This is a genomic window from Pantoea anthophila, from assembly GCF_006494375.1.
Taxonomy (GTDB): Bacteria; Pseudomonadota; Gammaproteobacteria; order Enterobacterales; family Enterobacteriaceae; genus Pantoea; species Pantoea anthophila.
In genome coordinates this window covers 57,672-105,493 of sequence record NZ_VHIZ01000051.1, presented here as the reverse complement: position 1 = coordinate 105,493, position 47,822 = coordinate 57,672, and the positions used below count along the sequence as shown (strand labels likewise).

The 47,822-nt window shown below is 49.9% G+C and carries 50 protein-coding genes and 6 pseudogenes (1 of these 56 only partly in view); 9 read left to right on the top strand and 47 right to left on the bottom strand.

Annotated elements, in window-relative coordinates; all coding sequences use genetic code 11:
* From FJW00_RS15295 to dnaB-PI, 31 genes and pseudogenes are all read right to left on the bottom strand, one after another.
* Positions 1-880 (bottom strand): annotated as a pseudogene (locus tag FJW00_RS15295) (hypothetical protein); the annotation flags it as partial.
* Positions 881-945: 65 nt separating this feature from the next.
* Positions 946-1,344 carry a hypothetical protein gene (locus FJW00_RS15290; protein WP_140924821.1) on the bottom strand — a complete coding sequence of 133 codons (399 nt, stop codon included), beginning with the start codon at positions 1,342-1,344 and terminating at the stop codon, positions 946-948.
* A complete protein-coding gene (locus tag FJW00_RS15285; protein ID WP_140924819.1) occupies positions 1,341-4,202 on the bottom strand; it encodes a conjugative transfer ATPase in 2,862 nt (953 codons plus the stop codon). Before FJW00_RS15285 ends, FJW00_RS15290 begins: the two co-directional genes overlap by 4 nt.
* Positions 4,202-4,618, bottom strand: coding sequence for a TIGR03751 family conjugal transfer lipoprotein (locus FJW00_RS15280; RefSeq protein WP_140924817.1), 417 nt, complete (start codon positions 4,616-4,618; stop codon positions 4,202-4,204). Before FJW00_RS15280 ends, FJW00_RS15285 begins: the two co-directional genes overlap by 1 nt.
* Before the next feature lie 11 nt (positions 4,619-4,629).
* Positions 4,630-6,162 carry a TIGR03752 family integrating conjugative element protein gene (locus FJW00_RS15275; protein WP_140924815.1) on the bottom strand — a complete coding sequence of 511 codons (1,533 nt, stop codon included), beginning with the start codon at positions 6,160-6,162 and terminating at the stop codon, positions 4,630-4,632.
* A complete protein-coding gene (locus tag FJW00_RS15270) occupies positions 6,152-7,069 on the bottom strand; it encodes a TIGR03749 family integrating conjugative element protein (RefSeq protein ID WP_140924813.1) in 918 nt (305 codons plus the stop codon). Before FJW00_RS15270 ends, FJW00_RS15275 begins: the two co-directional genes overlap by 11 nt.
* A complete protein-coding gene (locus FJW00_RS15265) occupies positions 7,069-7,725 on the bottom strand; it encodes a PFL_4703 family integrating conjugative element protein (protein WP_140924810.1) in 657 nt (218 codons plus the stop codon). The genes FJW00_RS15270 and FJW00_RS15265 overlap by 1 nt, the downstream gene beginning before the upstream one ends.
* Positions 7,722-8,086: pseudogene (locus tag FJW00_RS15260) on the bottom strand (TIGR03750 family conjugal transfer protein). The gene FJW00_RS15265 and the pseudogene FJW00_RS15260 overlap by 4 nt, the downstream one beginning before the upstream one ends.
* Positions 8,087-8,101: 15 nt before the next feature.
* On the bottom strand, positions 8,102-8,476 hold the full coding sequence (locus tag FJW00_RS15255; protein WP_140924808.1) for a TIGR03745 family integrating conjugative element membrane protein: 375 nt from the start codon (positions 8,474-8,476) through the stop codon (positions 8,102-8,104).
* A 29-nt stretch (positions 8,477-8,505) separates the two neighbouring features.
* Positions 8,506-8,748, bottom strand: a complete 243-nt coding sequence (locus tag FJW00_RS15250) for a TIGR03758 family integrating conjugative element protein (protein ID WP_140924806.1) — start codon at positions 8,746-8,748, stop codon at positions 8,506-8,508.
* Positions 8,748-9,083, bottom strand: a complete 336-nt coding sequence (locus FJW00_RS15245; protein ID WP_140924837.1) for an integrative conjugative element protein, RAQPRD family — start codon at positions 9,081-9,083, stop codon at positions 8,748-8,750. Before FJW00_RS15245 ends, FJW00_RS15250 begins: the two co-directional genes overlap by 1 nt.
* Positions 9,084-9,442: 359 nt before the next feature.
* Positions 9,443-10,213 carry a TIGR03747 family integrating conjugative element membrane protein gene (locus FJW00_RS15240; RefSeq protein ID WP_140924804.1) on the bottom strand — a complete coding sequence of 257 codons (771 nt, stop codon included), beginning with the start codon at positions 10,211-10,213 and terminating at the stop codon, positions 9,443-9,445.
* Entirely contained in the window at positions 10,206-12,305 is a 2,100-nt protein-coding gene (gene traD, locus FJW00_RS15235) for a type IV conjugative transfer system coupling protein TraD (protein ID WP_140924802.1), read from the bottom strand. The genes FJW00_RS15240 and traD overlap by 8 nt, the downstream gene beginning before the upstream one ends.
* A pseudogene (locus FJW00_RS15230) lies at positions 12,302-12,834 on the bottom strand (restriction endonuclease). Before FJW00_RS15230 ends, traD begins: the two are co-directional and overlap by 4 nt.
* Before the next feature lie 29 nt (positions 12,835-12,863).
* Positions 12,864-13,370, bottom strand: coding sequence for an integrating conjugative element protein (locus FJW00_RS15225; protein ID WP_140924799.1), 507 nt, complete (start codon positions 13,368-13,370; stop codon positions 12,864-12,866).
* Between the two features lie 2 nt (positions 13,371-13,372).
* Entirely contained in the window at positions 13,373-14,002 is a 630-nt protein-coding gene (locus FJW00_RS15220; RefSeq protein WP_140924797.1) for a lysozyme family protein, read from the bottom strand.
* Positions 13,981-14,706: a TIGR03759 family integrating conjugative element protein gene (locus FJW00_RS15215; protein WP_140924794.1), complete on the bottom strand. Its 726-nt coding sequence runs from the start codon at positions 14,704-14,706 to the stop codon at positions 13,981-13,983. The genes FJW00_RS15220 and FJW00_RS15215 overlap by 22 nt, the downstream gene beginning before the upstream one ends.
* A 10-nt stretch (positions 14,707-14,716) precedes the next feature.
* Positions 14,717-15,484, bottom strand: coding sequence for a DUF2275 domain-containing protein (locus FJW00_RS15210; protein WP_140924792.1), 768 nt, complete (start codon positions 15,482-15,484; stop codon positions 14,717-14,719).
* Entirely contained in the window at positions 15,481-16,113 is a 633-nt protein-coding gene (gene pilL2 / locus FJW00_RS15205) for a PFGI-1 class ICE element type IV pilus protein PilL2 (RefSeq protein ID WP_140924790.1), read from the bottom strand. Before pilL2 ends, FJW00_RS15210 begins: the two co-directional genes overlap by 4 nt.
* Before the next feature lie 128 nt (positions 16,114-16,241).
* Positions 16,242-16,490 (bottom strand): DUF2442 domain-containing protein, encoded by a 249-nt coding sequence (locus FJW00_RS15200; protein ID WP_140924788.1) that lies wholly within the window; start codon positions 16,488-16,490, stop codon positions 16,242-16,244.
* Positions 16,474-16,716 (bottom strand): DUF4160 domain-containing protein, encoded by a 243-nt coding sequence (locus tag FJW00_RS15195; RefSeq protein ID WP_103797178.1) that lies wholly within the window; start codon positions 16,714-16,716, stop codon positions 16,474-16,476. The genes FJW00_RS15200 and FJW00_RS15195 overlap by 17 nt, the downstream gene beginning before the upstream one ends.
* A gap of 63 nt (positions 16,717-16,779) precedes the next feature.
* Positions 16,780-17,388: a single-stranded DNA-binding protein gene (locus FJW00_RS15190; protein WP_140924785.1), complete on the bottom strand. Its 609-nt coding sequence runs from the start codon at positions 17,386-17,388 to the stop codon at positions 16,780-16,782.
* Between the two features lie 55 nt (positions 17,389-17,443).
* Positions 17,444-17,926: an STY4534 family ICE replication protein gene (locus FJW00_RS15185; protein ID WP_140924783.1), complete on the bottom strand. Its 483-nt coding sequence runs from the start codon at positions 17,924-17,926 to the stop codon at positions 17,444-17,446.
* Between the two features lie 329 nt (positions 17,927-18,255).
* Entirely contained in the window at positions 18,256-20,322 is a 2,067-nt protein-coding gene (locus tag FJW00_RS15180) for a DNA topoisomerase III (RefSeq protein WP_140924780.1), read from the bottom strand.
* A 15-nt stretch (positions 20,323-20,337) separates the two neighbouring features.
* On the bottom strand, positions 20,338-20,907 hold the full coding sequence (locus tag FJW00_RS15175; RefSeq protein ID WP_140924778.1) for a hypothetical protein: 570 nt from the start codon (positions 20,905-20,907) through the stop codon (positions 20,338-20,340).
* A gap of 1 nt (position 20,908) precedes the next feature.
* Positions 20,909-21,622: a PFL_4669 family integrating conjugative element protein gene (locus FJW00_RS15170; RefSeq protein ID WP_140924776.1), complete on the bottom strand. Its 714-nt coding sequence runs from the start codon at positions 21,620-21,622 to the stop codon at positions 20,909-20,911.
* A gap of 259 nt (positions 21,623-21,881) precedes the next feature.
* The gene (locus FJW00_RS15165) at positions 21,882-23,069 is read right to left on the bottom strand and encodes an STY4528 family pathogenicity island replication protein (RefSeq protein ID WP_140924774.1); all 1,188 of its coding nucleotides are present in this window, start codon (positions 23,067-23,069) and stop codon (positions 21,882-21,884) included.
* Between the two features lie 74 nt (positions 23,070-23,143).
* On the bottom strand, positions 23,144-23,392 hold the full coding sequence (locus FJW00_RS15160; RefSeq protein ID WP_103797171.1) for a ParE family toxin-like protein: 249 nt from the start codon (positions 23,390-23,392) through the stop codon (positions 23,144-23,146).
* Positions 23,393-23,459: 67 nt separating this feature from the next.
* Entirely contained in the window at positions 23,460-24,044 is a 585-nt protein-coding gene (locus FJW00_RS15155) for a DUF2857 domain-containing protein (protein ID WP_140924771.1), read from the bottom strand.
* A gap of 3 nt (positions 24,045-24,047) precedes the next feature.
* Positions 24,048-25,589 carry a ParB family protein gene (locus tag FJW00_RS15150; RefSeq protein WP_140924769.1) on the bottom strand — a complete coding sequence of 514 codons (1,542 nt, stop codon included), beginning with the start codon at positions 25,587-25,589 and terminating at the stop codon, positions 24,048-24,050.
* Entirely contained in the window at positions 25,586-26,974 is a 1,389-nt protein-coding gene (dnaB-PI, locus tag FJW00_RS15145) for an SPI-7-type island replicative DNA helicase (protein WP_140924767.1), read from the bottom strand. Before dnaB-PI ends, FJW00_RS15150 begins: the two co-directional genes overlap by 4 nt.
* Before the next feature lie 587 nt (positions 26,975-27,561).
* Between dnaB-PI and FJW00_RS15140 the strand changes: the two genes are divergently transcribed.
* The 3 genes from FJW00_RS15140 to FJW00_RS15130 are packed head-to-tail and all read left to right on the top strand — an operon-like array spanning position 27,562 to position 28,975.
* On the top strand, positions 27,562-28,137 hold the full coding sequence (locus FJW00_RS15140) for a hypothetical protein (protein WP_140924765.1): 576 nt from the start codon (positions 27,562-27,564) through the stop codon (positions 28,135-28,137).
* Positions 28,119-28,589: a hypothetical protein gene (locus FJW00_RS15135; RefSeq protein WP_140924763.1), complete on the top strand. Its 471-nt coding sequence runs from the start codon at positions 28,119-28,121 to the stop codon at positions 28,587-28,589. Before FJW00_RS15140 ends, FJW00_RS15135 begins: the two co-directional genes overlap by 19 nt.
* Positions 28,589-28,975, top strand: coding sequence for an acyl-CoA thioesterase (locus FJW00_RS15130; RefSeq protein WP_140924761.1), 387 nt, complete (start codon positions 28,589-28,591; stop codon positions 28,973-28,975). Before FJW00_RS15135 ends, FJW00_RS15130 begins: the two co-directional genes overlap by 1 nt.
* A 30-nt stretch (positions 28,976-29,005) precedes the next feature.
* On the opposite strand, the gene FJW00_RS15125 is transcribed toward FJW00_RS15130, so the two are convergent.
* From FJW00_RS15125 to FJW00_RS15070, 12 genes are all read right to left on the bottom strand, one after another.
* Positions 29,006-30,658, bottom strand: coding sequence for a TraI domain-containing protein (locus FJW00_RS15125; RefSeq protein ID WP_140924759.1), 1,653 nt, complete (start codon positions 30,656-30,658; stop codon positions 29,006-29,008).
* 59 nt (positions 30,659-30,717) lie between these two features.
* On the bottom strand, positions 30,718-32,163 hold the full coding sequence (locus tag FJW00_RS15120) for a UvrD-helicase domain-containing protein (protein WP_140924757.1): 1,446 nt from the start codon (positions 32,161-32,163) through the stop codon (positions 30,718-30,720).
* Between the two features lie 115 nt (positions 32,164-32,278).
* On the bottom strand, positions 32,279-32,959 hold the full coding sequence (locus FJW00_RS15115; protein WP_140924755.1) for an N-6 DNA methylase: 681 nt from the start codon (positions 32,957-32,959) through the stop codon (positions 32,279-32,281).
* Positions 32,960-33,046: 87 nt separating this feature from the next.
* Positions 33,047-33,358 carry a DUF5983 family protein gene (locus FJW00_RS15110; RefSeq protein WP_140924753.1) on the bottom strand — a complete coding sequence of 104 codons (312 nt, stop codon included), beginning with the start codon at positions 33,356-33,358 and terminating at the stop codon, positions 33,047-33,049.
* Positions 33,355-34,293 (bottom strand): DUF1281 domain-containing protein, encoded by a 939-nt coding sequence (locus tag FJW00_RS15105; RefSeq protein ID WP_140924751.1) that lies wholly within the window; start codon positions 34,291-34,293, stop codon positions 33,355-33,357. Before FJW00_RS15105 ends, FJW00_RS15110 begins: the two co-directional genes overlap by 4 nt.
* A 102-nt stretch (positions 34,294-34,395) precedes the next feature.
* Positions 34,396-35,382 carry an ArdC family protein gene (locus FJW00_RS15100; RefSeq protein WP_140924749.1) on the bottom strand — a complete coding sequence of 329 codons (987 nt, stop codon included), beginning with the start codon at positions 35,380-35,382 and terminating at the stop codon, positions 34,396-34,398.
* 210 nt (positions 35,383-35,592) lie between these two features.
* Positions 35,593-36,204 (bottom strand): hypothetical protein, encoded by a 612-nt coding sequence (locus FJW00_RS15095; protein ID WP_140924747.1) that lies wholly within the window; start codon positions 36,202-36,204, stop codon positions 35,593-35,595.
* A 79-nt stretch (positions 36,205-36,283) separates the two neighbouring features.
* Entirely contained in the window at positions 36,284-36,892 is a 609-nt protein-coding gene (locus FJW00_RS15090; protein WP_140924745.1) for a hypothetical protein, read from the bottom strand.
* A 67-nt stretch (positions 36,893-36,959) separates the two neighbouring features.
* Complete coding sequence (locus tag FJW00_RS15085) at positions 36,960-37,304, bottom strand: hypothetical protein (protein ID WP_140924743.1); 345 nt, start codon at positions 37,302-37,304, stop codon at positions 36,960-36,962.
* A 13-nt stretch (positions 37,305-37,317) separates the two neighbouring features.
* Complete coding sequence (locus tag FJW00_RS15080; protein ID WP_140924741.1) at positions 37,318-37,659, bottom strand: hypothetical protein; 342 nt, start codon at positions 37,657-37,659, stop codon at positions 37,318-37,320.
* Positions 37,660-37,757: 98 nt separating this feature from the next.
* Entirely contained in the window at positions 37,758-38,105 is a 348-nt protein-coding gene (locus FJW00_RS15075; protein ID WP_140924739.1) for a hypothetical protein, read from the bottom strand.
* Between the two features lie 312 nt (positions 38,106-38,417).
* Positions 38,418-39,305 carry an integrase domain-containing protein gene (locus tag FJW00_RS15070; protein ID WP_140924737.1) on the bottom strand — a complete coding sequence of 296 codons (888 nt, stop codon included), beginning with the start codon at positions 39,303-39,305 and terminating at the stop codon, positions 38,418-38,420.
* A gap of 2,122 nt (positions 39,306-41,427) precedes the next feature.
* Here FJW00_RS15070 and umuD point away from each other — a divergent pair.
* The 4 genes and pseudogenes from umuD to FJW00_RS22815 all read left to right on the top strand — a co-directional run.
* The gene (umuD, locus tag FJW00_RS15065; RefSeq protein ID WP_140924735.1) at positions 41,428-41,868 is read left to right on the top strand and encodes a translesion error-prone DNA polymerase V autoproteolytic subunit; all 441 of its coding nucleotides are present in this window, start codon (positions 41,428-41,430) and stop codon (positions 41,866-41,868) included.
* Position 41,869: 1 nt separating this feature from the next.
* A pseudogene (locus tag FJW00_RS22825) lies at positions 41,870-42,096 on the top strand (Y-family DNA polymerase); the annotation flags it as partial.
* A gap of 72 nt (positions 42,097-42,168) precedes the next feature.
* Positions 42,169-42,615: a site-specific integrase gene (locus FJW00_RS22820; RefSeq protein ID WP_140924730.1), complete on the top strand. Its 447-nt coding sequence runs from the start codon at positions 42,169-42,171 to the stop codon at positions 42,613-42,615.
* Positions 42,509-43,198, top strand: a pseudogene (locus FJW00_RS22815) (DinB/UmuC family translesion DNA polymerase); the annotation flags it as partial. The gene FJW00_RS22820 and the pseudogene FJW00_RS22815, both read left to right, overlap by 107 nt.
* A gap of 196 nt (positions 43,199-43,394) precedes the next feature.
* Here the strand turns inward: FJW00_RS22815 and FJW00_RS15045 are convergent.
* A complete protein-coding gene (locus FJW00_RS15045) occupies positions 43,395-43,646 on the bottom strand; it encodes a hypothetical protein (protein ID WP_123803196.1) in 252 nt (83 codons plus the stop codon).
* The gene (locus FJW00_RS15040; protein WP_140924728.1) at positions 43,633-44,427 is read right to left on the bottom strand and encodes a ParA family protein; all 795 of its coding nucleotides are present in this window, start codon (positions 44,425-44,427) and stop codon (positions 43,633-43,635) included. The genes FJW00_RS15045 and FJW00_RS15040 overlap by 14 nt, the downstream gene beginning before the upstream one ends.
* Before the next feature lie 296 nt (positions 44,428-44,723).
* On the opposite strand from FJW00_RS15040, the gene FJW00_RS15035 reads away from it, so the two are divergent.
* Positions 44,724-45,407: a hypothetical protein gene (locus FJW00_RS15035; protein WP_140924726.1), complete on the top strand. Its 684-nt coding sequence runs from the start codon at positions 44,724-44,726 to the stop codon at positions 45,405-45,407.
* Positions 45,408-46,684: 1,277 nt separating this feature from the next.
* Here the strand turns inward: FJW00_RS15035 and FJW00_RS15030 are convergent.
* Positions 46,685-47,291: pseudogene (locus FJW00_RS15030) on the bottom strand (tyrosine-type recombinase/integrase); the annotation flags it as partial.
* 69 nt (positions 47,292-47,360) lie between these two features.
* On the opposite strand from FJW00_RS15030, the gene FJW00_RS22380 reads away from it, so the two are divergent.
* Positions 47,361-47,537: a hypothetical protein gene (locus FJW00_RS22380; protein ID WP_181405387.1), complete on the top strand. Its 177-nt coding sequence runs from the start codon at positions 47,361-47,363 to the stop codon at positions 47,535-47,537.
* Between the two features lie 155 nt (positions 47,538-47,692).
* Here the strand turns inward: FJW00_RS22380 and ppl are convergent, their stop codons facing one another.
* On the bottom strand, positions 47,693-47,822 hold the final stretch of the coding sequence (gene ppl / locus FJW00_RS15025; RefSeq protein ID WP_140924724.1) for an anti-phage protein Ppl. The gene runs 2,552 nt beyond the window's last position; only the last 130 of its 2,682 coding nucleotides appear in the window; its start codon lies off the right edge, out of view — the gene reads right to left on this strand; the stop codon is at positions 47,693-47,695.

Below are 47,822 nucleotides of genomic sequence, written 5' to 3'. Positions count from 1 at the left end.
GGTTTGAGAAGTTTGTTATGAATTCATCCCAAAAAACACTCCCTTTCTTCATCGCCTGATTATACTGATAAAATTCTGATTTTAGGTATGCTATCCATTCCCCTTCAGGGATCATCGCCATACGGTTTGTCTTAATTATATCATCTGTAACGATTTTTTTATCAGACATGAGGTATGCTGCTAGGATTTCTTCCTCGCCCATGCTCGCCCCTAATAGTTTTCGTCTTACGCATCTCTCCTTAGTTTTTAGATATTTAATAAGGTCACTAGCTGTGTTAAGTTCTGTCAAAAGTAATCCTAAAGAAGTTTCATCCAAGACATGTATGAAGGTTTTATTAGGATATAAATCCCCTATGCAAAAAGGATTGTCCAAACATAATTTTGCATCGAGAGGAAAAGCGTTGCATAAAGTTGATGAGCTACCCTTGGCAAACGAATCATAGTAAGCTCTGGCAGCGGAAGATGTATTGTTAGTGACGGCTATCAAATGGAATTTAAAGTCTCCAGCTATATCAATTGGGAACTTAGTTTTGCATTCTTTGTCAACATATAATCTATCTGGGTGGTCCTTTATGAACTTTTCCGCTCCAAATAGTTGTGTGGCCGATTCGATAACTGATTTTTTAAACCATCTTTTCCACGATACATCAATCTTAGCGCTTTCATTGAATTTAATGCTTTTATCTGAAAAAATTACAACGTCTTTATCAAAAACAACTAGCAAATCGCAAACTTCTTTCCCGATTTTGTTTTTTGATATACCTTCATCACTATAAACATTGGCGTATGACCACAACCCTAAAAATGCATTATCAGCCAAATTTATCAGCTTTTCCTCTGAAGGATTGACGCCAATGTTTTTTACGATTTTTCTTAACATGGTAACTCATCAAATATTCGGTTGAAGATTAAAAAACCGGCCTGTAAAGCCGGTAAATGTTAATTTTAATCAGTTAGAAAAAGGTTGTTAAACCAGAGAGTTAAAAAAATCATATCAGCCGCGTCAGGAACGTTCACGTACCAGCGCGGAGAATCAAATTCATGTTCAAGTGGGAGACCGGCACGGCCCTCCTGCGTTAGCAGAATGTCCGCGCGTTTACCCCTGCAGTCCTCAAGATGTACTGACACACAGCTGCTCTTACCAATACGATGCGGGTTACAGGTGATATTGACCGGAGGCTGCAGCCGTGATCTCAGCGCGTTCTCCATTGCTGCCAGCCGCTCAGCCGTTGTCGCTGTCATCCCTGGTTCCCCTTGCGGATGCAGGCTGAACATGACAGGGGTTGGTGTTTCATCCGGCGCAGGGCGCTGGGTCAGAGGTTGCGCATACTTGAGCTTAATCATGCGGTCAGCATCTCTCTCTTATCGTTGTGTTCGGGCATCCCGGCCGCATCTTCCGTCAACAATCCCCGCAGACGATCCAATTTTTTCGCTACGAGAATAGCAGCATCTAGCTCAGAACAGTTATGTTTACGCATCAGTGCCTTGCGCTCAGCTTTCTCTTCTTTCTCCGTCATCCCCAGTGCAAGGAACAGACTGGGCGGCACAGCTCTGAATAATGCCTCAATCTCTTTAGCCAGCACGACGCCTTCTGTATAGCATCCGGACAGTTTTCTGGCTGACAGAAGTACATTTTTCTGCTCTTCAGAGAGAGTGCGAAAGCGGGCAATGTCCTCAACCTCTTTTTTCGGCATCGTCAGGCAGATCCACCATTCAGCCATGTTCAGCATTTTGCCGGCCGCGTTCGGGTAATCCTCAAGGTTTTGCGTGGCAAGCCAAAGCCATGCGCCCAGCTTACGCCACATTTTTACGACTTTTGTCATATACGGGGCGAGAAGTGGGTTGACCGTCACAACGTGAGCTTCATCGACGGTAAAAACGATATCGCGCTCTGAGTATTGATCACGCTCGGCGATATTATTAATTGTGTTTGTAAGCGAGACCATAGTCAGTGCCATCTGAGCTTCATAGCCCTCGCGTGCAAGGTGCGCCAGGTCAATCAGAGTGACGTCAACTTCAGGCCACAGCGAGCCTTCCTGATTAAACAGCTCAGCCTCAAAGCTGCCGTGCTGCGTAAACATACCCAGCGACTCGGCCATTTCCGCCGCTTTGGCCCGGCGCGACTCGTTACGTATTTGACCGCTGACGTTCTCCGTTTCCTGCGAAATTTTGTATAGCGCCTCCTGTAGATCGCTTGGCAGCATCTGACGGTTTTCATCCAGAGTTTTGCGAGCTGCCATAACCAGCGCTTCACGGATCATGGCCCGGTCAGCACGTTTAAGCGCCGCATCCTCTTTCTGGTCGCCGCCGGTGATCATCATGCGGGCAGAAATCTCCATTTCCCCTAAAATGTCACGCTTTTCATCAACTTCATCATCCGGGTCATCGTCGATGTCCGGCAGGTCATTTTCATTAATCGCGTGCGCCGGCGCATCAACATCAAAGAGTTTATGCGCGTCAGCGAACAGAGGCAGCGTTACACCGCTGCCAGGCTTTACGCTCACTTTATTGACCGTCAGCCCCTGACTTTCAAAGTAATCTGCCGTCAGGCCGAAGCTGTTACCGGCTTCCGCAATAAACAGCCGTGGACGATGAACAGCCATTAACTGACAAAGCATGGAGCAAAGCGTGGCGGACTTACCTGCGCCGGTCGGCCCAAACAGCAGCATATGGGCATTCTGAGAACGATCATTTTTATTGAGCGGATCAAAATTCAGGACGTCACCGCCACGATTAAAAAAGCTGAACCCCGGATTGCCGGTGCCGGTTTCACGGCCTGTCACGGGAAGCAGGCCAGCGATGTGCTGTACCCAGGTCAGGCGGGTATACCAGTTATTTTTGTCCTGCTTCGGATTGAAGCACATAGGCAGCGCACGCAGCCAGGTATTGAGCGGACCTGTTTCATGTTCGGCGCGAACAGGCTGAAGCCCTTCATTAAGCAGTACGGTGGTCAGCTCGATGCGCTTACGGTTCATCTCATTCATATCTGCAGCGCGCATGAAAAATGTGATGGCCGCGCGATAAAGCTTATGCCGGGTGCCCAGCAGCTCTTTAACCGCTTTAACGTCCTGTCGTACCCTGCCTGACTCGGAATTTTCACCAATGGCGTTCTTTGCCAGACGGTTAAATTTCTCTTCCAGTGTATCCTGCGGCTCTGCAATGACAGTCATGCAGAGCATGGTGCCTTCAGGGAACATGTCCATCAGGGCGTTAATCTGTTTCTCGCCCCGGCTTTTTTCACCGGTGATCGTCCCTGGCTGTGGCGGCTTACGTAGACGCTCTACAGACATGGCGGAATGAGCGATATTGTCCAGCCACCATACGCCGTTTTCCACGTCTGAATGCGGCGGCGTGAACAGGAGAGTTTCTGCAAAATCATTCTCAACCGGCATCATGCCTTCTGGCGTGTTACGGCTGTCTTCATAGGCGGCTGCACGATAAAACTGCTCTTTATCCAGACCAGCGGGCGCAGGATTAAACAGTCGCAGAAGCCATGAATGGACCTGCAGGCCATTCTGCCGTACGCAGTGGATGTTGACGCTTGATAGCGAACTGCAGATACGGTCACAGACCTGGTTGAGCATGCCAATCGGAGACATTAACTCGCCGCTGTTTTTTTCAGTCCAGCGATAAACCACCATGCGAGTGCGGCGCTGCTGACCTCTCCATGGCTGACCAGTGATAACCTTGTCAGTAAACAGCCCCTGTGGGCGTGCAATACCACGAAGATGAAGCTCTGTCTGTTTAAGCCATTCCTCAGTAAAAAGACTGCCCTGCGCGTGAGGTTTAACGTAGCCGCGCAGGCCGTCAAGATAGGAATCAAGGTTGTTTTCATCCTGACAGAAGAACTGCACGATCCAGGGATTCGCTTCAAGGTCATCAAAACTGTCCTGCAGGGCACTCTCTACGACGTCGCGTATTTGCTCCAGGCGCTGATCAGAACGACCTTCTGTCGCAACCGGCGTAACGTCATATACTGCGCCGACAGAAACTCCGTCATCGAGCAGCAGGCATTGCTCCTCATCGAGAAATTCAGCCCATGGCAGATAGTCAACGATGGATGGATTATGGGCGTAGACGCGTTTCTCATCAGCATCTGTCATTCTGGCAGGGCGGGACAGGGGCTCAGGTTCATTCTTTGCAGCCACAGCCGAAAGTTGCGACGCTTTAGCTGTAGGTTTACGTTTAAACAGGTCAAACATTACAGTGCCTCCGTGCGTTCACCAGGCATGGCATACTGCGTCTGGCCGTAAAAAGGAAACACAGTGCTGTAACCTGGTACAGGAGTATTGCCCTGAACCATGTGCGGGAACACATACATCACCATGTCAGGATTGGGCAATCGTGGAAACTGCTGGCTGATTTCAGATTCCTGGGTGCGGCTGTAACTATGATCGTCATCGATCGCAGCTTGCTGCTCGTTATCCGTCAATGCGCGGCGCAGAGCACTTCGGGCTTCGCTACCACGCGTCGCGCCAGTTTCACCGTCAGTGCCTTTCCACAGTTCCAGCATGTTGCTGTTGCCTGGCGGTAACATTTCATCTTTATTTGTGGAGCAGCCAGCAAGCGTGGAGGCTGCAACTAACATGAAAATTCCAAATTTTGTGCTGGTATTCATGGATATTCTCCTCAGTCCAGTCCGCCGGTGCTGCCGTCTTCTCCAGGCATGGTGAAGTCATACCGGACGCGGCGCCCTTTATCTTCGTAATCGATCGCCAGTTCACGGGTAATATGCACGGCGAGTTTTGCGCCCGGCTGCACGTAAATTGCGTCAAAAGTCTGCCCGTAGCGTTGTTTGATCCAGTCAGTGGTTTCAGACATTCCGCCGGAAAGCGCTTTGCCAAGCGCTGCCTGACCGGCGTCGCCGGTCATAGTGGCGGAAATGCCATTCACATTGTTTTGCGTTGTGTACTGCCCCTGACTCAATGCATCACCCGCCGCGCCGGCCGCTGACAGGCCAAAAATAGTTGGCAAATAAGTGGAGGCATTGGACTTACGCGTACCAGCAATACACGGGATCCCGTTATCATCAGAAATCCAGCCGATACCGCCACTGGTGCCGGTTTCTTTCCCGCTGTTCTGGTTGCTGTTATTGCTCTCTTTGCCGCTTCGGTCCGGTTTCGGAAGCGTACGAACAGTGCCATCTGTAAATACAAAGGTGATGCTGTTAACCTGACCGCGCACGCAGGAAAGAGTCCAGTCGCCGGAGGCGGTCCCGGACACAATTGCGCCCTCAACATCAGGCAGTTCAATGCCGTTGGCCGTCAGGTTATCTTTGCCAATAAGCACCTTGAAGGGATATGGGTCGGTTACGGTGCCGTTGATCGGCACGCGCCCAAGCAGAGCAGTCATCGAACGACTGCCTATTAGCGTTGAGTTTTCGGGTAAGGTATAGACCGGCTCGGCCTCTTCTTCGGCCTCTTTTTCGCTGGTTGAGCCTTTGACCTGCTGTTCATAGCTGGCTTTCTGTTTTGTCAGCGCATTTTCACCGAGAAATGATGTCGGAAATGCGGGATTACCGTTATCAGTGCCCGTGCTGCCGCCACCATTCTTGGATGATGTGCTGCTCTGGCCGTCCTGCGGTGAGACCCACATGAGACCATCACTGCCGGCTGCGGGCGCGCTTCCGGCGCCGGCGCCCATGCCATCAAGGCCCAGCCCCAGCGGTATATCACCGTTTTCGCCAGTTGCTTTGTCGGCCAGATCTTTGCCAGTATTCTTTAGCTGGCCTGTCAGCTCGTTAAGTTTTGCGGTCAGCGTGTTCTGCTGCTCGCGCAACTGCTTCTCACGCTGGCTGTAACCTTTTTGCACGTTCTGGACTGCTTCATTAACCTGACCGGAAACGTTCTGGTTACGCTCACGCAATTTTGCATTTTCTTTCAGCAGGAGATCGTTCTGCTTATTGAGTGCGTCCTGCTGCTGACGGATGGCATTCAGAGAACCGACGATCGTTTTAAGCGTATCCTGCGGTGTATCGCCTTCAATGCCGAGCGCCTTAAGTTCCTGAGGTGTCAGATTTTTCTGAGCCTCATTTGTTTGAGCTGTTGTTTGGGCGGCAGGCTCAGCCGGTTTACTGTTATGGCTTTTTACAGCGATGAAGCCGCCACCTACCAGGATGGCAGGCACAAGCACTTTTACCAGCCCGTTCGACTTAATTTTCATAGCGGATCACCTTCTGCGCAGGGCGGGAAACGGCTTTTCGGGCTAATGATGGTTCACGGACAAAGGCATCATCTGGACGGGCGGCAGTGACCAGGTAAAGCGTGGTGGTATCCTCTGGCGTGCCGGCGGCTCCCAGCCAGCGATGCTGAAAGGTCGCCGTAATAAACTGTCCCTGCAGTTCTCTCGGATCCAGAATGACTTTCTGCGCAGAATCGTTGCGTATTTTCAGGGCGATCACAGTGCGTCCAGCCACACCCCAGCCGGCTACGGGTGATACAGTCACCGGAGCGGAAGGGTAAAGCGTCGTAATTCGCGAAGGTAAATGCGGGTTTACCGGATGAATGCCTGGAACGGCCTCTACCGTACGCACAGGTGCATAAAGACTCTGGGCCGCATAGCGCGTCAGCAGCACCGGGATAGGCGCTTTGTAGCTTATTTTCTTTCTTTTCGTCTGCGAACTGTCATTGCCAGAACCAGTTTTAGTACGATCGTCAGCAGCGCTGCTGACGGTACTGACGTCACCGCTGTAGACAATTCTGACTGGCTCAGCCGTGGCTGTGTCTGTCGTGCGAACGTCCAGCAAAATGACTTCGCCAGATTCCATGTCCTGCAGCTGTAGGCGCGTCAGCGGAAACTCACTGGATGCTTTGAGGTAAACGGCGCCGCCGGTACTCTGGACCCGCAGCTTACCATTCAGGGCAGGGGGAAAGCCGACACGCACGTTTTTATCGACAAAGATGACGCGCTCACTGCCGGTCTTTAATGGGATCTGCAGCGGTACGCGTTCCCACTTCATGATTTCATCAGCACGTACAGTAGCTGAGTGCATGGCGAGCCCTGGAAGCAGGGCCAGCGTCGCCGCCACTATGAACGCACGGGAATTAACCGTTAACTTTAAGTAAGCCATCAGAACATCCCCTTTTTGTCTTCTTTCTGTTGAGCCGGTTCGGCAGACAGGCGTTGCGGGATACCGTCATAGCAGTCCAGCGCCATGCCAAACGGGTTGGTTTCACCGTTTCCATCCCAGCGCACCACTTTAATTGGGTAGCGGACCATGGCGCGTTTAACGGGTTCAGTGAGGTAATATTCGTCCGCAACCAGGTCAAGATTTACAACCCAGTTGTCACGGTCGATGACCTTCACACTGTCACTGGAATAGCCACGGCCCGGAATTTCATAGACGACGCGCACGCGATCGGTGAGCTCATTTTTCTCGCTGCGGACCTTGGCATCTTCCTCAAGAAATGCTTTGCACTGTGGTGTCAGGTAGGGAGAAAGCGAGTGGATCCTGGCCGGATAGTCTACTTTCCCGTTTTTAGGCCATGCATTAAGTTGTTGAAAAATATAATAACCAAAGCCGTAAACAGTCGGCGGCGGGATTTCCCACCAAGGACGGGTGCTGCCTTTACGCAAATCAGGCGGGTTATGGATAGTCAGTTTTTCGGGCGCGCGCATCCAGCCCACCATTGCGGTAACAAGTAACAGCAGTAAAACAGCGCAGGCCGCCCGCAAAGTGAAAATATGCTGATCGCGGCCCTTAACCGCGTGGCGAAAACGACTCATTTGGAACTCCTGATTTTTGTACTGCGACGCAGAGACCAGCCCTGCGAGTCGATAATCAATTGCGGATCGCCTATGCCCATACGGCGCCTTTTGAGCGCAAAAACCTGCCAGATGTAATTCTCAGGTTTTCCTCGCTTTTTCCGGGCAAGCCATTTCCGCCGAACAGGATAAATATCAGGGGAAAAAGCAGACTTCCCGTGGGGATAACCAGCCAGCTGAGAAAAAGAGAAAAGGGCAGCGATATGATCAAACCGAGAACGACCCCTATACAGGCAGCCAGGCCTAACTCGGGGGTAGTGAACCCCCGGAATACGACAGGCTCTGAATTGAGACGATCCGGCATATCTCGGATGGTCGTCATTCAAAAAGCTCCTTATCAGGTAACAATCTCAGCTGATTTACCAAGCAGCCAGATGACCAGAACCAGCAATACAATGCCGACGATAATGATCCCGCCGAATTTCCCCCAGGTGGCTCGTCCATCCCGCACTTCACTGAATGTTGTGATGCCTGCCTCAGATACTTTCAGGAAGCACACAGCAGCAATAACCAAACCAATCAGAACAATGCCGTCCTGAAAGTAAGCTTTAATGGTTTCCATCAGTCCGCCGCCGCCGCCAGACGTCGGCGCTTCTACCGTGGGGAGATCTGCCATAGCGTTTGAAATGGAAAAGACGCCGACCGTCGCTAATGTTGCTGTACGAGTCCAGGCTTTACGGGCACGAGCTGATAATGAGCTGATCTTTGACATGATGATTCCTGTATAAGTGATTGATAAAATTAACTTCCGAACATCCATAAACTGATAACGATTAATACGATGCTTCTTACAAAAAGTGATTTCGCAGCTGAAGCCCTTACACGCTGATTAGTCCAGCCGGCATAAAGGTCTACTGCAGCCCATGCGGCCCAGAGGAACAGCGTGGCGAACAATAATCCCAGCCATACGAGGTGCATAACCGACGGGTCTAAGTCACCAGATGCCGCCTTAAAAGCTGCAATCTGTTCCGCTGTCATTGCCATCAGGGACGCTCCCTGCGGTAATTTCCCGCTACACCCGATAAATCCCGGGGTTGGGCGCGTGATGGTTCCAGATAACGGTCAATACCGCCGCTAATCGTTTTCAGATCAGCAGTTGCGCGCTGATAATCGAAAAAGAAGCGGCCGCGCTCTGACGGATCCGCCTGTACAGCGGCAACCCGGGCCCGCTCCAGCGAAGCCTGAACCTGAACAATCATGCGCTGCGCAGATGCCAGCTCATCTTTCTCAGATGCAGACGCCGGAGAAGACGCGATAGATACCAGGCCCAGCACACCGCCGCATAAAAGAAATCGTGTTGCCGGACAAAGAGATTTCATACGCACCTCCAGTGGTTGTTGAGTGCGATAAGCATGCGAAATCACGCGACCGGGTTCAGCCGTTAACTCTTTTTGGAAAAATAAAAATTTAGGCAACGCTGCTGATGTGGGGTGAGATGAAAAACAGGCTTATTGTTTGTTGTAACTAAATAAAGCTACTGACGCGCCGCTTTGCGCCTTGTCTGCTGCCGGCAGGCACCTGAAAGCAAGTTTCAGGCTCCTCCGGCCAGCTCTTATATAGAGCTCAGGCATTTAATTAGTGTCCGCGTAATAAAATTAAAACTGAGGTAAACAACAGGACTTTTCAGTCAGTGATTGCAGAAAAAAGCCTGCATGGCGCAGGCTTTATGGTGGCTGGCTTAAAGATACTTTTTAAAGGAAGCGGTTGTAACTGTTATGGTCAGACCCAGCATTATCGCTGCGGGCAGTAACAGGAGATTGGGATAGACCGCAGAAGGCCAGGACAGGTAGGCCATTACCGGCAGATACACAGCCGGCTTGATTAACCTTTTGGCGCGATGATACAGAAACGACGACTCATACCCCGCGCCGAACCGACGTAAATCACGGCGGCCCAAACCTTCAACCACGGCTACACACACGACTAACAGAAACAGAGGTACAGACAGCGCTATGATTGTGACACGGATCAGCGTCACGATAGTGACATAGACGGTAGCCAAAAGGTATTGCTGCAGATATCCGGCCAGCCAGTTGCTGGCCCCTTTCAGGTTTCTTGATATTTCATTACCGCTGTTCATCTCCGTCTCATACTGTGTCTGGATCCAGCTGATGATCCCACTGTCTACAAAAGCCCATTGATAGGCGTCAGTTATCCAGCGGGTAACTGTCACTGCAGGCTCTGATAACAGCAGGCTTCGGGTGAAGTCAGAAGACAGATAACCAAATTCAGTGTTCATTACTTCCTGGCTGTGCGCTGCGCCCATTTCCGGCCAGAAAAATGCGATCCCGATATACTCAATTATCAAACTAACAAATAACGAAGCCAGAATTACTCCAATAAGTTTCCACGGCCAGCCCCAGATCAGGTTATAAATCAGGCCATGTTCGCGTGGCGGGACAGGTTGTTGTTGATACGGCTGCGGAGCGGTACGGCGTGCTTCAGACATTACTATCTCCCTTCACCTGCGTGGCGCCTGAAACTCTGCTGTCCCACCATCCCTCGCTGCTGTGGTAGTTACGACGCATCTCTTCAGCAAGGCGCGCTATATTTTCAGGCATATGCACGTCACCAGCATCGCCCGCCGGTAGTGGCATACGTATTTTCCAGAGCTGGCCGCCTTCAAGCAGCGCAAATGCCTGGCCTTTTGGCAGGGTGACGATATCGGAAGGCTCAAGCAGCGGCACTTTGATAGTGCCGACGCGGTCCTGAGTACTGGACGTGAAGTCATGGTTTACAGTGACGTCAGCTGAATCTTGATGCCCTGAGACCAAGGTTTTACTGTAGATTTCAACCTGAGGCAGCTGCGAGGTAAGAAGTTCGGCAGTTCGGTTCTCCCTTACGCGTAGCATAATCAGATTGTTAAAGTTACCCTGTACTTGGGAAGTTTTAGCCGCGCTGCCGATCCGTGCCTCAATGTCTGAGGACGTCTGCGTGTAAGCCGTTACCTGCATACCGGCGCCTCCGCCTTTATTGATGAGGGGAATGAACTCATTTCCCATCAGTTCATTAAACTCATCGCAATGCAGGTTAATTGCCTCTTTAGTCTCTTTTGAACCGGGCAGGCCACCGTTGATGCCATGCTTGTAGATATGACCGGCCACACTAACCAAATCGGCAAACATACTGTTACCTACAGCGCTAGCAACCTCACTGTCACTCAGTGCGTCCAGCCCTACATACACAATGCCTTTTTTACGGATCACCTGTTCCCAGTCAAAAATCGGCCGCGAGTCGTCCATGTTCAGGTAGTCCGGAGACAACAGTTCTGCTGTTTTTCCTGTAGTGAGTTTTTCCAGCAGAGGCAGGAGCGACGCAACGATTTTATCGAAGTAGGTTCGGTCATAACGAACTGCTGAGCGCAGGCCATCGAGTATCGGATCATAAAGTTGCTGTCCCGCTTCCGAGCTCAGCGCCACCTCAACCGCCCAGATGCGTACAGCTTCAGGCTGTCCCTGCATAGAGCGCGGAACGTCATCCTCACTGAATGCGTTAGCGTTATTTTCAATCTGACTGTTCAGCTCGGGCAGCTGCTCGGTAATAATTTTTTCGGCATAACGCAGGTACAAATCGGCAATGTTGTTTACATAACGAGTAATCAGGGTGTAATCCGGGCGCTCGCCAAGCGCAACCAGTGCCCGGGCAACAATATTCACGAATCGCCAGGCAAACTCCCGGAACGCCGCGCTGTTACCTTCTCCGCTGAGCTGGCCGGCTACGCGGGTTGCGACTTCTGAAACCCGGCCAAAACGTCCTACGGCGTTATAGCGTGCAGAGATATCAGGCCAGCCCAGATGGAAAACCGTCAGCTCATCGCCCCGTCCCGCCCGGTGCGCCTCAGCCCAAACTCTTTTAAGCAGGTCTGCATCGCCTTTCGGATCGAAAACGATGGTGACGTCTCCGCGGCGTATATCCTGAGTAATCAGCAGCTCTGCCAGACGCGTTTTACCCACGCGGGTTGTACCATAAACAACGGTATGGCCGACACGCTCCCGCAAATCGAGCGTAACGTCACTTTCATTCGGTTCAATGCCGTGTATTGCCGGATTACCGCCAACCGGAGGCAGCGGGCGTACGGGATTAACCACAGTATCAGCACTGAGTAACCTACCGATCGTCGGAAAACTTTTTTCCGTCGCTTCCTCTAGATTACGAGCCAGCTGATACAGCCGGGAAGGCTGCAAATAGTGCGCGACTTCCGGACGCAGCGTATCGCGCAGGCGCTGTGTATGCTTCTGAGTCCAGCGGAACCCTCTGCCCAAAAAAAGCCGGCGCTTACTCACAGGGATCTGTTTTGACGTCATAACATAGCGCGGCAGACGACGCAGATTGCGGCGATAACGGACAACCTGCATGCCCTGTCGGGCACGAATAGCTGACAGAACAGCGAATCCCCCGGCGGTGACATAGCTGACTGAAGGCGCGAGCGCGACCGCCCAGGGTGCTGTGACACATACGACAGCTGCTGTGCCGGCGGCAACCGCTGTATTCAGTTCAACCGCCGGGCGCAGTAGCGCCTCGATAACGTATTTATTACTCACCGGGAAAACTCCTCTATTGGTTTACCTGCCAGCAGGTTCAGTAATCTTTGTCCGCTGATGATCTCCAGCTGCTGTGTCCCTCTGCTGACGTCCCAGCTTTTCTGGCCTGTCCGTCCCGTGTGAATAAACAGGCCGCGCTGGCCCATGCGTGTCAGCAGTGCGTCAAAATCTCTGACATGCGCCGGCACGATAGCCTGGCTGTAACGTTTGGCCTGGATAAGCCAGCATTCGCCATTGATGTGAACCTTTCCATCCAGCCCGCCATCACCGCTATATGAAGGGTTACGCTGAATGCGGTATCCCTGGCGCTCAAATGCCAGCAGTAGTAACTCAACACATAAGGATTTATTTTCCGCAGATAACTCATGCGCTGACCGTCTCCTCCAAGCTGTCTGAGGCGTACATAAACCCGCTCTGCATTCTTACGATATTGATGATGGCGCTGCTCTCTGACCGTCTGCCGACGAAAGCGCCAGAACAGATAAATCATCAGCGCCAGTAGCACGACAAAAATGACTGGATTTGCCATTAACAGTGCAGCTATCTGAGGGGCGGATATCACTGCACCACCTCCTGAGACAGGCCTGTATCCGTAATAAGCACCGGGTAGTGAGCCAGCTGCAGGCGGCGCGCAAGCTCAGATCCTGATGAGGGTGCCAGCTGCAAACCGGGCGCCAGTTTGCGCAGCTCTGCCAGAGACTCCAGGTTCTCAATGTTCACTACCAGACCTGCTGCGTTTCTTGCGGCCAGCTGCCGTGCGTTTTGCTGCAGCCAACCCCGGGAGTAACTGTCATCGCCAATAATGAAGAGTGACCCTATACCTGGCAGCTGTAGCGCCCGGGGAGATACATTGCCGGGCGACAGTTCAGGGGTATAAACAGGAAGCATGGCAGCTTCACCCTGCCTGACTTGAGCAGCGGGCGCTGCCGGCGTATCCTGCCGGTTTACTGCCTCAAAAAACGGCTGCGTGCTCACGCCGCCTAAATCAGCGATAACGTTGAGTTCAGCCAGGGCTGCGGGAGAAAAAGCAATGAGTGCGGTTAGGATGAGTTGATTAAGCTTCATAATCACTGACTCCGGGGATTTATCCAGACAATGTCGGTATCCGGCATTGACACAGATGCTGTCTGCTCAACTGCAGTAGCTGCTGGCAGATGCGGCGATGACTGGAGCATAGCCAGCTTGATTTTGACGAAAGCGCGGTAGCGGGCTGCGGGTGCGCCGCCTGCAGGATGGTGATAGCAGCCGGCAGCATCGAGCCAGCTGCCTGGTTTTCTGTCCCAGCATTCACGCAGGATGGCGGCGGCGGCATTGAGATTTTTGTACGGATCCAGCGCGTCCCAGGTTGAAGCAAAGCGCTGACCATTCCAGCCCAGGTTAACCTGAGCGATCCCCACATCAATACGTTTAAGGGAATTGTTCTTCATAAAAACCTGCAGTGCCTGCCAGGCTTCCAAGCGAGATTTATAACGATACCCTTTGCCAGCAACGTTGAGAGTCCACGGCCACGGACGCTCTCCCTGTGGTAGCCTGCGGGATGACTCCTGCAGGCTGACGGAATAAAGAGACTCTGGCGGCACGTTATGAGCCTGCGCTACGCGTACATAACCATCCGGAACAACCTGTTTATTACCGGCGAACGTAGACAATGAAAGCAGCAATAATGCCGCTCCTGTCAGAATGCGGCGAGCTGCCATCCATTTTCCCCCTGCTGCAAAACAACGGGCATCATGCCGTTACCGAACCGCATCCAGCGGCCGCCGTCGTGATTCAGCGTTATCTGACGGCTACGCACTCGATCAAACGGAATATGATGATCCTTTGCCCAGCCGCGCAGCTTATCGTCATCCCCTTGGCTGTCTACGAGATAGATATCGACCGGCCGGTTGTCGGCCAGTACGGCAGCCAGGCGCGCATCACACTGACCGCAATTAGCCGACTTCACAAACAGCGCCAGCCGGCCGCCAGTATCGTGAGCAATGCCGGCCGCGTTACCCATGTTGACAGCTAGGGTTTCGGGATATAGGCGTTTCCATGCAGCCGTAACTTCGCGCTGAAAATCCAGCTCCTTCTGGGTACGTGCAAATTCCTCCTTTACCCATTTTTCGGCATATTTACGACGCTCGGCCTGGCTCCTCGCCTCAATTCCAAGTGTGGAGAGAGGATCCAGCCCTGGGGACTGAATGCCTCGCGGGCCGTTCATCAGCGCCTGATAGCGTTGGTAGTCATCCTTACTCAGCCCCCACTGCCCGGCCTGCTGCTGAAGATTCTGCACGCTGCCGTCCTGCATACTCTGAGCCTGTATCCCGGCGGCTTCGCCCTTTGAATTTGTAACCTGAACCTCTGCCTGCGCAGCACAGCAAAACATGAACAGCGCAATGTTAAGTATTTTGTGCTTCATATCGCCTCCGTTAGCGGACGTTAAGAGTTTTTACACGACCATTAACGCGAAACTGAGCCTGCCCGTAACCGGTGTTAATCAAGGTCCAGCCACTGACGGTCTGCCCCTCGCCTATCAGGCGGATTTCAGACAGCGAACTGAATCCCGGCGGCGCGATGGCCGCGAACGATGTCGTTCCCCGCTTTTCAACGCCGGTCAGTACAAACGGCGCTTTGCGGGCCACGGTTGTTACTGCACGGTGCGACTTAGCGGGTGCCGACTTTTTTGCTTCGGGCTCCACTTTTTTCTCCTGGGTAGCCTGTTGCGCTTTTTGAGGTGTCTGCTGCAGTACCGTCACGGACTGTTCAAGTGCAGCCTGACGGCTCTGTAGTGCGGTCTGCGAATCAGTAAGCTGTACAACCGACTGGCGCAGCACGCTCACGGCGTCAGGTAGTCCACTGTCAGCCGCTGCAGTGAGAGACTTTCGCATTTGCTCAATCTTGGCCTGCTGAAGCTTTATTGCGGCGCCCTGTGCATCAATCTTTTTCTGTAGGGGTTCAAGGTCCGACTTGGTGAGCGCCTGCGTGTAGATTACATTCTGCTGCTTCTCGGTATGGCTGAGACGGTGATCCACCGACACGCCTGCACGAAGCGAGATAACGGCCAGGCTAAGTGCTGCAAGTGAGAGTGTTGCAAGACCAATTACCGGCAGGCGACGTTTTACGACAGCAAACCTGCCTGATAATGGCGAAATGCCAGCGGAAGCATTTTCTTTATCAAGTGAAGTATTAATGCTCATTTTGTCAGCCACCCTCCGCGAACAGGCTGTGCCTGAACAGGTCGAGGTGCGATTGGCTGAGCAGCGTCAGAAGACACTGGCGTATAGGTACTAATCGTTCGCGGCGGCAGCTGCATTGCCGGCAGCTGGTAACCAGCGCGCAAGCTGTGGCATACAACGCGTTGTACGTCGTCAACTTCAAGCTCCCAAGCTGGACCGGCCAGCACCTGAAGAGCGGTACGCAGGCGCATAGGACCAAGCTGGAACTGCACGGCTGGTAGCGGCTGACGATATAGCACGCCGTTAGCTGGTCCAGTCTGACACAGTGAGTAGCCTGACTGTTTCAGGGCGTAGCGCATGGCGTCTGCAACGGTTGGTTGAACAGAGGAAGGGATACGGACGTCAATAATCTGTGAGAGCGGGTCGCGCTGCACGGCCTGAGGATCTGTGCTGACCAGCAGATAGCGATCGTAGCGGACGACTTCAGGCGTCCGCGCGTAAACATCATCGGCTGGCGTCTGAATATTGCGGGATACGCTGACCGGTGCAACCGGTTCGGCGGGTGCCCGTTCCTGCAACTTCTGGGNTTGCTGAACGCACCCCGCCAGTAGCGCAAGCGGTAATGCGGCAAAGACGGCGTTAAATTTCATCTGAAAAGTTCCTGTACAGTGAGAACAGGCCTCACTGTGCGCAACTCTTCAACGCGCTTCTATCAACAACTCTTTTTGCGTTTTCAAAAAAAAACGCCGACCGGAGTCAGCGTTTTTATTCAGCACTATCAGGCAACCTGATGAGGCGGATGCGTTACGTCACCTCGTCCCTGCAACAGGCCATCGACAGAAACATCTTCGTCAAGTGCGTCCCAGTGGATACCACGGGGAGACAGTTCATAGTCTTTCAGCTGTTCGGCAGACGCATTGCGAAGGCGGGGAAACCACGAAAGCGGTACGCCGATTATTCGCTCGTCTGAGAGTTCGACCCACATAGTGTGATGATCGAACCGAACGTTCTTAGCTGAAATAATCATTCCAGGCCTCCAGAAGCATTGGTTGGTGTTGCCTTATCAAAATCATCAGCTCTTTAACCGTTCGGGAGTCAAATCCGTCATTACGCGCCAGTTTTACAACCGGTTCCAGCCAGAATTTCGCTTCTGTACCGGCCTTCATCACATGAATGTGAGCAGGTTCGCGCGGATTGCCCTCGTTAGAGTAGAAAAAAAACCGAAAACCGTTCAGCCGTAGTATGACAGGCATCGTCAGTAACCTTTGAGAGATTATGGTGAAATTTAATGTAGCGGTCAAAGACGCTGCAAAGGGTTAAAGTGACGCTACAGCATGTTTCGCTATGCCATAACCGTGCCCAAGGAACGGTATGTCATCATCCCAGTCTCCTGCAGGCTGCGACTGCGGTGCAGGTTGCTGAGGAGCGGGCTGAGCGGCATTGTTACGCTGCGAACCACGATTTCCTTTCCCTTTGTTTCCGCTGTTTTTTTGCTGCGGAGCGGGATCAGGCTGTGATGGCGGCTGCTGAGACTGGCCCCAGTCACCACTGTACTGCTGCTGACCGCTGTTTTGTGAGCGGCCACCTAACATCTGCAGGGTACCGCCAACGTTCACTACCACTTCTGTGGTATATCTGTCCTGCCCACTCTGATCCTGCCATTTCCGAGTGCGCAGTTGACCCTCAATATAAACCTGAGAGCCTTTGCGAAGGTATTCGCCGGCGACTTCTGCCAGCCTGCCAAACAGCACCACACGATGCCATTCGGTAACTTCCCGGTTTTCACCTGTCTGTTTATCACGCCAGGATTCAGATGTTGCCAGTGAAATGTTAGTGACCGCACCACCGTTAGGCAGATACCGGATTTCAGGATCCTGACCAAGATTGCCGACCAGAATGACTTTGTTAACGCCGCGTGAGGACATAGCATGCTCCTTAAGGGAGAAACCTGCTCAGTGAAGAGCAGGTTTTGGTTGGCAATCAGAATGAGTTTTCGGCGTAGGATTGCTGCTGAGAAGCTGCATTCTGTGCCTGTTGCGGTTCAGCGCGTTCAGTCTTGAAGACCATGTCCTGGCCTATCTTAATCCAGTCCACCTTAATCAGGCGGGCTTTCAGACTGACGCGACTTTCACCTGCATGCTCACCATTTTTCAGCTGAAAAATGTCCGTTGACGGGTTACTGAGTACGAAGCCAATCAGCACTTTTTTATCTTCATCTACCGCTTTCTGACAGCGATTAATGAGGCTGCTGGCTTCTTTGCCGGCAACGGTGACGTCGAAACGCACATAAGAAGGGCTGTCGCTCGGACCTGACAATGCGTTAATCACGCAGCTGATAAAGGTTCCGCTCTGCGCATTAACCTGACGAACGTTGCTGAGATACCCCAGACCGTTGATGGTCAGGTTGAAGTAGTCTTTAGATTTGCCGTTGTTGTTGGCAGAAGATGAGTTAGGTGCAGACATGATGTTTTCTCCATGGAGGTCAAAATTGGTTCGACGGAGAAAACTTCTGCCCTGACGGGAGAAGTATTCCCGTCGGGGAGTCAGAATCAGCTAAATTCTGACTGTCTTGATAGTTGAATGTACCTTCATCGTCAGGCAATAGGAGCCTAGATTGACGATATCTGCTTCCAAAGGCGGGCAGATGTACCACACAGATGTGTTCTCCCTTTCAGGCTACAGGAGTGTTATGTTCAGCCACCCGAAGGCGATTCTCTCAGGCTGGTGAATCATTGGTGGTCGTCAGAGACGACAGACAAGCACGTTAATTTTTGAGCCAATGCTCGCCATTGTCAACCTCTACCGCCCTGCAGATTCAGAACTGCCGGAGCGGACCCGGTGCCCCCCTGGGCCATGCCGACTTTTCGGGTCTTCCCCGCAGCTTTTCGCCGGTTTTTCCGGTTAGATTCACCAACGATCCCTTTACAATCCGGATACTGCGTGCAGCTCCAGAACTTCCCATTTTTCCCTGTACGCTGCCGTGTAGGTTTACCGCACTCCGGACAGGCCGGCCCAACCGGAATAGTCACTTTAAACGCTGTAGACTTTCCTTTTTCAATAAGGTGCCGGGTCCAGTGGCTCTGTTTCTGCATAAATTCGCTGAGCCCGCTTTTACCCTGGGCAATGTCGTCCAGGGCCTGCTCCCATAGTGCAGTCATACCCGGACTAGTCAGCGTTTCAGGCAGTGCGGCAATAAGCTCGCGCGCCATCTGCGTGGCATGAATAAACTTTCCTTTCTTCTCCAAATAATGCCGTTTAAACAACGTTTCCAGCACGCCACTTCGTGTGGCTTCCGTGCCCAGCCCCGCATTATCGCGCAGCACTTTTTTCAGCTGAGGATCAGTTACCAGGCTGGCTGCGTTTTTCATTGCGGCGATTAACGTGCCCTCAGTATGGTGTTGCGGCGCTTTGGTCATATTATCTTTGACCATGGCGCCGGAAACCTGGCAGACGCTTCCCTGCTCAAGAACAGGCAGTTGAGCGCCAGATTCATCGCTGTCTTCATCCACTTCATCCGTCTGACCGCCAAACAGCTCCTTCCAGCCAGGAATCACCATGACGCGGCCGCGCGTGCGGAAAAGCTGGTTGCCGATATTAAACGTAGCGTTAGTGACGTCGATTTCCTGCAGCGGCATAAACTGCGCCAGGTAATGAAGCCGGATCAGCGAATACACCTTAAGCTCTTTTTCGCTCAGTCGCGCAATGTCAAATGGCTGGGGCGTAGGGATAATGGCATGGTGTGCGGTGATTTTTTTATCATTCCAGATGCGGGAGTTAAACGTGATATCAAGTCGCGCAATCTCAGAAGCTATACCTGGATCTGATTGCTGTATGGCCTGAAGCACACTTTTAGCTTCTTCACGCATGGAAAGTGGCAGATAACCACAGTCAGTACGGGGGTACGTCGTGGCTTTATGGGTTTCATACAGTGACTGCGCTATGGACAACACCTCATTGGCACCAAATCCCCACTTCAGATTGCAGACTTCCTGAAGTTTGCCGAGGTCGAAACATAGCGGAGCTGGCGTTTTTTCGCGCTTCTTTTCTGCAGAGATTACGCTGCCGGCGTCAGCTTTCTGGCAAAGCTGCTGTACAGCCTGAGCAATTTGCTGATTTACACAGCGTTTATCTTCGTCACAGTATTGCTCTGCGGCTACCCACTCTGCCTCAAAACGAATGCCATCTTTTTCCAGCTGCGCCCTGACCTGCCACCAGGGTTTAGGAACGAAACCGGCAATCGCCAGATCCCGGTTAACCACTATCGCAAGCGTAGGAGTCTGCACTCGTCCGACGGAAAATACCTCTGACAGCCCTGCTTCACTGGCCTTCAGGGTATAAAGCCGCGTCAGATTCATTCCAATCAACCAGTCTGCCCGGGAGCGCCCGACACCGGCCTGATACAATTTTTCAGTTTTATCACCTGACAGCATATTGTTTAGAGCTTTTTTGATGCTGGCTTCGTCCAGAGCAGACAGCCACAGGCGCCGAACGGCGCCGTTGTAATTGCAAAACTCCATCAGCTCCCGCGCGATTACTTCGCCTTCACGATCGGCATCGGTAGCGATTACCACCTCACGCGCTTGCTTCAGCAGCTTTTTAATCACGTTAAACTGGTCAGCTGTGTCTTTTTTGACAGTCATCAGCCAGCGGTCGGGAATGATCGGCAGCACCTCGGTGCGCCATGGGCGCCCAAACTGCTCACCATACGTTTCCGGGGTAGCCGTCTCCAGCAGGTGCCCGATTGCCCAGGTCACCGTAATATCACCGCCGGTTATGCATCCTTGCCCGCGCTGGCTGACGCCAAGCACGCGGGCAATATCCTTCGCCTGGGATGGCTTTTCACACAGGTAAAGCTGCATGCTGACCTCCCCTGGTTAACGACTCTGACCAGATGCCACCTGACGGACCTGCGTGATAACACCTTCAAAGGCGCTACCCGCAAGGTGAGAAGCAACGGGTGATTTATACGTTACATACACCCGAGTGCCGGCTCCGTTTTTTTCAAGCTCAATGTCCATGTGGTCGTTGTCACCTGTGTCGCTGCCCATACGATAGAAGCTTCCCGGCACTGCTTCCCACACGGGATGCGCATCCTCTATGGCAGCTGCACTCCATCGGCTGTTGCGGTCTTTTGCGCGGATACGCTCAATTTCCTCATGGCTTATGTAGCCATAGTGGCGTTTCAGACGTGCGGCTGCAGTATCAATATTTACCGGCACGCTGAACTGCTTACTGGCGCTTTGAGTGGCTGCGCTACCTGCTTTACTCAGCACAGGCATACCGTTACCGGAATCCATAGAGCCGGATTCGGTATTATCACCGCGCAGCGTTTTACTGATGCTGAAAGCTGTATCGCTGATATTTTTGTTAATGCTGGCAAAGTCCGTACCGGCGCAGCCGGTAAGCAGGGCACAGAAAAGGCACGTAGTAACGATGCGTTTCAAATTAATCTTCCTCAGAGGTAATAGCGTTAAGTGAAGAGAATGAAGAACGTTTTTTACCTGACATGATGGCCGGATCGGGTTCGCCAAGGCGGCTGATTGCAGCCAAACCCCGCTCTGTTTTATTACGAATGTCGTCATACGTAACCGGCACAGTCCGGTAGTTCTGTATCAGACCATATACGCTCCGTACTGCCTTACTACCCTTTTCCAGAAGCTGGTCCCGCTGGGAGCGGGAGATCAGGCCGTAATGAAATGCCTGAAATGTTTTCAACGCCAGCCGGTCATAATGAATCAGTAACCAGACACAGCGGTAGCCCAGGGGAGAGCGGCTGAACACGTCCAGGTTCAGCGGATCCGTGGACGCAGGGTCAGACATTTTGATGCCGGGCGGCACTGCAGCAACAATCTTCTCTACAGTCTGGATATGGCTTTCCATCGTTGCCGTGGCCTGAACAATAGCTTCTTCAAGCCTTACCAGCAGCTGATCACCATAAGGGTTGCCGGCTGCTGCATCTCGCCCTGCATAACCTGCCCGGGAAATAACTTCCGGCATTCCAATGATTTTTGGACGTTTTTCTGCGGATGACTTCTCATCTGAACGACTACGCCCTTCCCACAGTCTGATGGCGTAATGTGAGTGAAGCTCTACTGTTAACGTGGATGTTAATCCGCCAGATCGTAACGGTGCAGACTCGGTATTCATCTGTTCGGCCATGGCTGTCTCCTGATTGGCAAAGGCTTCGCGTTAATTTAAGGGGGATCCTCATTCCTGAGAGGACCGTAAACAATTCGAAATCAGATTTTCAAAACTCAAAATTTGATCGTTGAGAGGGGGGATTTGTTTTCCGAACAGTGTTGCCAGTGGCAACGCTGTTCGCTTTTTAATCGCTGTTGCCACTGGCAACACTGTTTGTTTTTTATCCATTACTTGTGCTGTCTACAGCTGCGGCCAGCGCAACGGGGTATGAGAGTCATCATTTCTTCCGGGAACCTACATGCGAACGCAGGTTCTGAATGATCTCTCTGACCCGCTCTTCACTGCATGACTGACGTTGCTGAGGTTTAGAAGGCTGAAAGGGGCGTAATTCAGGACGAGAGATGAAGTGAGCCTGCTCTGACGAACCGCGTAAGCTTTCTGAAGGGTATAACTCGCCCCGGCGGGCTTTTTTTAGCACAGTAAGCAGCCAGCCAAGTGGATTCTGAAGACTACCCTCACGCTGAGCGCGGGCAACGTTCGATAGCACCAGTACAGACTGTTCAGGCGACAGTGCCTGCAATTGCCGGTTCACCATATCCCTGTCGTCAGGTTTGAGCAGAAGCGCAAATTCTTTTGGCAGGAAGACCGAACCGGTTACGTATGTTTTATCTGTATTATTAGTAAAACTACGTACGTAACTGTTCGGATTTCGAACCCGGCCATTATCCCTTGCACTATCACTGTGTTCGGCATCCGAATCCGGCTTTTGAGCCTGTACTTTTAAATTGAGTTCGGAATCCGAACCCGGTGAATTCTCCACCTGCGCGAACGAGGCTCGGCGGGTCAAATCATCAGGGCTTAGTACTGAGCCCAGCCGGGCCTCAATCATCTGGAGATGGCTGCGGTGATGGTTCATTGTGGGATCAAGCCGGATTTCACTGATAATTGTTTTTGCCGTGGTGCTGATAGTACGGTTATTACTCAGGCAGGCTTCCGCAACTGTTTTAAGCCAGTGCGGATCGAACGTTTCAGCATCGGCAAACGTTAAGGGTTCATCGTGCTGCGCGTAAATATTTCCTCTTACCCTTCCCTTTTCATCCCTGACGCGTTTACACAGGCTGAGCCAGCCCGTGATACGCAGCATGAGGAGTATGCGGCTTACAGTCTCTTTTGACGCCTTGCCTTTTCCCGGCGTTGCCAGCTGCAGCTGCAACTCTTCATAAGATGGAAAAACGGCACCATCATTGCTCAAAGCGTGCAGGCGAATAATTATCCAGCCCATTTTGTCCAGCGGAGAGAGGCGCTGATCAAGAATCAGCCGGCGCGGCATAGAGTCATGTATGTTACCCGTGAACAGTAATCCGCCACGGACAAAGCTGTTTTGCTCTTCGGTTGAACGTGCTGTCAATCGGGCGTTTAATTTTGTGACTGCCTGCTGGATAAGGCTGTCATCGGGTAATGTCATTATTCACCTTCTGAATACAAAAATGCTGAGCGCTGTGCCGGTTAAAGGCCATCGCTCAGCACTCTGGTTACATCTCAGTTACGCATAGCCGTGTTATAACGTTCATGGTTCATCATTTCCCATGTGCGTCCTTCATCACGGCTGAGCAGACGCCAGAACGGCCCAAGATCGATTTTGTAGTAGCCGGTTCGGTTTTCATTAAGACGCTTGTAATTTCGCTCCCCCTGCCAGAAACGCCTGACCGCGCCTGCTGCTTTTTTTTGTAAGGCAGATGGGACAGTAACTGGTGCCTTAAGACCGGGTATAATTTCGTTTAATCGCATGCCTCTCTCCATTACTGATTACAGTGAATATCTACCCGTACGTTTTTAAACGCGCACGGGCTTTTGATCACGCTCTTCTCCGAGTTGCAGCTGTCAAATTTTCGCTCTCCCACTTAAGAATGGTATTCCAGACAGCGGTCAATGAAATATCCATCTGTTCAGCGGCCAGCAACATCAAATCAAGACCTTCATCCGTTTCGCAACGCAGGGTTTTGCTGTCATTGGCCGCCCAGATTTCCCATAATTCGGCGCTCTGTTCGTCGCTGAGAACGGTCCCTCGACCTGCACGAACTTTTATGCCCGCGATTCTGCGTCGAGCCGCAACATCGTTGCTCATTAACCCAAAATAGTGCTCCATAAGCTTGATTGAACCACCTAACGCAAGCGCCCGATCTATGCGTTGCTTACGAGTCTGTTCTTCTCTCGCTTGGGACATTAGCCGTGCCAGGTTGTCCTGGTTTATTTGAAACGAAAGGACTGATACCTCGCTATTAATGATGTAATGAATGTCTTCAATGGTCATATCCTTCAGTGTGGCGATCTCTTCAGAAGTAAGGCCCATTTTGTCGCAGCGACGTATGAACCCATTTTTGAGTTCCATTACAAGGTCAAGCAGAAATCCGTTAGCCGCACGGGAGAGGTTCGTGTTCATCAGTTATCCTTCATTTACAGAAACATTGACTGCAGCGCGCTTGCGCTGAAGTTCGCGGAGACGACGAAGGATCCTGATGAGCCGGAAGACAGTCAGGGTTTGCTCGTCATCAAAAACAGGTGTGGTTAAATCGGATAATCCGATCAGCAATTTTGAGGGAAGATTCAAAACATCTGTGCTGGCAGATTCACCCGCCAGTGAAATGAGAAAAGATGCCACCGCAGGAGCGCTGTTTGCAGCCTCTGATAGCCTGTAACCGGGTGACAGAACATCTTCGTTGGCAGGCTCTAAAATATCGCTACAATCATGCGCGTTCGCTATATCCCAGCACAGACGCCACGCGATACTCTGCAGGTGCTCAATATCATCTTGTAGTGCATTTATATGCCAGAGTGAATGAGTATCTGATTGTGCCGCCGGCTGTAACGAATCATCCTGATGACAGATTGGTATGCTTTCATATTCATTTACGGCCAAATCAGATGCAGAATTTTGCACGCTATTTTCTTGCTTTTTTTCAGAGCCTTGTAATTTGGCAGGGTCATCTTCTGCAATCGTAACGAGTGGATTTACCATACAGTCAGGATGCTGATCATTATCAGCAGTAACTTGTTCGCTGGCTGCATCATCATTTGCACCTTTGAACGACGACGTTTGTAAGTTTTGAGCAATATCAACAACGAGTTCTTCAACAGGCTCTGCTCTGCCCTTATTCGCACCACGTAACTCAAGTAACCACCCGTCATAATCCAAATCAGGACAGGGAAATGCATTAGTCAGATCGCCAATTAGTTCATCAGTGAACATTTCAAATGACCACAGCTCAGGATCATCAAATTTACGGCAGCATTCTCCAAACACACCGCTGAAATCGGCTTCGGTTTCAACTCCTTTTTCTGCCCGATATTTTTCCCAGATAGCTTCGGCGCCATGTCTTAACTTCAGCAGTTTTCTTAGCCCCTGACCACCGAAACCCGATTCCAGCAAAACAGGCATCCATGGATAGATATTCCTGACAACATCCTCCATCCGACTAACGCTGGAAAAATGAACCGGAAGACCGTTAGCAGTAAGCTCAGCAGCCAGCTCTCGCAGAGAAACTTTCTTCCCTCGCTCTTCTTCGAGCATATTTCGCGCATCACGTACTGAAAGGGCTTTATCGATAAAAGTCAGCTGCCCATGCGTTTCGTTTTCTGCAAGATGACCCGCCAGACATTGGAAACGGCCAGGCCAGGGCTTAACTACGCAGGTCATCCGGAAAAAAAGCTCATCTCCGGTTTCATCCCATAACTCTCGCATAATGGTGTAACGAGTATTTCCACCATTGCTAAACGTCCACATTCCTTCAGGGAGACGCGGATCACGGGTTACGAGAGGTACTGATTCCAGTCCGCAGGAGCGAATTGATGCTTTAAGATCGTCGTAGCGAGGATTACGGGTTTTTCGTGGATCATCCGGATTTGTACAAAGCTCATCTAAAGTAAAAATTCTTGCCTGATTTTCACTATCGTTAGGTGAATTTTTTACAAGCTGAAGTTTGCTCATTGACCGTTGCTCCTGTAATCGTAACCAAAGTCATAACTACCTTCCGGATACTCACTGAAAAGAGTAAACCTGCCGTCGAATTGGGTTTTAATGGTGCCAGTAGGCCCTTGGCGATGTTTGCTGATGATGATTTCCGCCTGGCCGGGATGTGACGTGTCAGCGTTATAGACTTCGTCGCGATAGATAAAAGCAATGAGATCGGCATCTTGTTCAAGCGCACCTGATTCGCGAAGGTCGCCATTATTGGGACGCTTATCAGCACGCTGTTCAACCTGTCGGTTAAGCTGAGAAAGGGCAAGTACAGGGCAGCCCAGCTCTTTTCCTAACGCTTTAAGAGAACGGGATATCTCTGCTATTTCCTGCGTCCGGTTTTCCATATCTGGACAGCGCATAAGCTGCAGATAATCGACCATAATCAAAGAAGGCTGACCGTATTTACGAACATAGCGACGAGCCCGAGTACGCAGTGTTGCCGGCGTCTGATAGCTGTTATCATCGATAATAAGGCGATCGCGCCACTCAGCTATTTCTTGAGTTCCCTGACTTATCCGGCCCCACTCTTCATCTGACAAATTGCCGCTGCGTAAACTTGTAAGTTCAACTCGGCTACGCATTGATAACATACGCATCGTCAGCTGATCTGTTGGCATTTCGATGCTAAAGATGATGACAATATCCTGAGGTTTGCCTGTAAGCGCACCAATGCCCCAGCTAAGCGCCAGCGAGGTTTTACCCATGGAAGGGCGCGCGGCAAGTATGATCAAATCACCAGGCTGAAGTCCGCATGTCTTATAGTCAAACTCAGCCATGCCAGTAGGCGTGCCAGTGATTCCATTTTTGGTGTTTGTGGCGATTTCGAGCTTGCCCAGAAGCTGGTCCAGGGCAAGCATGATTTCTGTTTCGCACTCGTTAGCATGTATCCCCTGCTCATTTAGCCGGAATAATGCATTTTCAGCATGCTCGGCCACCTTCGTTGAAGTGAGGCGATTTGTTTGTATATCAGCAATCATGCTGTTACCAATAATCTGCAAAGCACGTAAGCGGCTTTTCTCTATGACAATACCTGCATAGCCCAAAATGTTTGCAGAGGATGGCGTGTTCTTACTTAGTTCAGCCAGATAGGCAAAACCACCTGAACGTTCAAGTTCCCCGTCCTGCTCAAGTTTTTCACTGAGAGTAATCAGATCAAAAGGTAAAGAAGCTGAAGATAAACCGCTAATCGCATTGAACACATTACGATGAGCTGCAATAAAAAAATCCTGCGGAGTGAGAAGAAGATTTATCTCGTCCCAACGATCATTATCCAGCATCAACGCGCCTAAGACGCATTGTTCAGCATCAGCTGAGTACGGTATCGCAAATGTGGTACCAGCTTGTTTAGGCATGAGTTAACCCCTCCACAAACTATGTGGATTATTCAAACTATGGATTGCAGGAAAATTAACTGATGGCTGAGTTAGCCGTCAGGCCGCTTACATACTCATCCAGATAAGTATCAATTAGTCCCTGAACGATTTTTGAAGCGCTGATAACGCGTCCGGATGCATGGGTCAACTTGACGGCACTGCCTTCAAGTTTTGTACGTCTTACTGGACCTATATAAATGATCGGGGCCGGCGAATGTGACTTCTCATGTGAGGGCATATCATCTCCAAGTTAAGTTTTACTGAGGAATTTCCTTAACCCAAATCAGTGGATAAGGAGCTTCTAACGACTAAAACGGACCGGAATCCCTGATTGCTCAAAGACCCTGTCGCTAAGCACATGACAGGGTTTACCCTCACTTTCACGATAATGTGTCAAGGAAAGGTCATTTTATGATAATGTTTAACACTAAACTTATTAACTCCTTACATATTACCACCCCTTATGCCTTTTATGCAATTTTTTCCCATTAAGTGGGAATTATTCCCGAACATCCTGCAATTTTTTCCTTTAAAATCATTGCAATAATTTCCGTTAAGGAATACGAATGTTAGATACGATTGAGAAGAGACTGAAGTGTTGCAGGGCAGCGACAGGAACTACGCCTCAGGAAGTGGTCAGTTTCATACAGCAAAAAAAAATGGACCTGTCATATACCACCTACACGCGCTGGGAATCTGATGGTTCAGTCCCTGCCCGCAGAATGGATGTGATAAACGTAATCGCCCAATTTTTCTGCGAGAACGGCCTCCAGGTCAACGGCCAGTGGATCATGACTGGTGAAGGCTTCCCTCCGCAGTTTACCGAATATGCAAAACTTGACGAAGACACACTCTTCATACTCGCAAGCCGACAATTACCCGATGTAGAACTGGTTCAAATCGGCGGTATGTACGGAGAGCCATATGTGAGTTTCGGAGAATTCTGTATTGTATCTACGGTCTCAAATATTGACCCTAACAATAACAAACTGTGCTATGTGAAAAGTGCTAACGGACTGAACATTGGTGTCTTAAAGGTAATGGATGAAAACTCTATTATTTTAGAAGGTAACCAGAGCATAACACTTAATAAGAGTGATATTAACGAGTGCCGGAGAGTTAAGTGGATTCAAAAGAAGTAAAATTAAACTTTCATCGCTGCAGCAATGAAGTAATTAACTTCCTCAACAAGTTTGAGCAGACAACCTACATCTCAACTTTACTTGTTATAAATAACAAAATATCTGCACACCAGAGCAATGGATATGCCGACTGGGATAATAAGTTTTATTATGAAGGGAAATACAAAGATAGCCTTCTAATAAAAATGGGTATTGAGCTGACGAAGATTAGAAAAGGTGATGTCAGCACTGTTATCTGGGACGATGCGCTCAGAAATGAAAAGAACAATGTCATTGATGAACAGAGAAGGCAGCATAACATTTATCATGGCATTAGTTTCATCTATGGAATAGAGAATGATATGAGCATGGCGCTTAATATTTGCACCGGGGTTAACACCTCGCAAAAGGATTTTGAAAACCTGATACTGCCTATGCGGTTTGCACTACTGAATTACTTTAAGGACTTATGATGTTTACCAAAACCTATTCCGTAGACGAAAAACACGTTGACTTTCAAGGTGTTGTTGATGGCCTGTATTACCCTTTCTATATGGAATGGACGCGCCACGCATTCATGAAAGAATCTTTAGGGCTAGATCTGGAACAAGAGTTTGCAGAAGGTCGCCTTCACATGATTCTGGAATACACGCTGCGCTTTAAGAAAAGCCTGCAAAAAGGCGATGAAATGCAGGTCACATGCGAGCTGAAAGCTAATGAAAAGCGTAGCCGCGTTAACTTTGTTCAGCAGATTCTTGTTAACGACACCGTTTATGCAGAAGCCGTATTTGTAGCCACCTGCATTGCCAATGGCAGACCTACAATACCTGACGCGGTTAAAAACGCCATCACAGAATAACAATTTAGGGAACCCTTACGGGTTCCCATTTTAGTTTTCAATCAAAATATACCTACTGTCTTTTATTTTACCTGCGCCAGACATATTAAGAGTTGATAGTTTTATGAGATAACCACTACGCTTTTGGTATTTACCCTCAAGCCCTTCGTTCTCAAATACTCTGACTTTAAAAAAGCGCTTGTCATTTCGCATATGCAGCACGCCGGTTTTTTCAAAAGATGATTGAATGGATTTCCTGTCTTCTTCTATTCCTGTCGCCTCAATGAATTTAAAGATAGTTCCTGGAAGGGAAATAAACATGAATCCACTCACCGCATGAAGCATACTGTCACATTCATTAACGCTCAGCCCTTTATTATCTATGGATTCCTTTAACCATGTCAGTAGACGCTCTCCAGCGTTCTGCCTCTCACATGGCTCCGAAATGGGAATAATTCCCGAATGATCGCTAAATTCTTGCAGCTCTGCGGCTTCTGGAACGTCTTCTAGGGCTAAATTACCTGTTTCAGACCGCTCTGGCTCAGTAGTTTCGGGAATTATTTGCATCTCTGTAGCTAGCGGCCTTACATCTGCTTCAGCAGGCATTATTTCAGCTGAATCTCCAGAGGAAATAAGACTACAAGTAGGGTTGTCGTTAATGGTTTTTTCATCTGTGATCTGTGACTCAGCTGCTGTAAACATGCTCAGAAGTAAAGCCGTATCATCATCTTCCTGAATTTCCTGCTTTGGCTGCTCATTCTCTGTACCCGTATCGTCTGAAAATGCAGATGACAGTAAATCGGCTTCGCCGTCCAGCTGAGGCTGCAGAGTAGCGCTCTCGGGTTCAATTGACGAAGTCAGTCCTGAAGCAACATCAGTTGCCGTGCCAGCGGTCTGAATAACTGCGCTGGATATTTCCGAGGCGTTGTCTGCCGGTATCAGTTCTGTGGTTGTGAACGGAGCAGCTGGCGATGGGACAGCAGAGCAGACGGCAGGCGAGCAGACAATGTCACGCGACTTATCCAGAATCTCTTTGATTAGCGGCATTACTGACGCCTCCCCGCCAGCCAACGCGGCCATAACCTGCATGGCTCTGCGATCGCCGCTGAGCCACAATATTCCGTCGCCAGGTAGCAGACGAGCGGCCATTACCGTGGCCGTCCCGCAATGCTTTGCATCACACAACCGGAACCGAAATGGCGCAGGCGGCCGCGCCATTCCGGGCATCCAGCACTGCCCGTCCAAGAGCTCGCCATCAAGGCGTGTGAGTAATGGCATGTGCGCTGTTAGGGCCGCCCAGAACACAACGGCGTTCCAGATCGTGTTTTTGGCCGCCTGTTCTTCGGGGGCCGCACCAGGTGGAAACATATGCCCTTTGGCTAGCCTGACGCTGCAGGCCGTAAATTTAAGGGTCAGATCAAGATAACCGCCTTCCCTGCCCCATTCGCCCTCTTCCGAAGCAGGCACGTTCTGAACGCATTCAGCCAACTCTTTCAGGGGTTCAAGATAAAGCCTGTTATACACCTCTTCAGGCAGGGAGGTATTATCCCAGATCTGCCTGAGCAGTAGCTTGCGCTGCGGCACCGAAAGTAGCTCTGATGCAGTTTTGGGCATGAAATATCCTGCCGGCACCGCCCCGCCGGTCTGAACCGGTTTGGCTCCAGCGGCCCCGCCAGTGATTAGAGTTTTGAGCTTATTGAACATCAACATTTCCTGAATGGGGATGGGTACGCAGCCCAGCTGCATGATGCACTGCCACTGACTCAGCCATCTTTAATTTCCTCACAGCACTCACCGGCGTCATCACTGCAGCCTGTGACGGTGCGGATCAACTCATTTGTTACCAGCACCCTGCGCGCGCGCGTGGCAGACACGTACAACAGATTCAGCTCATCCTCTTTCTCGCGAGGGTTTAAAAGCGGATCTTGAATATCCACGAAATCGTCATTAATCCGAACGACGTCCCACTCCAGCCCTTTGCTGCGATGCGCAGTAACAACCGTAATGTCTGCATCGCATTCTCGCGTCACCGTCCGGCTTTTAAGCACATTTAGTAGCATCGGCAATGGGAAATACATGTCCAGCAACCGTACACCCTGTCCCATTTCAGGATCTTTCGTAGCTTTAGCGATGGTTCGGTACTCTTCAAAATCCCGGTAGTCGCGGGTCAGCTGAGGTGACTGTATGCGATCCGGCATTTCAACCGAAAACCAGTACAAATCTTCCAGCTCTCCAATACGGTATCCCTCCATGCCGCCTACCCAGAACACTTTTTTATCAGTCAGGCACGCCGTCAGTGCTATACCAATAACACCCGCCACGGTACGGCTTATTACGCAATGATGCGCCGTGACAGCTGGCAGCTCGGCAGCTACCTGGTCCTCAGCTCCGAGCCCGCAGATACGTCGCTGCTCACCCGTCTCCGATAGTAATGCGTTCGCCACAGCAGCAATCGCCGGTCCAAACCGGAAGCTGTTTGTCAGCCAAAGTCGGTCAGCGTTATCCAGCGCCGGCGCCACGAGAGCATTCTCTGCTCCTCTGAAGCGGTAAATCTGCTGATAGCGGTCGCCAACAAGAATGATTCTGCAAGGCTGATTCATGACGAAGTGGCTTGTAACCGGATTAGCATCCTGCGCTTCATCAAACAGGATAACGTCCCACTTGCGACCTAAATCAGGGGCTGAGAGCTGATAGAGCTTTAAATAGGTATCGTGCGTGACCGGAAAGTGTGAGTCCATCCGGGTCATTTCATGCCATATCACCTGCGCGGCACCAAGTATCCTGACAGGCTCTAATCCGCCCCGATCGTGCTCATCGGGAAGGTGAACAGGCGACAGCTCGCTGTCAGCACTATAAAGAAACGTATTCAGCGTGCTGAGTGCACTTCGAGCCAGTAACCAGTGGCGGGTATTGAGCAGCCGCGCAATATCTGTTATCCGCAATGACATGCTGAGACGCGCCTGAAAGTGACGACCGAAAGCCGGCCATGCCAGTTGATGAAAAGTCTTGCACTCTACATTGAATGGAAAACGGCGCTCCGATTCCTCGCGAATAGCCCGGTTATAGGCGAGATAAAGCATTTTCTCGTCGGGATTTGCCATCGCATAAGCTTCCAGCGTTGACGTTTTTCCCGTGCCGGCAAACGCCGTAACAACAAGCTGTTTGCCCTTCCAGGCAATAATTTGCGCCTGTTCGTGCGTTGGATTCATTAATTGCATACCTCGGTCAGCGTAACAGGTAAACCATGCCCTGCCGGGAAGTCAGCTTCTATCGCAAACTCTATATCGACCGGCAAAAAAAAACGCCTCCGGAGAGGCGTTGTGGTCAGGCGGCGCGTTGTTCTGCGCTGCTAAGTTTTGCTGCCCACCTGGCGGTGTAATGCAACGGTGTGTAAAGCGTGCGACGCCGCTCAAGCGTCAGTGCGTTTCCGGTCACAACCTCCGCCGCAATGCCGCAGAGCGAGAGCTGTATATAGGACATATTGGCGGCGAGTGGATCAACATCCGTCACCGACACCCACAGCTGTTCTGAAACCGTATAACCGCGCTGAGCGAACTCTTCAGCAAAGGCGATAACCATGCAGCCAGCGCCGCTGGCCGGCTCCTGTAGGGTAATAAAGTTTTTTCCCTGCATCAGCGCATCGATGCCGGAAAGCTGCAACGATGCCATCATTCGCGATACGTCCCACGGCGTGAAAAACTGGCCGCGATACTTATCTCCCAGCTCAAGCTCCATAAAAACGCTGCCAAGGAAATCACAACGTTTCTCGTCGAGCGCCATCACGACGTGACCCAGTAACGCTGCCATCTGATTGACGTCTTCCTGCTCATAGCTGGCAATTATGCTCAGATACTGCTTTTCAAGCTCTGCATCGTGCGCAACGCCATTGTGCAGCGCAATGGCCGCGCAGCTGACGAAGTCTTCAAACACCTTATGCCGGTGATGATAACGGGCCGTGGCGTTGAAAATTCTAAGGAATGCGTTGCGATGGTTGGTAAAAGTCATACGTGTTCTCCATAAAAAAGGGAACACGCCCCTGAGGAGGTGTTCCCCTCAGGGTGTGAGGCAAGCCTTACGGCTCGCCTTTTTTGGTTACCAGCTGTACGTGGTGAATTCTTCGGCCTCAGGTGCCCCTGATTCGAAAATCAGGATTTCCACGGCATCCGAACGCATCACAGATGCAATCACGCGGCGGGCCTCTTTCGATAACCCGGCTTCTTTCAGCCGCAGAACCGGTGCGGAGCATGCGGTTAACCGCAGAAGATAGCCCCCACCGATATAGTGGATCCACTCACCGATATCGACTTCACGGGTCGTGATTTCATCCAGCAACGCATTGTCGTCAGCACTGAGATGAGCCGTTGAAACAGCGCGGCAGCGAAGATACTCCCGGTTGCCACTCATGCCTGCACCACTCGATGTACGGCTACTGCAGCTTGTGATTCGTCGGTTTCAGCAGACGGCACCAGGTTAAGCCCGGGCCTGCCGTCATCCAGCTCGTCAATGGTCGCCTCAGAGCTGCAGACGTGCTCGCCCCGATCGTAACAGTCATAGCCATCCAGTTCGTGAACGGGCTCGCTGTACCAGTGACGTATCTCACAGTCGAACGTGGATGAAAGCGCCGCAACCAGCTCTCCTGCTGGCGGGAACCAAGCGGAATCAAACGCCAGTTTTATGCTGCTCAGACCTTCACGCTGCCAGCTGACGTTGTGACCTGCCGGCCACTCCATGCCGTACTGACGACAGTAAAGACTGCTGGCCGTTGACATTCCAGCAAGCAAACCTCCCGTGCCGTTCAGCTCGGCGGCCAGACGACTCGGGATTATCTGCAGCATATCGCAGGGCTGGGCCCGCTCTGGTAACTGGCTCAGACGCTCCCAGCAAACTCCCGGATCGATTTCCCGGGAAAGTGTTGCCACGCCGAACCAGTCTGCATAGCGCTCCTCAATGAGGCGCGCTATATACCTACGTGACACCTCAGGGATGCTTTCCCAGCGGATCGCGTCGATACCTGACTGATGGTAAAGCCGCTCAATTTTACGTAAGTGCTCCCCATCCAGCGGAACATCGTTGCGTAGTAAACCGAGCCACTGATCAAACGCCAGATTAGCAGGGGTGCCCTGTCCCGTACCGCTCTGCATAAGCTCCGGAAATGGTGTAAAAGACTCCGTTTTAACCGGACGTAACAGACCGCCACAGCCTGCAAGAAATAGCTTTATGCTACGCAGGACAGCGTGACGGTACAGTGGCGGCGCTTCACCAGTGATCCACTCCTCCATTATGCTGATAAGTGCGGATTTGCCGGTGATTTCTAAACGGTTATGGCACCAGTCTGACATGGTAACTTCCTCTTTTTCGATAAAAAAAGAGGGCACTGTCCCGTGAGGAACAATGCCCTCACGGGACGGCAGCGCAGTGCATTACGCTGCCGAATTGGTCAATTATGCAGCCTGAGCCGCACGTTCATTTAACTTCAGTAAAAACTCTGACGCTTCCCTCGCGTGCCGGCAGGCACGGAAAAGTGCTTTTTTGTCCGACTTCAATACCTCAAGCCACGATTTTATGTAGCTGTCGTGTTGAACATCGCCAAATACGCCGAGCTGAGCACACAGAAACGCGCTGCCCATCTCGGCTATCAGCTCCTCAAAGGCATAAACCGGATCGCCGAACTTTTTCGCCGGTTTGGTTATGCCTTCACGGTTCAGTCGTGACTCATGGCCCGTGGCATGCACAACTTCATGCAGCAGCGTGCTGAAGTAATCAGCATGAGTAAAAAATTGTTCCGCCTTCGGCATCAGTATTGAATCAGTGTGTCTGGCGTAACAGGCACGGTTCTGTAATCTGAACTCCACCTTAACGCCCGCCAGGTGCACAATCTCACATATCCGTTTTTCCGTCGGCCAGTCGATCGTGCCGGGGTATTCAGCTACGGGAGATTCATGCGGTACAGCCGCAACACTGTCAGGTAAACCGTCACACTGCTCAACGTTAAACAGGAAGTTGGGCTTTATCATGGCCCGCGATTCCATCAGCGGCTTACCCTCAGAATCGAACAGTTTATTTCCGCTGGAATCCTCAGCCTGTTTTTCAAACGGCTTGAAGATTATTGCCTCTGATGACGTTTCGCCTTTTCGGACCTGACCACCTAATTCCTGCGCCTGACGGTACGTTACCCAGCGATCGGTGCTATACCCTTTTTCCTCAGCGGCCAGCCACAACAGCAGCACATTAACGCCGCTGTAAGGCTTACCTGTTAAGGCGTTAGCCGGCAGCGGACCAGCAGCGGCACAGCGTCCGGCAGTGCGCCACGGTTTTTTCCATGGCGCCACGCCGTTCTCCAGTGCTTCAACGATTCGGTCAGTCACCTTCTGATATAGATCGACGCTTTCAGTTTTCCTGGCGCGGCGAGTTTTGGTTGGTTTAGACATAGGATGCTCCTTAAGTAAAAAAGGGCGCATCCCTCCCCTGGCGGGCGAGAAATACGCCCATCAGGGGAAAGTTATTAACGAACCGAAGCAATCAATATTCTGTCGGCCGCTATGCTGTTAAGCCGCAGCCGGAGCTGCTTGGCAGTTGCTGTAATAGCGGGATCTGTCTCTTTGCGTAGAACAGATCCCCGGAGAGAGTCGATATAAAAGTCAGTCTTGATGCTGCTGAGCAAGCCAGAGCTCAATACCTGATATAGCTTCCCACTCCTCAGTGGTGACCTGCTTACCGGGACCGGAGGTTTTCACTAACATCAGATGTTCAACCGCGCCGGGTATAACGAACGATGCCGGAATGTCTTCAGGTGGCTTAGTAAACATGTCCATGTTCCATGCCAGCCATCTCTGAGCGAAACGCCAGCTTTGCGGGCATGAACTGGTTATGTGGTAACAGCCAGGGCATAAATTGTGTAGCAGAACCAGAACGATGCGTACGAATAAATCCTGTTTGCATCGTTGGCTCTCTACTTTCTGATATGCCGAAAAGTTATCCGAAAGCGTCTGTCTCAGATAGAGCGGATTACAGCAGTAGTCCGCGCTGTCTTTATGGTTAATCGTGACAGAACCTTCATCGTCAAACAGCTCTGACGCTCTGTGCATCTCAAAACCCAGCTGCTTACAGGGACGAAGCTGCGCCGGCAGGAGCCAGAAAGCTTCTTTAACCGATTGGGTGAATCTGAACCATTGATCAGAATGAACAGAAGTCTCTTGCAACAGCTTATAGACCCCTGGAATTGTCAGAGACTGCGTATTGGTATGTGACATGGTAAATCTCCATTTTTGAAGGGATCTACCGCCCGTAGGGAGGTAGATCCCCACTGGGTATGATTAAATTTTGGCTGTATCAGCGCTTGCCGGTTTTCAGCTCTTCAAGTGCGAACTCAAGTTCTGAAACCAGCCCCCAGTCTGCCGTCGTAAAAGGACGTTCAGCGCCGGATACGCTTCTGATAAGCAATTCATCAGCTGCACCGGTAATGAATCCTTCGGTGCAGAATGGTTGAGGTGAGTCATGGGCAGCGATCAGCTTATGCCGAATCGCCCAGCGAACCGGCAATGACCAGCTAACGCCTCCAGCTGAAGACGTTATTTCAAAGCAGCCTTCACAATGGTTATGTAGCAGTATCAGCGCAATCCGCGTGAAGAAATCGACAGGCTGACCTTCCGTTTCAATGACAAAATCAGAAGTCTGGTCCCGGCAAATCATGACGCCGCGAGAAACGTAGCTGCCTTCATCCTTGCCACCGAACACAAAAACCTCTGGTGACGGAAACATCTCTGAAGATCGCTCCATACGAGCACCGTTGGTTGGAGAGCATGGGCGGAGGTGTAAAGGCAGCAACCAGAATGCCTCAGTGACCGCCAGCGTAAAATTCTGCCACTGGCTTGGGGAAATCCATTCTGCGTGCTTCACGTTGTAACTGACGTGCTGCGGGGGCATTGAAATAGGTAACATGATAAATCCTCAAAAAAAGGGATTTATCCCCCTGATGGGGAATAAATCCCCATAGGGTTAAGTCAGATTAGAGAGATTCTAATCGCGCAATTTCCAGATCACCCCGACCGTCCTGATGACCTTCTAGAGAAATCTTTTTGTGCAGATTTTGGTTGAGTTTGACGCTCAGGGTTTCTATTGAACACACCATCTCAGCACAACATAAACTGAGATAACGCCCCTGAGCCATACCGAATGAGAGGGCATAAATAACGTTTATCTGAGTGGCCATAGAGACTGGCAGCTCCCCATTAATATGCACATGCTCATCAAGGTCATCTAAACCAAGATTTTCGTAAGCTAATGCCGTCAGCATATCGCTTTCAAATTCAGCTAACTGCAGCAAATCGGCCATGGTTGTTGAAAGTGTCATGTTTCGCTTTTCCTTACTGATATGCATAACGCAGTGTTGCCATCTGATTCGCCAGCTGTAGTGCAAAACGGCGGGCCTGACGGTACGAGCGAAATTCCTCAGCAGGGTTTTTCAGCGAATTAAAGCGATGATTGCCGTGAAAAGTGCCAGAGCGTGTAAGTATGCCTGACGTCCATTTACCTGAAGGTAACTGATGCACCTGGATCTTGAAACTCATCGAGCCGGCGCGGTTCGTTATCCACTCTTCTTTTCTGTTTCGGCCAACGTACGTGTGCGTTATGGACGCAGCTAACGCTAAGCGATCAAAGAAAAAGGTTCTCAAGGAAAAAGATGTTGGTAATGAAAATGCTGCCATGGTGTTTCTCCTGTTGGTATGGGAAACACCTGCCCTGTCGGGAAGATGTTTCCCGATGGGCATTCGCAAGCGAATGTATGGTTCAGACGTCTGTGCTGTTACTTCTGAGCAGTGAACACTCTGAAGGTTGCTGCGTCAGACGCGGCAAGCTTAGCGATTTTCGCAGCTGCCTTGTGTGTGAAGTGCTTACCGTGGCGGCTAAAAATGAATTCATCACCTGGCTGGCCGTCGATCACTGTCCTTGCCATGACAATGGCATAATAACGTTGATCGTCAAACCAGACGCGGGAGCGAAATTCATAAAGACCGCAAGGTGAAGCGAGCCACGATGTTCTTCTGAGTGCAGCCTTAAGGTTGGGACATTCAGAAGCAACGCGTGTTGCAGCTGAGTGAGCCATATCAAACGGCTTACGCAATTCAGTGATGAACGAACGGGTTATAGACATAGTTTCTCCTGAGACAGAGAAACATTTGCCCTGTCGGGAATGTTTCCCCGAAGGACGAAGGCCGAAGCCGGATGGTTAAATGTACCTTCATCGCCAGGCAGTAGGAGCCATAATTGGCGATATCTGCTTCCAAAGGCGAGCAGATGTACCACACATTTGTGTTCTCCCTTTCAGGCTACAGGAGTGTTATATGTAGCTACCCGAAGGCGGTCATCTCAAGCTACATGACCATTGGTGGTTGTCCGAAGACAACATAAGAAGCGTTTTAATATTAGTGCCTGCTTAAGGTAAATTACAAGAGCCAATTAATCCTTAATCATCGACTCTGTTATAAACACGGGCAACGTAGGCTCCACGGCCATCGCCATGCCCCAAATCCATTGATACAAGCGCCTCAGCTTCCTTTCGACTCATACCATTCCCGAGATGATAGTTTACGGCATCCTGTGAATAAGCATATCTGAGACTATGTGGAGAATGAACGCCGGTCATTCCACTTTCACGCAATACGTTATGATACCGGTCAAGCGCCTGATGGAGGGAAGGCTTATCAATTAGCTTTCCATTATTCCCCTCAGCGTAACGAGCCGCCTCATTTAAAAGAGAAAGGACTTTTTCCTTCTGGAAAACTGTCGCATCACGCGGACGCCCGCCTTTTGTTCCGAAGACAATTCGCACATTATTTTCTCCAGTCTGCAAACTCTTACGCCATGTATTAATCGACTTTGCAGACTGAACTGTTTCCTCTGCCCTAAGACCAATATATCTTGCCAACTGAATACCTATAGCAATCCCACGATCTTTTTCTGAAACCGTTAGTATAATTTCCTTAAGACGCTCATCAGAAATCGCAACCTTAGTACCTTCTCTGCTGGCACCAGAAATATTTAACGCCTGATTACTTAATTTCTCATGTGAGGGATTCGCCAGAACATTACGCCCTCCCTGTGAGAGAATGGAACGAATCGCCGCCATTTCATTTTGCAACGTGCGAGAGGAAATATTCTCATCCTGCCGGCTTCGGATATAATTTTCGATATGCTTGGTTTTGATATGACTTACGTCCCGAATCTGAATATTAAGAGTTGCCAGTCGCTCCGAAAAGCGACTGGCAATCTTTGAACGATCAGAAACCGTTTTAAAACTTCCACCGCCCTGACGTGCGAGCGTGACAAGCTGTTTACTTAATTTTTTAGACATTGCCTCTCCCCCTCAGAATCCACAGCTGTTGGCCCACGATACCTATAGCTATGTGACTCTGAATCTGTACATCTCTTCCCCGATGACACGGTTGCTTTTGCGCTTCCTGCGTCTCAACTGGTATCTGTGCATCGGGGCGGCGAAATGTTGAGTTCTTGCGAGGCTTCCCCAGGTCTCTGACCTGTTTGCGGCTTACGCCGTGCTGACGTTCGTCAGTCTGCCTCCGTACACCAGTTTCCTGATGTCGCCATCGATACCGAGTCGATCATTCTCCTTCTAATAAAACGCCCTTAACGGGTTGTTTGTTAACGTCGCGTCATGGTTGATAAATAGCCATTTGAGCATCTGAAAACACGTAATACGTGCACGTCAGATTGTACCGGCCTGTTGAAAACCGCACTGTACGTGGGTTTGGACGTTATGCGCTGCGCGCGTCACTTTGTTCTCGTTTCACTCGAACCAAAGTGACGCCGCGCAGCTTCATGCTCCTAATGCGTCTTCCGCAAGCGCCCAAATGTTCCAAATGGGCTTATGCGTCATTGCAAAAGTCGTATGCAGCTCAGGGCGAATCCCTGACAAATCTCATAACGTAAGTGAAGAAAGCATCGTTGAGGATGCCTTATCTGATGACGCCAGGCGTATGTGAAAGCCCAGACTTTGATGTGATTAATGTACCCTCATCGTCGCGTCGTAGGTGCGCATGTTCTGACGATATCTGCTTCCAGGGGCGGACAGATGTACCACACTGATGTGTTCTCCCTTTCAGGCTACAGGAGTGTTTTGTAGCTACCCGAAGGCGATCCTCTCAAGCTAATGGATCATTGGTGGCCGTCATCTGACGACATACAACAGTTGAAAACATAACAATCAGGCTGTAGAAATGTCAAATATTAAAAGCGTAACTATTTTTCACTTCTATTATACTTAATGAGACAATATGAATACAGACTGGCTTAAAATCACAGGATCTATTATCCCTTTGGCTACACTTTTTCTAAACTTCCATGCGAGGCAAAAGCGTTTCACTAATGAAAGAATATCTGTGTATAAGGACCTCAAACCTCTGTGCTCAGATGTAGACATGGAGCCACACGAGATAAAAGTCATCAATAATGAAATAAAAAAACTCATCCTCATTGAAACCACTGGCATTTAGGATGTTGATGCAGCAAGAACTTACCTGAAAATTTCAAGCTGCAATGACAGCATTAAGCCACATAAAAAAACAGATCAAAGAAATTAATAAAATGCATTGATGGAGAGAAAATGTTAAATAATAAAATTAGATCTTATGTAAAATTCACCCTCAACAGGGGTTAGCATAAAAAAATAGCAAGAGAAGGCTTTTGGTTTTTAATTTTTTTTATATTGGCATATTTTGCATTTTTCTTTGGTGCAAACTCCCTACTAATTCAGGAAAACTATATTTTGGCGAGTGCGATATACTTTATGGCTGGTGTATTTATCATAGCACCTACAGTTACCAAAGCTAAATACCCCTTCATTGGTTTTCATAAAAAATAATATTTTCATTGAATCTCTAAAAGAAACTACAATAAAATAAATGGAGTTATTTTAAAGGCGCAACTTGATATAAGTTCGCTTTATTAAAAAATGACAAATCACCTCTTTTTCAAGAACCGTTGAAAACCTTAAAAAAATAGATTTATTAGATGGTTGATATGAAAAAGGAAAATTAGCCCCCCTATTACTTACAGGTTTTGTAATTACTTTTTTAAAGCATCACCGTACTATAACCAGGCCTGATAAAATATCTTTTACTGCCCCTGATTTCAGCAAAGCAGACAGCCATGATGTTTGTATACCTATCACCATAGAGCGCGGAATAAAAAACTGACGATGTTGAGCCGAAGGGAGCCATTATCCACAATTTTCCAGCATATCTGGCGCATAAAGCTGTGGATAATCAGCTGCAGCCCCTGCCAGCCGGAGCCTGCACCCAGTCGGTTAATTATTAAGCAGTTTTTTTTTGCAATAAACCTATATAAATCAATACCTTTATTTTATTACTGAGCGTAGGCCATTTTCTCTGTCTTGCACAGCCCGCTAAGCCAGTTAATACCACTGTAAATACACACAGCACTTTAACAGGGATTTTGCTATGTTTAACGCCTTTGGGTTGATGCACCCCGCGGACAATCCGCCGCCCAGCTTCAGGCCCCTTTTTTTGGAACGTGTGCCCTGCGGGTTTCCCTCACCCTGTCAGGATTACGCGGAGCAGGAGCTTGATCTCAACGAATATCTTATAGCCCACCGGGCAAGCACCTTTTTCCTGCGCGCGCAAGGCAACAGCATGCAGGACGTTGGCCTTTATGACGGCGACCTGCTTATCGTCGATCGCTCCCTGACGCCCGAGCACAACGACGTGGTTATCGCCGAGCTTTACGGCGAGTTTACGATAAAGCGCCTTTTACTTACGCCAAAGGGACCTGTTCTTCAGTCCATGAATCCCGCCTTTCCCGTTATCATTCCGGACCCGGACACGCTAGAGATCTTCGGCGTAGTGGTGCACTTCGTGCATACCCCACGCAAGAGGAACTGACATGTTTGGCCTTATTGACGTGAACAGCTTTTACGCCAGCGCGGAGAGGGTATTCCGACCCGACCTGAAAAATGCGCCGGTGGCCATCCTTTCGAACAACGACGGCTGCGTTATTGCGCGCAGTAAGGAAGCCAAAAAGTATGTGAAAATGGGCGACCCGTGGTTCAAGATAAAGAACCAGCACTTCCCTGAAAAAATCCATGTATTTTCAAGCAACTATGCCTTATAGTAAGTTAAGTGGAATGCAACATCAGGCTGTGTAAACTTTGAGCAGTCATTTTGACTTCAAAGGTGAAAGCTATGATCACCAGTCCACTATGCACATACGCTATTTTGTTATCTGAACGATGGCTGAAAGTACTGTCTGATCTCGGCAGGTCAAGGGCAACAGTTACGGCTTATCGTGCTGCGCTTACCCACTATTTTTCCTTCTGCAGCCGGCACGAATTAGCACCCGAAAAGGCGATCTTTGAAGATATCGCTGTTTACATACGCCCTCAGCTGCCTGGCATGCCTCAGTCAGCAGCAAGTGCAACCCTGCAGCTTCGCCTTTCCGCTATACGACTATGGTTTGACTATCTGATTTACATGGACGTCATCAGCCTGAATCCTTTGCCGCGGTCCGGTTCACCCGGTATGCCTTCAGCTGCTCGGCGTGACAACGGCGCTCGATCTGGCACGCACCTCCCCTTCTTTCATCCGCAAGAATTTCGGTGTGGTACTGGAGCGTACGGTACGCGAGCTTAACGGCGAATCCTGCATCCCGATGGAGGACGCGCCCCCGCCCAAACAGCAGATAGTCGTGAGCCGCAGCTTCGGCGAGCGCATCACGGAATATGATGCTATGCGACAGTCCGTCTGCGCGTATGCCGAACGCGTGGCGGAAAAGCTTCGCGAAGACAGACAGTTCTGCCACCACATCTCTGTGTTTATCCGCACCTCACCTTTCGACACCGGACAGCCTGGCTACGGCAACACGGCGTTTGTGAAACTGAGGGTGGGCACGCAGGACACGCGCAACATCATCGAGGCAGCGGTAAAGTCTTTGGACGCTATCTGGCGCCCGGGCTTTAGGTATGCGAAGGCGGGGATCATGCTCAGCGAGCTGCGGCCGAACGGTGTGGCGCAGCTGAACCTGTTTGATGATGAGGCGCCGCGCGCAGGTAGTGAAGCGCTGATGAGCCTGCTGGATTCCATGAACCGTTCCGGGCGCTACAACATAGGCTTTGCGGGTAAAGGTATCGACCCTGACTGGAAGATGAAACGGGAGATGCTGAGTAAAGCCTGGACGACGAACTGGAAAGAATTACCGGTCGCAAAAATAATCTGAAAATTCAGCTGCAGGGCTACTTGCAACGCGATAGTGTATATACAAATATATATACAAACCCTGTTAACATTAACCTCTACATAAACCTAAAATATAACAATGCCTATACAAATGTATAGGCATCACTCTTTAACTATGTATATACAAAAGCATATTCACACGTCTATGCATTAAGGTTGTATTATGTATATACAAATCAGGTATTTTCAACGAGAAGCTGAGCCAGCTTATCGATCAACTTATCATCTTCTATATAGCAGGCGGCCCGGACCACACGCGACCGCGTTATGTTTTTGTTAGGCAGCCTTTCCTGTATTTTTTCAACAAGAATGGATAGCGCATCGTCATCCAGACCAGTAAGGCGAAGGTTCATCTGCTTCCCGGTTGTAATATTTCTGCGCTCAGTAACGCGCGTAACCCCTTTCGCTATACGATCACTTCTTGCCACTTGCGGCCTCCTCAATCTGCTGCAGCAACTCCTGCGTGAAGGCTTTGTAATCCCGGTAAGGGCGTTCATTTCTGGCGAACATCATAACGGGGCGATGTACCTCAGTTGCCTGTTTGAAAAGCTCACTCTGGCGTATTTCAGTATTCGCAACTTTGTAGCCCGCTTCACTGATGTACCCATCAATGGCTTTTTTCATTTTAGAGTGAGACTCGTTAACTTTTGTCTTTACAAGTGTATATACAAAATCGTCATTACGCCTTACTTCGCGAACAACCTGAAAAAGGTCATCAATGCCTTTTACCGCCCGGCGATCCATGTCTACCGGCACAACAATTTTATCTGTTATCAGCAGCGCGTTTTCGATGCTGAGATCGATGGCTGGCCGCAGGTCAATCAGGATAAAGTCGTAAACATTTTTGAGCCTTGACAGACCTTCATCCAGAATATTGAGCCGGTGACGGAAACGTTCGGCGCTGCGCGCCTCAACTGCGAGGGTTATATCGGCCGGGATAACATCCAGGTTAGGAATAACGGTTTCCCCGTCGAGGGCGGTATAGACGAGTTTATTGGTGTCGAACTTAGGGTCTTCAAAAAGATCGGTGATTGTATAGTCTTCGTCACCGCGTCCCACGTCGTCACTCAGGTTTCCCTGGTGGTCCAGGTCAACCAGTAAGGTCTTATAGCCAGCTGAAGCCAGCGCGCATCCAACTGCAATACAGCTTGTTGTTTTGGCAACACCGCCTTTGCTGTTCGCAAAAGAAATAATATAGGGCTTCTTCATTTCACACCGCCATGTATATACAAAAGTATAGACATGCTACATAACAGACAGACTTTGTCAATGTATATACATAAGTATATGCAAAATCGTTTTTTGTGCATATACTTATGTATATACAAAAAATCAGAATCAAAAAGATGTTTGCTTTACCAAAAAAACTTAATCATAAAAGTTAGGTGAGCATTGTTGCTATGCCGATGCTTGCTGAAGAAAACGATTCATATAAAATCGCCCATTATATTTGAAAAATATTTAACTATAGTTCAATTTAGATAGATGTTAAGAGGGGTGATTTAATGAGAATCAGATTTACGTTGTCAGAAGGGTTTGACAAAACATATCTTCCGCTGCGGTTTCGCGCCTTCTGGAATGATAATGGGGCTTGTTATCTTCGTGTTCAGATTGTTCAAGGAAAAATATTTTTCACATGTGCTCAATTGCTGAGTTACTACAATACCTCAATCACAAACGCGGTTGAGGGTGTTCGTATCTCAGCTATTGATGCCCTCATACAAGATGGAGCCTTAAAGGTATCAAATTATAAAAGTTTTTTTGACCTTTTCAAATCAAACGAACGTATGGGTAGCGAGTTCAGCGCCTGGGTTTTTGACTACATAAACAAGAATTCGGTATGGATTGAATATTACCATCAAGAGATTAGCGTTACTGATGATGACCGCTATTCCATAGTTCAATTTGTAGGCAATTCAGAACCTGACTGGTTTAGCGTTTCTCAGAGCTACCTTGAAGAGAATTACCCCGGCTTGGACTTTTCAGTTGATGAAAAGCTTTTAAGAAACTGGGTTGGGGCTAAACTCTCTACCACGGCTATAAAAGCACTTTTGAAGGAAAAAAACTGGACCATGAAAGAGGTTGCTGAAAGATGGAACCGTTCTGAGACATGGATGAGCAAAGTCGTAAATGATGCTGACAGAGATTCTTACTGGGAAGATGCTTTCAGAGGCTTACCCTCTAAATAATCTTGGATTTAAACAGGCATTTTAAAGCTCAGGTTAAGTGAGAGATTGAAAACTGCACGCTATAGAGATTGTAGAAGTTGATATGTATATACATAAGCATATACATATAAATTACTGATTTAGTAACGTGCTAAGATGTTTCGTGAACCAATAAGACAACATAAGTTGAAACATTTTCTCGTCAGAAAGGTCACAATAAATCGTGTTTATAGGATTAGCCTGTCAGCAGAGCTGACAGGCTTAATATTAACGGGTCAATTCGATCACGATAATGACCACACTGATGGCTGAGCGAACCGCCTTCAGAACAACAAGTAACATATTCATATACGTCTGCCTTGTAGTAGTTGGTCCGTTGCCTAGCGCAGTCAGCCTTACTCTTCCCCTGCGCTTTATCGTGTTGATACAGTACACAGACAACACGTTCAGCTTCGTCCCGGATGGCTCTGAGCACCGTTGCAGTCGGCACGTCGGGAACTTTGTTTGTACGTTCTTGAGCAACGCCGGCTTGATACGACCGGCCTATTTTTGTTATTCTCAGCCACACAGTACACAGACAACATGTTCAGTGTCGTCTGAAGAAGTGAGCATTTGCGTTGCAGCGCAGACCCAGCTTCTGGAAAAAGATCAGCTTGCAGCTGGTCTTTTTTTTGGCCTAAAAAGACATGTTGCCAATTATGCACAACTTATTCTCTTCAGCTTACCTTGTGGATAAGTACTACATGTAGTGGGTTCAGTTAGTTACACCGCTACATACAGCTATATTATTATTTTTCGTTCAGATAACAAGCCAGAAAAATGATGGCTGTAGGGCTTGTATTTTTTGTGGAATTTCCTAACCCCGCGACTTATAAGGCTCAACGGCATGTCAACTGCTAGGGTAAAAAATTCGAGATTTTGCTCGACCGCTGATTTTTCGCGCACTCATGCATGATTTTGATTAGGCATCTACTACAGGCGGCCTATAACGCGCATACAGCTTATATAGGCCTTTTTAGTAAAAATGCGCTTTTTCCCTGCCAGACTCACAGCACTTGTGTGAAGCCTTTTAAAGCTATTTATATTAAAACGATTAAAAAAAGACCAATAACCACTTTATGTTAACAGTGACCAGTGTTCTACTGGTTGGTTTGTAAACTCAGCAATATGCTGTGGTGAGCCATTTTCTTCCCGTATTTCCCGAGAAATTAATTCTGCCTTGAGTTCTGTAGACGACACAAAGAGGCTGTCCAGAAAAGCGATCTTTAGAACGCTAAAACAAAGGATTTAGTTTGGAATCAGCTCCTTTTCAACATGGCGACAGCGTCAGTCTCTGCCATATGAAACTGCACACGATGTTGAGCAGCCACGTCCAGCGCAAACACCTTCGTGTACACCTCAGTAGATTTAAGGTTTTTATGACCCATCAGGCTTTGAACCGCCTTTAAAGGTGTGACGGCATACAGCATGTGCATGGCATAGCTGTGCCGGAACGTGTGTAGCATAACTGGTATTGAGAACGTCACGCCGTCCTCGGCGGCTGCCTCCACAGCCTCGTTCAGCCAAGTGCGTGCCGTGCGATCAGTGATTTCCCAGAGCCTGACCTTTTCCGGCCGGCCGGTCTTTTCATTACGCCGCTCAAGCGGAATGCGCAGGGTGGCAATCATCATCTCCAGCTGGTTGACATACTGCGCGTCGGAAAGCGGCACCAGACGGTGGGTGGGTAACGATGCCGGCCGCGAGGCGGCCAGCGCGGCGGCCGGCCTTTTCCTCGCGCTGCTTCAGGATGGCCAGCTGCACGAACGGATACTGCTGACGCAGTAGAAAGTCTCCTCTCGTCAGCGCCAGGGCTTCATTGATACGCGCGCCGGTGTTCCACAGGGTAGCAAATAGTGTCTTCCGCTGCGGTACCGCTTTGCATGGGGCTTTTTTAAATTTGTGAACCTTCCTGCCAGTACGGCCTACCTGATTTTTATGTGTTATCTGTTTGTGCAGGCGTTTGGCCTCGACAAAATCTTGCTGATTCTTGTTGTTAACATGTCGGTCTGGTACCTGCCGTGGTTATTTCTGACGTCACCGATGGCTCCGCCTCCTACTGCTGAGATGGAGGCATACATCGACAGCTTCAACGCATCCCGGGAAGAGGAGTAAAAACCGGCAGAACTGGTCAGCTGGCAAGTCTGTAGCCGCCGTTCGCAGTCCTGCTCTGTCTCTGTCAGCAGCTCTATCTGAACTACCCGATGCCGCTGTCTCAGACGGCGTCGGGTCAGATAATGCACTGTAGCTGAGTAGCCTGATGCGGTAAGTCAGCTCAAAATACGTTCATACCGTGAGCGGAATGCTTTCTCTCCACCTTCCATCTGGTGGCAAATCAGCGTTTTTATTTCCTTCTCATGTAGCGCGCCGCAGAGATCCGGACGCAGTCCTGCCCGGTCG

Bases quoted from the DNA above. Each gene is read 5' to 3' on its own strand.
- FJW00_RS15155 (WP_140924771.1), bottom strand. From the start codon at position 24,044: ATGAACACGAACCTCTCCCGTGCGGCTAACGGATTTCTGCTTGACCTT.
- FJW00_RS15075 (WP_140924739.1), bottom strand. From the start codon at position 38,105: ATGTCTATAACCCGTTCGTTCATCACTGAATTGCGTAAGCCGTTTGAT.
- dnaB-PI (WP_140924767.1), bottom strand. From the start codon at position 26,974: ATGCCTAAACAAGCTGGTACCACATTTGCGATACCGTACTCAGCTGAT.
- FJW00_RS15190 (WP_140924785.1), bottom strand. From the start codon at position 17,388: ATGTCCTCACGCGGCGTTAACAAAGTCATTCTGGTCGGCAATCTTGGT.
- FJW00_RS15140 (WP_140924765.1), top strand. From the start codon at position 27,562: ATGTTAGATACGATTGAGAAGAGACTGAAGTGTTGCAGGGCAGCGACA.
- FJW00_RS22820 (WP_140924730.1), top strand. From the start codon at position 42,169: ATGATCACCAGTCCACTATGCACATACGCTATTTTGTTATCTGAACGA.
- FJW00_RS15250 (WP_140924806.1), bottom strand. From the start codon at position 8,748: ATGGCAATGACAGCGGAACAGATTGCAGCTTTTAAGGCGGCATCTGGT.
- FJW00_RS22380 (WP_181405387.1), top strand. From the start codon at position 47,361: ATGTGTTATCTGTTTGTGCAGGCGTTTGGCCTCGACAAAATCTTGCTG.
- FJW00_RS15285 (WP_140924819.1), bottom strand. From the start codon at position 4,202: ATGTTTGACCTGTTTAAACGTAAACCTACAGCTAAAGCGTCGCAACTT.
- FJW00_RS15110 (WP_140924753.1), bottom strand. From the start codon at position 33,358: ATGAGTGGCAACCGGGAGTATCTTCGCTGCCGCGCTGTTTCAACGGCT.
- FJW00_RS15100 (WP_140924749.1), bottom strand. From the start codon at position 35,382: ATGTCTAAACCAACCAAAACTCGCCGCGCCAGGAAAACTGAAAGCGTC.
- umuD (WP_140924735.1), top strand. From the start codon at position 41,428: ATGTTTAACGCCTTTGGGTTGATGCACCCCGCGGACAATCCGCCGCCC.
- FJW00_RS15220 (WP_140924797.1), bottom strand. From the start codon at position 14,002: ATGGCAGCTCGCCGCATTCTGACAGGAGCGGCATTATTGCTGCTTTCA.
- FJW00_RS15195 (WP_103797178.1), bottom strand. From the start codon at position 16,716: ATGCCTGTCATACTACGGCTGAACGGTTTTCGGTTTTTTTTCTACTCT.
- FJW00_RS15180 (WP_140924780.1), bottom strand. From the start codon at position 20,322: ATGCAGCTTTACCTGTGTGAAAAGCCATCCCAGGCGAAGGATATTGCC.
- FJW00_RS15270 (WP_140924813.1), bottom strand. From the start codon at position 7,069: ATGGCTTACTTAAAGTTAACGGTTAATTCCCGTGCGTTCATAGTGGCG.
- FJW00_RS15275 (WP_140924815.1), bottom strand. From the start codon at position 6,162: ATGAAAATTAAGTCGAACGGGCTGGTAAAAGTGCTTGTGCCTGCCATC.
- FJW00_RS15165 (WP_140924774.1), bottom strand. From the start codon at position 23,069: ATGACATTACCCGATGACAGCCTTATCCAGCAGGCAGTCACAAAATTA.
- FJW00_RS15105 (WP_140924751.1), bottom strand. From the start codon at position 34,293: ATGTCAGACTGGTGCCATAACCGTTTAGAAATCACCGGCAAATCCGCA.
- FJW00_RS15070 (WP_140924737.1), bottom strand. From the start codon at position 39,305: ATGTCTAAAAAATTAAGTAAACAGCTTGTCACGCTCGCACGTCAGGGC.
- FJW00_RS15095 (WP_140924747.1), bottom strand. From the start codon at position 36,204: ATGTCACATACCAATACGCAGTCTCTGACAATTCCAGGGGTCTATAAG.
- FJW00_RS15210 (WP_140924792.1), bottom strand. From the start codon at position 15,484: ATGAGCATTAATACTTCACTTGATAAAGAAAATGCTTCCGCTGGCATT.
- FJW00_RS15090 (WP_140924745.1), bottom strand. From the start codon at position 36,892: ATGTTACCTATTTCAATGCCCCCGCAGCACGTCAGTTACAACGTGAAG.
- FJW00_RS15215 (WP_140924794.1), bottom strand. From the start codon at position 14,706: ATGAAGCACAAAATACTTAACATTGCGCTGTTCATGTTTTGCTGTGCT.
- FJW00_RS15265 (WP_140924810.1), bottom strand. From the start codon at position 7,725: ATGAGTCGTTTTCGCCACGCGGTTAAGGGCCGCGATCAGCATATTTTC.
- FJW00_RS15080 (WP_140924741.1), bottom strand. From the start codon at position 37,659: ATGGCAGCATTTTCATTACCAACATCTTTTTCCTTGAGAACCTTTTTC.
- FJW00_RS15035 (WP_140924726.1), top strand. From the start codon at position 44,724: ATGAGAATCAGATTTACGTTGTCAGAAGGGTTTGACAAAACATATCTT.
- FJW00_RS15245 (WP_140924837.1), bottom strand. From the start codon at position 9,083: ATGAAATCTCTTTGTCCGGCAACACGATTTCTTTTATGCGGCGGTGTG.
- FJW00_RS15280 (WP_140924817.1), bottom strand. From the start codon at position 4,618: ATGAATACCAGCACAAAATTTGGAATTTTCATGTTAGTTGCAGCCTCC.
- FJW00_RS15255 (WP_140924808.1), bottom strand. From the start codon at position 8,476: ATGTCAAAGATCAGCTCATTATCAGCTCGTGCCCGTAAAGCCTGGACT.
- FJW00_RS15160 (WP_103797171.1), bottom strand. From the start codon at position 23,392: ATGCGATTAAACGAAATTATACCCGGTCTTAAGGCACCAGTTACTGTC.
- FJW00_RS15120 (WP_140924757.1), bottom strand. From the start codon at position 32,163: ATGAATCCAACGCACGAACAGGCGCAAATTATTGCCTGGAAGGGCAAA.
- FJW00_RS15225 (WP_140924799.1), bottom strand. From the start codon at position 13,370: ATGAAGCTTAATCAACTCATCCTAACCGCACTCATTGCTTTTTCTCCC.
- FJW00_RS15240 (WP_140924804.1), bottom strand. From the start codon at position 10,213: ATGTCTGAAGCACGCCGTACCGCTCCGCAGCCGTATCAACAACAACCT.
- FJW00_RS15085 (WP_140924743.1), bottom strand. From the start codon at position 37,304: ATGACACTTTCAACAACCATGGCCGATTTGCTGCAGTTAGCTGAATTT.
- FJW00_RS15170 (WP_140924776.1), bottom strand. From the start codon at position 21,622: ATGGCCGAACAGATGAATACCGAGTCTGCACCGTTACGATCTGGCGGA.
- FJW00_RS15200 (WP_140924788.1), bottom strand. From the start codon at position 16,490: ATGATTATTTCAGCTAAGAACGTTCGGTTCGATCATCACACTATGTGG.
- FJW00_RS15040 (WP_140924728.1), bottom strand. From the start codon at position 44,427: ATGAAGAAGCCCTATATTATTTCTTTTGCGAACAGCAAAGGCGGTGTT.
- FJW00_RS15150 (WP_140924769.1), bottom strand. From the start codon at position 25,589: ATGAGCAAACTTCAGCTTGTAAAAAATTCACCTAACGATAGTGAAAAT.
- FJW00_RS15130 (WP_140924761.1), top strand. From the start codon at position 28,589: ATGTTTACCAAAACCTATTCCGTAGACGAAAAACACGTTGACTTTCAA.
- FJW00_RS15185 (WP_140924783.1), bottom strand. From the start codon at position 17,926: ATGTCTGCACCTAACTCATCTTCTGCCAACAACAACGGCAAATCTAAA.
- FJW00_RS15290 (WP_140924821.1), bottom strand. From the start codon at position 1,344: ATGATTAAGCTCAAGTATGCGCAACCTCTGACCCAGCGCCCTGCGCCG.
- FJW00_RS15125 (WP_140924759.1), bottom strand. From the start codon at position 30,658: ATGTTCAATAAGCTCAAAACTCTAATCACTGGCGGGGCCGCTGGAGCC.
- FJW00_RS15115 (WP_140924755.1), bottom strand. From the start codon at position 32,959: ATGACTTTTACCAACCATCGCAACGCATTCCTTAGAATTTTCAACGCC.